The following is a 55,976-nucleotide window of genomic DNA, read 5'->3' as shown; positions in this document are numbered from 1 at the left end:
GGCTGCGGTGCAGGGCAAGAAGGACACGCTCGTCGGCCTCAAGGAGAATGTCATCGTCGGCCGCCTGATCCCGGCGGGCACCGGCGCCGGCATGAACCGCCTGCGCGTCGCCGCGTCGAGCAAGGACGCCGCCCTGCGCGCCCAGCAGCGCGCCTGGCAGGCCAGCCTCATCGCGCCGAAGTCGGCCGCTGAGGAGCATGACGCCGAGCTTCGCCGCCCGGTGCAGGACGACACCGGCGACGATGCGCTCGCCGCCGTGGTTGCCGACACCAATGGCGAGGACGGCGCGGAGATCTGATCTCCGGGGTGTTCAGACTGTGAGGTAGGGAAGGGCCCGCTGGAGTGATCCGGCGGGCCTTTTTCTTTTGTGGGATGAGACGGCGGCGGGCGCTTGCGTCAGCGGCGTTGCAACGTTGGTTCAATTTGATCGAGCGCTTTCGGCCGACCTTTGAGGGGGCGGGCGTTGCATTGGGGTGACGGTTTGCGACCAATTCCAGCCGTTGTTGCCGAATCCTGTGAACGTCCGATTTCGCCGATAGCTGCCAATCGCGCTGATCAACGTCAACGAATGGTGGCACTCCGAGTCGTCCACCGTCTGCGCTGCTCCGGCCAGTATTCCGGCTATGGCTAGATCAAAACTCTGTTCTCGTCGGTCATACTAGCGGCCTAGCCGCCCGCTCCGCATACTTGGATGGCGAGACAGCCTTCAACGACCCCGGCGATCGGGCAGGAGCATAGCTATGTCGGGTTGGCCGACATCCCGATAGGCAGGGACCCTACAATTCTTGAAAGAGTATCAAGGTAGAAGCCCTGCGGTATCGCTCAATTGTTTGCTCGAATGACTCGTTAGGTTCGCCGGGCTCGAAGTAGGGAAGCAATTTGTCGTATCGCGCTCGCGCTGAAACGCGCGAAATTGACCGCCCCATGCCGAGACGAACAGCCAAGCTCTCGGGACTATTGCAACCTTCCCGAACGCAACTTCCAAGCGTCGCGAGTACGATGGGAATCGGCGTGTCTTCTTCATTCTGCGCTGCGAATAGGCGCGCGGGCAACCCCGCAACGAAGGCTAGGTCCGGCACGATTCGCAGCACGAAATGCCTCGAATATTCGCAGCGGCTCTTGTCGCCACCTTTGGGGTAACGTGTTTCCATAACATTGAGCGGCGCTCCGTTCATCCATTGCGCCAGCAGGGCTGCGATCACGGGCAGCGCGTAGTTTCCCCGGTCGCGGTCCGAGGTCAGCTTCTTGTACGGGTCGCCGAAAAGGCCTTCGACATTTTCCGGTCGGACAAGCTCCAAAAGGCAGGCCGGATTGACTTTAAGCCAGTCGATCAGTGCGGCGATGGCCGCTTCGGTTGTTGCGGCATTTTCGGGCTTTGTAAAAAGGTCGTTGAGATCGTTGAGGATCGCGACCGGTACGCCCGTCAACCCGGATACGCGATCAAGCCACTTCGCATCGCCTTCAGGCTCGGCTTTCTTCCGCGCGGCAAAAGCGGCGGCAATGCGGCTCTCAACCCAATCGGCATCGCCTTTTTGCCGAGCACGAAACGCGGCGAAGGAGCGCGACAGAAGCAACCTGATGGGAGCATCGGTCCCGTTTTCATCCGATGTGGGCAGCCGGCTCAGGAAATAGGCGGGCATCCCCTGCTCGAAAGTGCCCGCATGAATCTTATCGAGAAGCGCGGTCGTCGGGTCGTCGATGATGAGGCATTGATCGCTCTGCGCAAAGATCGATTGCAAGGTCAGCCAGTGCGCGTTGATCAGGTTCGATTGATTGTCGAATTCGACGACGCGGCTTGGCACCACAAGCACGAAGCCCTGGGAACTTTCGCCCGCCCGTCCTGCCCGCCCGGCAGCATTGAGCAATTCATGAGCTTCCAGCTGTGCCATCTTATCTGCTTCGGGGTCGAAGCGGCTGTCGCCCGAAATGATGACCACCTCGCTCGGCAGGTTCATGCCTTGTGCGAGGGTCGAGGTCGCAAAAAGAACGTCGATACCGTCTTTGCGCTTGAAGAGGGATTCGTGAAGAAGCCGTTCTTCGCGAAGCAAAAGCGCATGATGACTGGCGGCGCCGCCGCGGTAATTGCCCTTTGCGGTCGGCGTCAGATAGCAATGATCCGCCCCGCCCATCTCTTCGGCGGCTAGGCGATGAAGTTCGAGCTCGTCGTCGGTCAGCTTAACCTTCCGGGCGTCGATCAATTCGGGGAATTCTTTGACCGATGAATCGGCGAGGACGGTCGACTGCACAAAAACAAGCGTCTTCAATCCGCTTGCAGCAGCTGCTGCGGCGATCAACGCGCTCGTGTGATTTCCGTTGGGCGTCAGATACCACGCGCCGCCTTTGGCTCTGCCGGTCGACAGATGGTGAGCATCATCGAGCAACGGTTGCAGAGTGTAGTCGTTGCGGTTCTTGCTGGCCCAAGTCTGCAACAGACTGAAGAACCCGAAAGGTTGGGCCACCAACTCGCGTTTTACCGCGACCGGCGTGTTCTTATGATCCGGATATTCCTGCCTTGCTTGCTGGAGCTTCGCCTTTAGGTCTTTGATGGTGTCGGCTGGATAGACCACGCTCCCGCGGACCTGACGGGTTGGTTTCCACGCCAAGCTCAACGAAAGGCAGGTTCGGCCGGTCAGTTCTTCCACCCATTTTGCGATTTCGCCGGCGTTTTTCATCATCGCCGAAAGCAAGAGCAAGTCGGCTTCGGGCGCGGCAATAGTGAGGTTGAGGATCGCCAACATCGAGTCGATGCTGCGGCGGCTGCGATCACTATCGCGGGGGTGGAGCAGGTGGCATTCGTCGAAGACGATTAGCCCAAGATCCGCGAACGCTTCGGGCTGCGTCGTCAGCAACATCAGACAGCGTTCGGGCGTCGTAACGATGATTTCCGGCAGGACGACGATGTCGGAGAATGTAACGTCGTCCTCGACGTCGCCGACGATCTCGAAGGTGTTGAATGTGCTCTTCAGCGCCCGAGTCGTCTGATCGACGAGCGCGTGGGTGGGGGCCAGGAAAATGACTTTCTCGCCTCTGATAAGAGATGTCGCGATTTTCAGCTCGGCAAGCGTCGACTTGCCGCCGCCGGTGGGAAAGCTGATTGCCGACGACGTTCCTTTTTCGAGGTAATTGCTCGCGATTGCATCGCGGTGATTGCGCCACAGGAACGGCCTCTTGCGGGCCATGCGGCGAATGATCTGCCACCACCCATCGCCGTCAACGCCCTGCGGCGGCGACACGCGGGCCAACGCGGATTCGACTAGATCGCGTTCCACCGCGATCAACAGATTGGCTAAATGCAAGGGGCCAGGGAACAGGTTGAAGATGTGATCGCCTGCCCCGAACACGTCTTCAAGCTGGCCGACACTTAGCGCCTTAACACGCGCGAAGTGGGCAGCTGCGGGTTCAGTGCCGTCGCCGGCGGCAGGTTCGGCATCCACTGGCAATAGGAGCCGAGCGGCCAGCTTTTTGATGCCCTTGAGGAGTTCCAAAAAGAGGGCGTCGATCGCCTGTTCGGGGGTGGCCTGGCCGGTGTCAATGTCAGGCAGTTCCAACTGTACAATGTCGGCGAGCCGTCCGGTTACCAGCAACTTTATCGAGGTAGCGAGCGCCTGTTCCACGGCCGTCGCGTCATCGGGATCGGCTGAGATATGTTTAGAGCATTCGGCGGCGTCAGCATGAGCTTCCGCCACCATGAAGAGTAAAGTCGCGCAAATTTCGGGGGCGATGGTCGCGCCATCCAGATAGGAAAACCCGTTGTCCTCGGAAACCGAGCCCGCGAGACACACCTGATGTGCGGATGCCGCGACAAAAGCGGCCGCTGCGCGATTTTCACGCTCCGGCAGAAGCGCGACAAAGGCCTCGTGCGCAGCCGCCAATCGGCGCACCTCAAGCAACGTGTCTCGAAGCGTCTCGGAGGCTTCTTCAACCTCTTCACCGCGAAGTCTGATCCTTGCGGCCACGATGTCGGCGAACGCCTCGGTAAGGCGTTTGGGCAGGGCTTCAAGGTCGAGCCCGTCGAGCGGTGGCGACGCTGCGATCAGCGCGGATGTGATAGGATCAAACATTCGCAATCGCCCTAATCTTGGCGGCGACCAAATCGGCGAAGTCGGTCATCCACTGCCGTAGATTATCGAAATGCATTGTTTCGGCGCGGCGGCGGGACACTTCTCCGTTTGCCGATATGTCGTAGTGTTTGAAGAGCTTCTGCCGCTTCTCAGCAGGTTTGTGCTTGTCGTCTATACTGATGCTCACGCGATAGCGGCGAGCCTGCTGCCAGAGAATTCGGTCAATAGCGTCATCGACATTCAGCTCAGGATATAGGTGTTGCTGCCGCTCGAGAATTGCAGACGCCTCGTGGGTTAGTTCGGCGATGCGCTCGCCGGCTTCCATCTTTACGATATCGGGCCAGACATGCTGCTTGATCGTCCCGCGCGCGTCTTCAGTCGCCTTGTCCTCAAAAATGACAACGGCAGTGACGGATTTCTCATCACCTGAAAGCTCCAGCTGCATGCCGTCAAACCCCTTGTGAGCGTGGAAAATGTGGGGTGGCGCAAGCGTCGCTCCCTGCTTCTTCTGATTGGCTGCAATCCAGGATATGATCTGAAACAGCCAGCCGTCGCGTTGCCAAGGATCGCCGTTCTTTGCGACCTTTAGCTTTTTGAGCGCATCCGCCGCGTGCTGCGCTGATCCGCCTGGAGTTGTACCAGCCAGACCTTCAAGTATCTGAGCGACATGACGATACTGTCCTAGCGCCACGCGGGCGACCCGTTCGGCGAGCAGGTCGATATCTTCGACCTCCCATTCCCACCCGTGGCAAAGATCATCATGATCGATTTGCTTCAAAACTAACGTCATTGTTCGTCCTGGGCTGAAACTGGCGACGAAAAATGAATAAACTATATAATCACGCGCACCAATCAACTTTGAAGCCTTCCGCGGCATCCGAGCCAGCTGGCCCGGATCCGAACTGCTTCCGCTCTTGAGATACGGACAAGTGCTCACGGCAGAGCGGGTGTATCTGACGGACCGTGTCTATGCGTTCTGGGCTGACACCCTCGATGAATGTGTCCATCTAAGCACCTGCGCACGGTAAATCTACGCCGAGGAGCCGAGATCAGGCAACGAACTGCGGGTGTTTCAGGTGAGTCGAGTAGCTGGGGAAGCGCGCGAGGCTGAGGCTTCGAGGTGTTCTGATCGTGGACAGGCGTCCGCTTTCGGTTCACGGAAAATATCAGTTGAATGTCGGTTAGTGGGTCATCTCGCCGATAGAGGGCGGGCCGATGCTCACCGGAAGCAGATCTCCATTGGTCCAGACCTGAACGTCGGCTCTTATCAGGAACCGCCGTTTAGCGAGCCGGTGCGGAATGACAGCTTGGCTCACTCTTGCGTCTCCCTGATCCCATTTTCCTACACAAACACCCCCGCCTCCAAAACCTCCACCCCCGGCGCCCCAGCCACCGCCGCCTCCACCAACACCTCGGCCACCCGCTCCGAGCGGCTGATCCGCATCCGCCGCGGCAGCACCTGCGCGAGGGCGCCCAGCAGCGCGTCCATTACCCGCTCGCCCGTCCGCACCTCCTCGCGGTGGCCGCCGAGGAAGCCGGGGCGCAGGATCGTCAGCGTGGGGAAGCCGAGGTCGCGGAGGGCCTGTTCCAGTTCGCCCTTGGTGCGCAGGTAGAGGAAGCGCGAGCGTGGGTTGGCGCCCACTGATGACACCAAGGCGAAGCGCGTGGCGCCGTGGCGGCGGACATTGCCGGCGATGGCGCGGGCATAGTCGAGGTCGACCTTGCGGAAGGCGGCGGCGGAGCCGGCGGTGGCGCGGGTGGTGCCCAGCGCGCAGATCGCGCCGTCCACTTCCCACCATGGCGCGTCGGCGGCGAGGTGGGTGAAGTCGACGACGGGGTTGAGCAATTTGGGGTGCGGCTCCAGCGGGCGGCGGGTGGGGGCGACGACTTGCGCCACCCGCGCGTCCGCCAGCGCGAGGGCGAGCGCCTGCCGGCCGATGAGGCCGGTCGCGCCGGCGATGAGGATGCGGGTCATGCGCGCGGGCCTGTCGTCGTCGGCGGGTGGTCAGCGCGCATCGGCGGGCGTTGCGCGCAGGTGGGTGCGGAAGAAGGGCAGCATATCCGTGACGATCCTGCCCGCGGGGCCCCAGGTCCGGTCTCCCCAGCCACCATGATATTCCTCCGCCTCGTGCGGCACGCCATATTCGTCGAGCGTGCGGGCGAAGGCCTGGAGCGAGACGATATGGTCCGTCACCGGATCGTTGCGGCCCCAATCGAACTTCAGCCCGTTCAGCCGCCGGAGATTGTCCGCATAGCGCGCGACCTGTCGATCGAGCGCGAAGCTGGCGGCGAGCCGATCGGTCAGCGCCGCGTCGATCACCAGCCTGTCTCCCTCGCGCCGCGCGGGCGGATCGAAGAACAGGGGCGCGCGCGCCGGATTGGGGAGGTGCGCCTGATAGATGGAGGCGAAGACCGGCGTGAAGCCCTGGTCCTTCAGATCGTCGATCGAGCGCGCGCGCTGGAGCAGCGACCAGTCCGGCCGCGACGCCATCGGCTGCACGCCGAGCCCCGCGCCGATCGGGTGCAGCGCATAGACGGCGCCGAACAGGTCAGGATGGCGCATGCCGAAGCGGATGGCGCCGTGGCCGCCCATCCGGTCTCCGGCGATGCCGCGCGCGTCGCGGTTGGCGAGCGTGCGGTATCTGGCGTCGACGAAGGGCACCAGCTCGCGGACCATGAAGTCTTCCCAATTCCCGGTCGCGGCGGAATTGACGTACCATCCGCCGCCGATCGGCGTGGTGAAATCCGCGGTGACGAGGATGACCGCGCCGATCACGCCATCGGCGATCGCCGCGTCCAGCAACGCCCGGGCGTCGTGCGCGGCGAAGGGGGCGGTCTCATCCTCAAACATGTTGGAGAGGAAGTAGATGACGGGGAAGCGGCGCGTGGCTTCGTCATAGCCCGCGGGCAGATAGATGTTGATGCGGCGGGTGGGGGATATGCCGATCCGGCTGTGCGCGAAGCTGCGCGAGGCGATCTGCGCGGGCTCGACCCGGCTCGGCGTGGCCGCCGCCGCGCTGCCGGCGAGCGACAGCAGGAGCAGGGCGAAGGCGAGGATCGGCGTTCGTCGGCTCATGGCGGGCGCCTTGTGGAAGGTGCGGGCGAGTCGGGGGGAGTATCCGGTAAATTGGGGTGGGGCGCCATGGGGTTTGGCGCTGGCGCTGTGCCGAAAGCCCTCTCCCGCACTTCGCGGGCGTGCGTCGGTCCTGACGGGTGTGGGATGCCCCCGGCATCCCACAGATCATGCCGGGGGCATGATCGGCCCGTCATAACCGCCGCACGCCCGCGAAAGTGCGGGAGAGGGCAATTCGGCGCGGGCGTCGAATTTCTTGGCTCTTCCGGTATTTATGGGTTCCTACCAACGATAGCGCAGCGACCCGATCACCGTGCGGGCGGCGCCGAAATAGCAGCTGTTGTTGAACGGGCAGGCGCTGACATGTGTCTTGTCGAACAGGTTGGCGGCGTTGACCGCGAGGTCGAAGCCGGCGAGCGCGGGGGTGGCGCGGCCGAGGTCGTAGCCGATCAGCGCGTCGACGAGGATGAAGCCGTCGGTGTGGAAGCGGGTGAACTGGGTCACGCCGTTGACCACCGCATAGGTGGTCGTGCCGTCGGACCCGCCGACATAGCGCGCGCCCGCGCCGAGGCGCAGACCGCCCAGCGGCCCCGCGATGCGATCGCCCTTGCCGAGATCCCAGGAGACGAAGCCGGATGCGGCCCATTCGGGGGTGCCGAGCTGGCGGGTGCCGGTGGTGGTGGGGGTGATGCCCGCGGCGGGCGTGCCCTGGGTGATGATCGCATCGGTATAGCTGCCCGCGACGATCACATCGACGCCGGTCACCACCTCGCCGCGTCCCTCGATCTCGACGCCGCGCACGCGCACCTCGCCGATCTGGATCTGCGCCGTCGCGGGAATGCCGCCGGTGCCCGCATTGGGATCGCCCACCGGCACCTTCTGGCGGCGCAGGTCATAGACCGAGGCGGTGAACAGCGCGTTGAGCCCGCGCGGCTGATATTTGATGCCGGCCTCATATTGGCGGCCGGTCACCGGATCGAAGGGCAGGCCATCGAAGGTCGCGCCTGCCTGCGGCTCGAAGGATTCGGCATAGCTGACATAGGGGGCGATGCCGATCGCGGTCTCGTAAAGCCCGCCCAGCCGCATCGTGAAGGCGCTTTGGCTGAGGAAGGCGGCGGTGTCGGTCTTCTTGTTGATCGTGGTCTGATCATACCAGTCGTAACGGCCGCTGGCGATGAGCTGGAGGCGGCCGATCGCGATCTGATCCTGGACATAGACGCCCACCTGATCGCGCTTCTGGTAATTGTTGACATAGCCGGCGCCGAGCACGGTCAGGTCGGTGCTGGGCAAGGTGCCGCCATAGACCGGCGCGAACAGGCTGAGATTGGGGATGCTGGTCAGCGGGTTGCTGGTCTGCCCGGTGTTGAACTGCTGCACATTCTCACCGACGATGTTCTGGTAATCGACGCCGGCGAGCAGGTTGTGCTTGAGCGGACCGGTTTCGAACTTGGCGTTCAGATGATTGTCGAGCGTCAACGTGTCGAAATCCTCGTCCGCGCCGCCGCCGCCGCGGATGATCGTGGAAAAGTCGCTGTTGCGGCTGGCGCCGGTGCCCGTCGTCGCGAAGCCGCCGACATAGAGCTGGCGATAGGACAATGTGTTGTTCTGGAAGCGGAAATTGCTGCGGAAGGTGAGATGCTCGTTGAAATCGTGGCGGAAGAAGGCCGCGATCGACTTCGCCTTGTGGTCGTAGCGCTCATAGCCGGGATCGCCGGTGTTGATGTCGCGCGGCAGTTCGCCGAACGGGTTGGGCAGCACCGATCCGAACGCGGGCACCCCCGAATAGCCGCCGCCGGAGGGCGAGCGCTGGTAGGTCGCGAGCAATGTCAGGCTGGTGTCCGGCCCCGGCGCGAAGGTGAGCGAGGGGCTGATGTGATAGCGTTCGCTGAACGTGCCCTCGGTCAGCCCGTCCGCCTTCTGCCAGCCGCCGACGACGCGGGCGAGCAGGCGGCCATCGGCGGTGAGGGGCTGGTTGACGTCCGCCACCGCGCGCAACGCGTCGAAATTGCCCGCCTGGAATTCGATCCGGCCGAACGCCTCCGCCTCGGGCAGCTTGCTGGAGAGGTTGACGAGGCCGCCGGGCGTGGAGTTGCCGTAGAGCACCGATGCGGGCCCTTTGACGATGTCCAGCCGGTCGACGCGGTTGAAGTCGATCTGCGGGGTGGAATAGGGGCCGGCGATCAGCCGCATGCCATCCAGATAGACGCCGGGCGCGAAGCCGCGGAGGATGAGCTGGTCGTAGCGCGTCACCATACCGCCGCGCTGGTTCGCGGCGACGCCGGCGACATAGCCCACCGCCTGGTTGATCGACTGGACGTTGCGCAGCTCCAGCTCGCGGCTGTCGATCACGGTGATGCTCTGCGGGGTTTCGATCAGCGGCGTATCGGTTTTCGTGCCGGTGCCCGTGCCGCGTTCCTTGACGCCGGTGACGACGATCGTCCCGTCACGCCCCGCCGCCTCCTCGTCCGCCGGCACCTCCTCGGCGAGCGCGGGGGAGGTGAGGGCGGCCAGCGCCGCTGCCAGCGCCCAGAACGAAAGCCGCGCCGGCGGCTGCCGGCGAGCCTGGAACTCGATCATATTTACCCCCTTGGTTATTGATAATGCCTCGCAGTGCTCGTTAATGTGGGTCAGGCTGCGATGCAACGGGAGCGTTGGGATAGGTTGCGCGGAGCCTGGGCGGGCGGACGATCGGGCGAGGCGATCGAATCGCGCCATTCCGGTTGCGCCACCTGCGCGGGGCGGGTAAGCGCGGCGCATGGGCATATTGGCTAACATCTTCACCTGGTGGAACGGCGCCACCTTCGGCACCTGGCTCAACACGCGGATGACCGGCTCGCGCGTCGGCGAGGATGCGCTGGGCAATGTCTATTTCGAATCGAGCAAGCCCGGCCCGATCGGCAATCGCCGCCGTTGGGTGATGTATGCCGGCTCGAACGATGCCAGCCGCGTGCCGCCCGAATGGCATGGCTGGCTGCACAATACCCATGACGATGTGCCGGAAGAGGCGCTGCCGCCACGCCGCAAGTTCGAGAAGCCGGGCTCGGTGAACCTCACCGGCACCACCGCCGCCTACCGCCCCGCCGGCGCGTTCGGCGCGGGGGATCGTCGCGCCGCCGCGACCGGGGACTATGAGGCATGGACGCCCGACGCCTGACCGTGCGCCGCATCGCAATCGCCGCTGCCGCCGCCGGGCTGGGCATCGCCGCTTGGCAAGGCGCGGTTGCCCTTCAGGACGATAATGGCGCCGCCCCGGTCTCGACCGCGGCGAACGACGCAGCAACTGCGGGCAACGCCTCCGTCAGCGCGCCGCCGACGGTGATCGAGGTCAAGGAAACGCCGAAGCCCGGTGATCCCAAAGCACCGCAGGCGACGCCGATGGCGCAGCGCGAGGCGGTGATCGGCTTCCTCAACAAGCGCAACGGCCTGTCGCGCGAGGTGAAGCTGAAGCCTGGCCAGGCGGTGCGCATCGGCGATGCCGTGATTCGCCTGCGCGCCTGCGAGAAGACCGCGCCATGGGAGCCCGAGCAGTTGACCGGCGCCTTCGTCCAACTCGACGTGCATGGCAGCGACGACAAGTGGCGCCGCGTGTTTTCAGGCTGGCTCTACAAGGAGTCGCCGTCGCTCAACATGGTCCAGCACCCGATCTACGATGTCTGGTCCAAGAGCTGCACGATGAGCTTCCCCGACGCCGGCCCGGATACGCTGGTGGTGCGCAAGGGATCGGGCAGCGCCTCGAGAGCGAAGAAGTCCGGCGCTGCCGCGGCGGATGCATCGCCGGCGCCCGCGCCCAGCCCCAGAGCCGAATCGAGCAACGACACGTAGGTCTCTCGCGTCACCTCGATCGCGCCCAGGCTGGCCAGGTGATCGGTGATGAACTGGCAGTCGAGCAGCGCATAGCCGCCCGCCTTCATCCGTGCGACGAGATAGGCGAGCGCAACCTTCGAGGCATCGCGCGCCCGGCTGAACATGCTTTCACCGAAGAAGGCGCCGCCCAGCGCAATGCCATAAAGGCCGCCCACCAGCCGCCCGTCGAGCCAGACCTCCACCGAATGGGCGTGGCCGCGCCGGTGCAATGTCAGGCAGGCATCCTCGATCTGGCGGTTGATCCAGGTCTTGGGACGGTCCGGCCGCGCCTCCGCACAGGCGGCGATGACGGCCGCGAACGCGGCATCCACCGTCACCTCGAACCGCCCGGACCGGATCGTCTTGGCCAGCGAGCGCGAGAGGTGGAATCCGTCGAGCGGCAGGATGCCGCGGCGGTGCGGCTCCACCCAGAATACTTCGCCAGCGTCCCGGCTGTCCGACATCGGGAACACGCCGGCCGCATAGGCACGAAGCAGCAGGTTGACGTCGAGCGAGTGCATCGGTGCGGGGATCATGCGTCGGGGCGGGGCCGGGATCAATCCAGAAAGCCGGCTTGCGCGCGCCGCCTGGCGGGCAGGCAGTATCGCCGCGACCTTCAATCGCCGTGCGGCAGCAATGGCTCCTCGCGCAGCATCGCGCGCAGCTCGGCGAGTGCGGGGCTGTCTGCCGCGCGCATCATGGCGGCTTCCATCGTGCGATAGGCGGCGAGGGCGCGGCGGCCATCGTCGGTCAGTCGCGCGCCGCGTTCGCGGCCGCCGCCCGACAGGGTCTCGACCAGCTTGTCGGTGAAGCAGCGGTTCATTGAATCGACCAGCAGCCAAGTCCGCCGGTAGCTCATCCCCAGCTTGCGGCCGGCGCCCGAGATCGAGCCTTCGCTGTCGATCGCCTCGAGCAGGAGCGCCTTGCCGGGCCCGATCGCGAACTCGTCGCCGCAGACGAGCTGCGCCTTCACCTTGAGGTTGCCGAGGATCATGAAGCGGCTTGCGCGAGCCGCTTCTCGACGCCGCGCCACAAGGTGGAGAAGGCCATCGCCGCGGGGCTCTTGGCGGCGAACGTGGCCACCGGTGCGCGTTCGGTCGCCATCTGCTCGACCGCGCTGGCATAGGGAATGGATGGCCAGCCGGGATTCTCGGCCAGCGCCTCACGGTGCAAGGTGCGGCGCTTGTCGACCATTGCGTAGATCGGCTGGATCGGCGGCACGCGACCGCTCTGCTTGTTGATATAGCTCATGACGTCGTCCAGCGTCCGCCGCGAGAGCGGGGAGGGGATGACGGGGGCAAGGATGATGTCCGCCGCGCGCATCACCTGCTCGCTGGTCTCGGTCAACCCCGGCGGGCAATCGAGGATGATGCGGTCATAATCCTTCTGCAGCGTTTCCAGCAGCTTAGTCAGTCGCTTTTTCTTGCCCATGTCGTGGAACAGCAGGTCGAGCCCGCGCAGCGAGATATCGGCCGCCAGCAGGTCGAGCCGCGGGATCGCGGTCGGCCGGATCAGCTTCTCGGGCTCGACATCCTTGGAGAAGACCGATTGCGCCTGCGCCTTGGGCGCCTTCCCGTCAGCAAGCAGGAAGCTGGCGCCGCCCTGCGGATCGAGATCCCACAGCAAGGTGCGGCGCGCGGACTGGGTTGCCGAGGACCAGGCAAGATTCACCGCGAGCGTCGTTTTACCGACACCGCCCTTGAGACTGTAGACCGCGATGGTTGCCAATGATCCTCTGCCCTTGCTGTTGCGGATGGGCGGAAGCTATCGCGGGAGGGAGGGGGCAGGCAAGGCTATGGTCGGGTTTAATCCTGGTTGCCAGCCGCACCGTGGGTGTCGTCGAAGCCCTCTCCCGCACTTCGCGAGAGAGGGCTTCGACGCGTGTTGCGAACATCGGAACTTATCGTGCACCGATGGCGGGGGGCGTTTGGAACCCGTTACCCTCAGAGGATCTCGTGGATCTTCTCGACCGGGCGGCACAGGCGCGCGCCCTTCTCCGTCTCGACTAGCGGGCGTTCGATCAAAACCGGTTCCGCCACCATCGCGGCGAGCACCGTCGCGTCGTCGGCGCTGGTCAGGCCGCGTTCGGCTGCGTCGGTGTTGCGCGTGCGCAGGCCCTCGCGCGGGGCCAGGCCGGCGTCGCGATAGAGCTGCGCCAGCTTGTCGGCGGTCGGCGGCGTCTTGAGATACTGGATCACCTCAACCTCGACGCCGGCGGCGGCGTTGAGGATGTCGAGCGCCTTGCGCGACGTCGAGCAATTGGGGTTGTGCCAGATGGTGGCCTTCATTCGCCGCCCTCCGCCTGCTGGCGCTGCAGCCATTCCTCCAGCCATTTGATCGTATAGTCGCCCGATTGGAAATCGGGCGCATCGAGCAGGCGCTGGTGCAGCGGGATCGTCGTCTTCACGCCGTCGATCACGAACTCTTCCAGCGCGCGGCGCAGGCGGCGCAGCGCGCCCTGGCGCGTCGTGCCGTAGACGATCAGCTTGGCGATCATCGAGTCATAATAAGGCGGGATGCGGTAGCCCGCGTAGAGCCCGCTATCGACGCGGACGTTCATGCCGCCTGGCGCGTGATAGCTCGTCACCGTGCCCGGCGAAGGCGCGAAGGTCATCGCGTCCTCTGCGTTGATCCGGCATTCGATCGCATGGCCGCGGAAGACGACATCTTCCTGCCGCAGGGTCAGCGGATGACCCTCGGCGATGCGGATCTGCTCGCGGACGAGATCGAGGCCGGTGATCGCCTCGGTCACCGGATGCTCCACCTGCAGGCGGGTGTTCATCTCGATGAAGTAGAATTTGCCGTCCTCATAAAGGAACTCGATCGTGCCGGCGCCGCGATAGCCCATGTTGGCCATCGCCTTCGCGACGAGCCCGCCCATTTCCTCACGCACTTCTGGCGAGATGACGGGGGAAGGGGCTTCTTCCAGCACCTTCTGGTGGCGGCGCTGCAGCGAGCAATCACGCTCGCCGAGATGGATGGCGTTGCCGTTACCATCACCGAAGATCTGGAATTCGATGTGGCGCGGGTTGCCGAGATATTTTTCCATGTAGACGGTGGCGTCGCCGAACGCCGCCTTCGCCTCGCTGCCGGCCTGCACCATCAGCGTTTCGAGTTGGTCCTCGCTCGGCACCACCTTCATGCCGCGGCCGCCGCCGCCCGACGCCGCCTTGATCAGCACGGGATAGCCGATCTCGCGGGCGAGCGCCTTGGCCTCGTCGATGTCGCTGATCGCGCCGTCGGATCCCGGCACCAGCGGCAGGCCTAGCGCGCCGGCCGAACGCTTGGCCTCCACCTTGTCGCCCATCGTGCGGATATGCTCGGGCTTGGGCCCGATCCAGATGATCTGGTGCTGCTCCACGATCTCCGCGAAGCGCGCATTCTCGCTGAGGAAGCCATAGCCGGGGTGGATCGCGTCCGCCTGGCTGATCTCGGCCGCCGAGATGATGTTGGGGATGTTGAGGTAGGATTCACCGGCGGCCGGGGGCCCGATGCAAATTGCCTCGTCCGCCAGCCGCACATGCATCGCGTCCGCATCCGCGGTCGAATGCACCGCGACGGTGCGGATGCCCATTTCATGCGCCGCGCGGTGGATTCGCAACGCGATCTCACCGCGATTGGCGATGAGGATCTTCTGGATCGTCATGGCGCCCGCTTACTCGACGACGACGAGCGGCTGATCGAACTCGACCGGCTGGCCGTTGTCGACGAACACTGCGGTCACGGTGCCGGCGCGCGGGCTCTGGATCGGGTTCATCACCTTCATCGCTTCGACGATCAGCAGCGTCTGCCCGGCGCTGACCTTGGTGCCGACGGCGATGAACGGCGCAGCACCCGGCTCGGCCGCCAGATAGGCGGTGCCGACCATCGGCGACTTCACCGTGCCCGGATGATCGGCGGGCGCGGCAGCAGCAGCGGCGGCCGGGGCGGCTGCCGCAGGCGCGGGCGCTGTCGCCACTGGCGGTGCATAATGCGGAACCGCGGCGGCGGTGACGTTTACGGTACGGGCCACGCGGATCTTGCGCTCACCGTCCTGGACCTCGATCTCGGTCAACTGCGTCTGGTCGAGCAGCTCGGCGAGCTGGCGCACAAGCGCCGCATCAACCTGCATGGCTCCATTGTTTTCCTGGCTCATTCGACCCTCGGTTGTTCGGATAAGCGGCGCGCCATGTCAGAGACTCGCCGCCGCGTCCAGCGCAAGCAGATAGGAAAGCGCGCCGAATCCTGCGATTGTTCCCTTCGCGGCGCGGCCGACGAAGCTGACATGACGGAAGGATTCGCGCGCATGCGGATTGGAAAGATGCACTTCGATCACCGGCACCTGGATGCTCTTGATCGCGTCGTGCAGCGCAATCGACGTGTGCGTGTAACCGCCGGGATTGAGGATGACCGCCTTGGCCCCCCGCGCATTCGCTTCTTGCAACCAGTCGATCAGATGGCCTTCATGGTTGGATTGGCGCATTTCGATCTCGATGCCGATTTCCCGGCCGCGATCTTCCAGCCGGCCGGCGATATCGTCCAGCGTTTCATGGCCATAGACGTCCGGCTCACGCAGCCCGAGCAGGTTGAGGTTGGGGCCATTCAGCACATAGATGGTGGAACTCGGGGTCGCCGACGGTTCAGACAAGGGCATCGAGCCTTTCGGTTGCGGTCGAACGGATGCGGTCCCTATATGCGCGGCGACGCTTTTCCCCAAATGTTTCGCGCACGGAGTTCAGGATCAATGTCCAGCGCCGCCACCATATCGATCACGCTGAACGGCGAAACGCGCCGCGTGGCGGGCGGTCTCACTCTCGCCGGCCTTGCGGCGGATCTCGGTTTCGATCCGGCGAAGATCGCGGTCGAGCGCAACCTGGAGGTCGTGCCGCGTTCCACCTTGGCCGAGGTGCCGGTGAGCGAGGGCGATTCGCTGGAGATCGTCCATTTCGTCGGCGGCGGTGACCATGGCGCGGCTGTGGACAAGGATCGCTGGTCGGTCGCGGGCCACAGCTTCCGCTCGCGGCTGATCGTCGGCACCGGCAAATATAAGGATTTCGCGCAGAACGCCGCCGCGGTCGAGGCGTCGGGTGCCGAGATCGTGACGGTGGCGGTGCGGCGGGTGAATGTCAGCGACCCCAAGGCGCCGATGCTGACCGACTATATCGATCCGAAGAAGATCACCTATCTGCCCAACACTGCGGGCTGCTTCACCGGCGACGACGCGGTGCGCACCTTGCGGCTGGCGCGCGAGGCGGGCGGCTGGGATCTGGTGAAGCTGGAGGTGCTGGGCGAGGCGCGCACGCTCTATCCCGATATGGTCGAAACGCTGCGCGCGACCGAGATCCTGGCCAAGGAAGGCTTCAAGCCGATGGTCTATTGCGTCGACGATCCCATCGCCGCCAAGCGGCTGGAGGATGCCGGCGCTGTCGCGATCATGCCGCTGGGTGCGCCGATCGGCTCGGGCCTGGGCATCCAGAACCGCGTTACGATCCGGCTGATCGTCGAGGGTGCCAAGGTGCCGGTGTTGGTCGATGCCGGCGTCGGCCAGGCATCCGACGCGGCGGTGGCGATGGAACTGGGCTGCGACGGCGTGCTGATGAACACCGCGATCGCCGAGGCGCAGGATCCGATCATGATGGCGGCGGCGATGAAGGCCGCGGTCGAGGCCGGGCGGCTTTCATACCGTGCCGGCCGGATGGGCAAGCGCCGCTATGCCGATCCGTCGAGCCCGCTCGCGGGCCTGATCTGATGCGCGTCCGCCGGCTCGCGCTGGCGCTGCTGCTGCCTTTGCCGCTGCTGGCGACGGCGTGCGACGATCCGCAGCCGCAGGAAACCGCGCGCCGGATCGTGGGCGCGCATTTCGTCGAGCCGGTGCTGATCAAGGCCGACGATGGCGTGATCGTCCATGGCCTCGATTATCGCACGTCGCGGCCGCGCGCGGTGGTGCTGCTGTTCCACCAAGCGGGATCGAGCAAGGCCGAATATAACGAGATTGCGGCGAAGCTGATCGATCGCGGCTTCAACGCGCTGGCGATCGACCAGCGATCGGGCGGCAATCTGTTCGGCATCAACGAGACCGTGCAGGCGCTGGGTCGCAGCGCCGACTATGCCGCCGCGCGGCCCGATCTGGACGCGGCTTTGGCCTGGGCGAAGGGCGAGCGGCTTCCGGTGATCCTGTGGGGCAGCAGCTATACCGCAGGCATGGTGTTCGAGCTTGCCGCCGATCATCCGGGCGAAATCGCCGGTGTGCTGGCCTTTTCGCCGGGCGAGTATCGTGAAGGCAGCACCGCGGTCGCGACCGCCGCCGGGAAGGTCGACGTGCCGATCTATGTCACTGCAGAGAAAACGCCCGAGGAAGCGCGCGGCGCCAAGGCGATCCTCGCGGCCTCCCCCTCGAAGGACAAGATCTATGCGACGCCGCGCAAGACCGGCGTGCACGGATCCTCGACATTGATCGCGGCGCGCAACCCCGAGGGCGCCGACGACAATTGGAAAAGCGTCGACGACTTCCTCGACCGCATCGTGCCGCCGCTGCCCGAGGAGGATGAACAACAGGGTGCCAAGTCGGAACCGGCCCGCCGCTGAGCCGTTCTATCCTCGTGACTTAGCCGCCTCGCCAATCCCGGCCCGGCGGCGCCGTATCGAGGAGATATTCTCATGGGCGAACTGGTCGACAAGATCAAAGGCAATGTCAACGAAGCGGTCGGCAAGGCCAAGCAGGCCGTCGGCAAGCAGCAATATGATCAGCGCCTCGCGGATGAAGGCGCCGCGCAGGAAGTGAAGGGCAAGGCCCAGCAGTTTTCGGGTAAGGTTAAGGGCGCCCTCGGCGACGACATCTGACCGACACGATCGGCTTCGGCCGATTGAAGAGGCCGCCGCGGCACAAGCCCGGCGGCCTTTTTCTTGTGTGGGCGGGTCGGATCGTGGCCCCCTGCATCTCGGCTTCGCTCGATCCCCCAATTCACTCCGCTCTGGGAAAACGGGGTATGCGGCTCATCCTCCGGGAACGAGGTGCTCCATATTGTTCAACATCCGTTCGTGCCGGGCGAAACCGGGAACCGAGCCCTCTGCGAACTCACGCCGCCGCCCCATCCGGCTCCCGATGCGCGACGATCGTTGCCAGCACCAGATCGCCGACCACGTTCAGCGCCGTCCGGGACATGTCGAGGAAGCGGTCGACGCCCAGCACCAGGCCGATGCCCGCGGGCGGCACCTCGACCGTGCCGAGGATCATCGCGACCACCGGCAGCGATCCGGCCGGTACGCCCGCGGTACCGATGCCGCCAAGGATGCACACGCCCATCACCATCAACTGCTGGCTGAGCGTGAGGTCGACGCCGAAGAATTGGGCGAGGAAGATCACCGTCACCCCCTCGAACATCGCGGTGCCGTTCTGGTTGGCGGTCGCGCCGATGGTCAGGACGAAGCGGGCGACGCGTGGCGGCAGGTGCAGGTTCTCGTCGGCAATACGCAGCGCGGTCGGTAACGTGGCGTTGGAGGAGGCGGTCGAAAAGGCCATCAGCCCTGCTTCCTGCACGTCGCCGAAGAAGGTCAGCGGATTTCGCTCGGCGAGGAGCAGAAGCAGGATCGGGAAGACGATGAAGGTCTGGATGCCGAGCGCGCCAATGACGACGCCGACATAGGCGGAAAGCCCTAGCAGCAGATCCCAGCCGAACAGCGCGGTCAGGTTGAACATGAAGCAAAACACCGCGACCGGCGCGAGCTTGATGACGAGGCCGATGAGCTTCATCGAGATGGCGAACAGCCCCTCGATGCCCTGCTTCAGCACATTGGTCTCTTCCTCCCGCACCAGTAGCAGCCCGATGCCGATCGCCAGCGCGAAGAACATCACCGCGAGAATGTCATTCTCCGCCATCGCCGCGACCGGGTTGACCGGCACGATGGCGAGCAGCGCGTCGATCCCTGTCTTGCTCTCAGGGCTGCGCTCCAGCAGCGTTTTGGCAGTGCCCGATGAATTGGCGAGCAATTCCTGCGCGAAGCCCTGATCGAGCACGCGGCCGGGCTGCAGCCCGTTCACCAGCAGGAGGCTGACGACCACCGCGATCGACGAGACGATCACGGTCAGCACCAATGTGTTGAGGCCGATGCGTTTCAGCGAGCGCATCTCGCCCATGCCGGCAACACCCATCACCAGCGCCGAGAACAGCAGCGGGATGACGAGCATGAACAGCAGGCGCAGGAAAAGCTGGCCGATCGGACCAGTCACATAGTCGGTGACGGTCTTCAGCCAGGGCGCGTCTCCACCAAGAAAATGCGCGACGAGCCCGCAGGCAGTGCCGATGGCGAAACCCGCGGCCATCCGCCAGTGGAGGCGGGAGCGGCGGGGCTTGCCGGGTTGTATTTCCGTCTCGGCGATCGCTTCGCTCATGGCATCCTTCCCGCGGTGGACGCCTTGCCCAACGCGGCGCAGGCGGAAATGGGTACGCGCGACGCGGGCAGCTTACTCGAACAGGGCGTTGGCGATGTCGCTGTAGCGGGTGGGATGGACGCGATCGCGCGAGCGGAAGGTTGCGAGGTCGATCACCCGATCTCCATAGCGCGCGGCGATCGAGCGGACCGCATAGGCCTGGGGTCGCGCGTAGGGCAGCAGCCATACCACCTTGCGCGTGGCGAGGCTCTGCCGCAGCCGTGCCAGCCGATCGGAGAGGCGGCGGCTCGCCGCATCGTTCGATCCGACTGCGACGATGATCGTGCCATAATATTTGTCCGGCTTCTGCCAGGTCAGGACGCGTTCGGTGGAGGCCGATTGCTCGGCCTGCACGTCGCACCCCGGATCATAGAGCGCGTTGACCGCCTGGCCGGTGCCGCGCGCGATGCTGTCTCCCAGGATCAGGCATTCGAGCATCGCGCGCGCCCGCCCTCAGCCGTTCTTCGCCTCGGCGGCGGCGCGCAATTTGCCGATCGTCGTCGCGGGCGTGATCCGCTCGACATCGGTCTTGAGGTGCAGCAGCTTGACGCCGGGCTGTGCCATCGCGCGTTCCAGTGCCGGCGCGAACTGTTCGGTGGTCTCCACTGTCTCTGCCCACGCGCCATAGGCGCGGCCGAGCGCGGCGAAATCCGGATTGACGAGGTCGGTGCCGGAAACGCGCGCGGGATATTCGCGCTCCTGATGCATGCGGATCGTGCCGTAGCTGCCATTGTCGATCACGAGCACCAGCAGCGGGCAGCCATAGCGCACCGCCGTGGCCAGTTCCTGCCCGTTCATCAGGAAATCGCCGTCACCGGCGAGCACGATCGCCTGCCGTTCGGGCATGCGCAGCGCCGCGGCGACGGCGGCCGGCGTGCCGAAGCCCATCGCGCCGCAGGTGGGGGCGAGCTGGGAGGGGCGGGGGCCATAATGCCAGAAACGGTGCCACCAGGCGGAAAAATTGCCGGCGCCGTTGCAGATCACGCTGTCCGCCGGCAGGGTCGCGCGCATCGTCGCGACGCACTGGCCCAGGTCGAGTGTGGCGTCGGTCGGCGCGGGTGTCGACCAGGCGAGGAACTCGCGATGCGCTTCGGCGCCATCGGCGAAGGTGAGGATGTCATCCTCCCACAAGGCAGCGAGTTCGGCGAATTCGCGCGGCTCGGCGCACACCGAAAGGTCGGTGCGGTAGACGCGGCCGAGTTCGTTGGGATCGGGGTGGACGTGGATCAGGATCTGGTCCGGATGATCGGGGGTGACCAAGGTGTAGCCGTCGGTCGTCGCCTCGCCAAGCCGCGCGCCCACCACCAGCAGCACATCGGCATCGCGCACGCGCTGAGCCAGCTTCGGGTTGGGGCCATAGCCAAGATTGCCGGCATAGACCGGGCTGGCATTGCTGATCGCATCCTGGCGGCGGAACGCGGCGGCGACGGGGAGGCCGATGCGCTCGGCGAAGGCGGCGAACTGTGCTGCGGCAGCATCATCCCACCCGGCGCCGCCGACGATCGCGACCGGCGCCGCGGCGTCGCGCAATATGTCGAAGACCGTGCCCATCGCGCCCGAACAGGCGGGCTGCACCGCCGGCGCCACGCGCGGCCGGTCGAGCGCGACGACGGCGTCGGTCAGCATGTCCTCCGGCAGCGCGATCACCACCGGGCCGGGGCGGCCGGACGTTGCGACGGCATAGGCGCGCGCGACATATTCGGGGATGCGCGCGGCATCGTCGATCCGCGTCGCCCATTTGGCGAGCGGCGTGAACATCGCTGTGAAATCGACTTCCTGGAAACCCTCGCGGTCGCGATCGCCGCGCGCAACATCGCCGATGAACAGGATCATCGGCACCGAATCCTGCATCGCGACATGCACGCCGATCGACGCGTTGGTGGCGCCCGGCCCGCGGGTGACGAAGGCGATGCCGGGCCGCCCGGTCATCATGCCGTCCGCCGCCGCCATGAAGCCGACGCCGCCTTCCTGCCGGCAGACGATCTGCTGGATTTCGGGGCTGTCGTGCAACGCGTCGAGTACGGCGAGGAAGCTCTCGCCGGGAACGGTGAAGATGCGGTCGCAGCCCTGGATCAGAAGCTGGTCGACGAGGATGCGGCCGCCGGTGCGAGTCTGGGTCATGTGCGAAGGTCTAGCCGCTCCGATGCGCAAGTCGAGCCCATCACGAGTGGGTGAGCGACGCGAGGCCACGGCTCGAAACAAAAAGGGCGGCACCCTGCGGCGCCGCCCCCATTTTACAGATACGCGAAACTTGTGCGTTCAGAAGCGAACGCCGACCCCGGCGAGGCCCTGGTGGCGCTCGATGCCGAGTTCATAGTTGCTGTAGCGATATTCGGCCTTGACGAAGAAGCGGTCAGTGAGCGGCGCTTCAATGCCGGCGCCGACGCGAACGCCGTCGACGTTGAAGTCGTTGTTGCTGCCGGCCACGTTGATGCGGGCATTGGTGTAGCCGGCCTTGGCATAGAGCAGCACGCCGCTGCCGACCCAAGTGCCAATGCGGCCGCCGACATAAAGATCGCGGCCGGCATCGATATCATACTTCTCGGTGGTCGCGAAGGTCACTTCGGCGTCGGCACCGATCAGAAGATTGCTCCCGGTGTTGAAGTCGTAGCCGGCGGCAACGCCGTAAGCGAAGCCGGTATCGCCCTCGCCGTCGAGATCGACATTGTCGATGCCACCAACAGCTTCAAGACGAAAGCCGTTCGCGGCAGTATCGTCCTGAGCGAAAGCCGGAGTTGCGAGGCCGAACACTGCAGCCGACGCGATAAGAAACTTCTTCATGATATACCCTGCGGTAGATTTGCTAATATTTTTATGTGCCTAGGTGGCGGTGGCCAGATAGCGCTGCACCGCAGCATCGCAAGTGACGAATGTCACAAAACGGTCATTTTTCAGGTCTTGTTGCGCATCTGCAACAGTGCTGCGCTGCAGCACGTCGCTGCTGAGAGGGGCGGTGAGGGGCGAGATGCTGCTTGCAGTTCCTGCAACGACGAATGCAGGAGAGCGCGATTGACCCGTGCCGCGACGCGCGCCTATGCGAGCGCTAAAGCCGTGCACTTGGGGAGGACCGAGGATGAACAAGCTTTACCCTGACGCAGCGAGCGCCCTCGACGGCCTGCTGTTCGACGGCATGACGATCTGCGCAGGAGGCTTCGGTCTGTGCGGTATTCCTGAACGGCTGATCGATGCGATTCAGGCCGCCGGCACCAAGGATATCACCGTCGCCTCCAACAATGCCGGCATCGACGGCGAGGGGCTCGGCAAGCTGCTCCGGACGCGTCAGATCAAGAAGATGATCTCCAGCTATGTCGGCGAGAACAAGGAGTTCGAGCGGCAATATCTGGCGGGCGAACTCGAGGTGGAATTCTGCCCGCAGGGCACGCTGGCAGAGCGGATGCGCGCCGGCGGTGCCGGCATCCCCGGATTCTACACCAAGACCGGCGTCGGCACGCTGGTGGCCGAGGGCAAGGAAACCAAGGAGTTCGAGGGCGAACTCTATGTGCTTGAACGCGGCATCCGTGCAGACCTGTCGATAATCAAGGGCTGGAAGGCCGATGAGGCGGGGAACCTCGTGTTCCGCAAGACCGCGCGCAACTTCAACCAGCCGGCGGCGACCGCCGCGAAGATTTGCGTCGCCGAGGTCGAGGAAGTGGTGCCGGTCGGCAGCCTCGATGCCGATGCGATCCACCTGCCGGGCATCTATGTGAAGCGGATGATCGTCGGCAGCCCCTATGACAAGAGGATCGAGTTCCGCACGGTGCGCCAGCGCGAGGCCGCGTGAGCGCAGTCGATCCGATGACGCGCCGCTGCCGTGGCCTGGCGCTTGCCGGCACCGCGCTCATCGTCGCGTCGCTGCTGCAGGGCTGCGTCGCCGTGGCGATCCCGGCGGGCGCTGCGGCGCTGGCGGGCGGCAAGCAGGTGCTCGACGACAACCAGGACGAGCGCGAGATCCGCGGCGGTGCCGACAGGCAGGCGCCGGCGCCCGCGCCGATGGCGCCCCCCGGCGGGCTGCCGCCGGTCGCGGTGAGCCAGCCGGGCCCGCCGCCGCCACCGGCTGCACCGGATGCAGGCATGCAGTTCCTGTTCGGATCGGGCGAGGCTGCGGCGCTGGGCAATCAGGCCTACAATGCGCTAATCGCGCGCATCAAGGCGAGCGCGGACTATCGCCAGCTCAACTTCCCCGTCGCGTCGCTGGTGCTGGCGCCGGGCGCCACGCTCGATGCGCCGCAGTTCGTACCGTGCGAGAACAAGCCGCTGGCGATCGTGCTCGACATCGACGAGACCGCGCTGCTCAATGTCGGCTATGAGGATAATGACGCGCGCCACGGCCTTTCCTACAATGAGGAGCGGTGGAAGCGCTGGGAAGCGACCGGCAGCGGCGCGGTGGCGGCAGTGCCCGGCGCGGTCGCGGCGATCGCGGCGGCACGGCGTGCCAACGTCACGCCCGTGTTCATCTCCAACCGCTCGACGCTGAACGCCGAGGCGACGGCGCGGCTGCTCGACGAGGTGGGCCTCGGTCTGCCGCGCAACGGCGATACGCTGCTGCTGCGCCCCGACGGCGCGAGCAGCGGCAAGGATGATCGGCGGGCGATGATCTCCGCGCGCTATTGCGTTATCGCGATGGTCGGCGACCAGCTGGGCGATTTCAGCGATCTGTTTAACGTAGTGGGGATGACGCCGGCGGCGCGCCGTGCCGCTGCCGACAATGATCAGCTCCGCTCGCTGTGGGGCGCCGGCTGGTACATGCTGCCCAACCCGGTCTACGGCACCGCGCTGAAGGGCGGTTTCGACGATATCTTTCCGAAGGATAAACGGTGGGCCGATCCCGCCGGACAGGGAGCGAAGTGATGGCCTGGGACCGCAACCAGATGGCGGCGCGTGCCGCGAAGGAACTCAAGGACGGCTTCTACGTCAATCTCGGCATCGGCATTCCTACGTTGGTCGCGAACAACATCCCCGAAGGGATGGAAGTGACGCTGCAGTCGGAAAACGGCATGCTCGGCATCGGCCCGTTCCCCTATGAGGATGAGGTGGACGCGGACCTGATCAACGCCGGCAAGCAGACGATCAGCCAGCTTCCCTCGTCCAGCTATTTTTCGTCGTCGGACAGCTTCGCGATGATCCGCGGCGGCCATATCGACCTCACCGTGCTGGGTGCGATGGAGATCTCGGAAGGCGGCGACATCGCCAACTGGATGATCCCCGGCAAGATGGTGAAGGGCATGGGCGGCGCGATGGACCTCGTCGCCGGCGTGAAGAAGATCATCGTCGTGATGGAGCATGTCTCCAAGAATGGCGATCCCAAGTTCATCCCGGCCTGCACCTTGCCGCTGACCGGCAAGAATGTGGTGGACATGATCGTCACTGACCTCGCCGTGTTCCAGCGCGCCGACCATGACACACCGTTCAGCCTGATCGAACTGGCGCCGGGCGTGACGGCGGAGGAAGTCGCGGCGAAGACGACGGCGCACTATCTGAGCTGAGTTTCCTTCACGCCCTCTCCTGCGAAGTGCGGGGGAGGGCTTTTGCGAGGCTTACGACAATGCTGTGGCCCGCTCTTCACGGCATAAGTTAGACTGCACTCCTCGCCAGACAGGAGCCTCGCATGCGCGTGCTGTTGACCGGATCGTCGGGACGGCTGGGGCGCGTGCTGGCGCCACGCCTGATCGCCGCGGGGCATCATGTGATCGGGCTCGACGTCGTGCCGGGTCACCATACCGCGGCGCTCGGCAGCGTTGCCGACCGCGCGTTCGTCGATCGGCTGTTCGGCGATCACGGCATCGAGGCGGTGATCCATGCCGGCGGGCTCCATCAGCCCGATATGGCGCGGCTTCCGCGATCGGCGTTCGTGGAGACCAATATCTCGGGCACGCTCAACCTGATCGAGGCCGCCGCGCTTGCCGGCCACGATCGCTTCCTGTTCACCTCCACCACCTCGCTGATGATTTCGGCAACGATCCACCAAGGCGCCGGCGGGACGGCCGCGTGGATCGACGAGGATCTGGCGCCGCTGGTGCCGCGCAACATCTATGGCGTCACCAAGCTCGCCGCCGAGCATCTGTGCCGCCTCGCGCATCTCGACCATGGCATGGGCGTGGTCGTGCTGCGCACCGGGCGCTTCTTCGCCGAGAGCGCGAAGATCGACGGGATCGGCGCGGAAAACCGCATGGCGAACGAACTGCTCCATCGCCGGCTGACGGTGGAGGATGCCGCTGAGGCGCATCTGGTCGCGCTCGAACGCGCGCCCTCGCTGGGGTTCGAGACGCTGATTCTGTCGGCACCGACGCCGTTCGTGCGGGAGGATTGCGCGGAATTGATGACCGATGCGGCGGCATTGATCGCGCATCGCTTTCCGGACGCGGCGGCGCTCTATGCTGCGCGGGACTGGGTTCTGCCGCGCGCGATCGATCGCGTCTATTCCGCGGCGCGGGCGGAGGCGGTGCTGGGCTTCCGCTGCCGCACCGATTTCCGCGCGCTGCTCGATGCGATGGCCGCCGGTGCGCCGCTGCCGTTCGCTGCGGGGGAAGCCGTGCAGCACCGGCAGCTTGAACCTTGTTGACGCGCATAAGCATGGCTTATGGATCGCGCGCGGCTGCTTGTTGGTCGGACCCTCGCGGATGGACTAGCGCGGGATCGCAACGCGACGGGGAGACGATCCGATGACCTACACGCTGATCACCGCCAACCGGAACTACAGCAGTTGGTCGCTGCGGCCGTGGGTGCTGCTGAAGGCGTTGGGCATCCCGTTCGAGGATCACATCGAGCCTTTCACCAAACCGGTCAATTATGAGGCGTTCCGCGATTTTTCCCCTACCGGCCAGGTACCGGTGCTGATCGACGGCGACCGCACGATCTGGGATTCGCTTGGGATCACGCTCTATCTCGCCGAGCGCCATCCTGCGGTGTGGCCGGTGGACGAGGCCGCGCGCGCGTGGAGCTATTCGGCGGTGACCGAGATGCACGCCGGCTTCCGCGAACTGCGCAACCGCTGCACGATGAATGTCGGCGTGCGCGTGGCGCTGCCCGAAATCGGTGACGCGCTGGCGGCCGAGATCGCCCGGCTGGTCGAACTGTGGGAAGACGGGCTGCTGCGCTTCGGCGGTCCCTGGCTGGCGGGTCCCGACTTCACCGCGGTCGACGCCTTCTACGCTCCGGTCGCGTGGCGCGTGCGCACCTACGGGCTGGACGTGGGCGCGCCGGCTGCGGCATGGGTCGAAAAGATGATCGCGCACCCCGCCATGCAGCTTTGGGAACAGGCCGCGCTGAACGAGGCGTGGCGCGAGGACTCGCATGAGGCGGAGATCGCGGCGGCGGGTACGCTGATCGCCGACCATCGGCGGCAGGTCCCGGCCTGATGGCGCGCGCTCCGAGCCATGTGCCGGAGCGCGGTGCCGCAGCGCTGGGCGCGATCGAGGCCGAAGTCCTCAACGAAAAGGTCGAATCACTCGGACGCGCTGGCCGCAAGGCGCAGGATGCGCTGGCGAAGCTCGCCGCGTTCGACGGGGAGGCGGGCAGTGAGGCGTATCAGACGCTGCTCGCGGCGGCGGTCGACGCGGTCTGGGCTTATTCGGTGCAGAGCGAATTGTGCGGGCTTCCCGGCGCCACGCGGATCATGCGCGATCTGGCGGTGCCGCCCGCCGTGGTCGCGCGGCTGGGAATCGTGCCGCCGCGGTAACGATGTGACCGCGGTCACGTGGGTTCGGGCCGCGAATCGCTAGCAGATCGGCATAGGGCGCGGTGATTCGCGCCGATCCATGATCTGTCGAAAGGGTGTCTGCCGTGGCGAGCCTTGCACCGTCGCGTCCGCGGCTGTCCGCCGAGCGCAAATTCTATCTCGGCATGGGTTTCGCCATGCTGATCCTGATCTTCATCGGCTTCGGGCCGAGCTATTATTTCGTCCCCGTTGCGCCCCGCCCGCCAATGGTGCCGATGAGCCCGCTGGTCCATCTCCATGGTGTGGTGTTCAGCCTGTGGGTGCTGCTCCTGATGGTGCAGATCGGGCTGGTCTCCGCCAACCGGCGCGACATCCACATGAAACTGGGGATGCTCGGCCTGCCGATGGCGCTGGCGATGATGGTGCTTGGCACGATCACCGCGCTCCATGGCGTCCACCGCGCCTCCGGGCCGCCGATGATCGATCCACTCTCCTGGCTTGCAATGCCGCTGTGGAGCGTGCCGGCGTTCGGCGGCTTCCTGATCGCGGGGTTGTGGCAGCGCCGCGATCGGCAGGCGCACAAGCGCTTCATGATGCTGGCGATGTTTTCGATGCTGCAGGCGGCGGCAGGGCGCATGCCGATCTTCGCCGGGCTCAGCGGACTGCTGCTGGTGCCGGGCCTGTTCATCATCGCACAGATGGTGTGGGATCGCGTGAGCCTGGGCCGCATCCATTATGTCACCTGGATCGCGCTGGCGGTGTTCCCGCTTTCCACGCTGATCCCGATCTTCACCTGGCGGACCGAAGCATGGCTAGGGTTCGCCCGCTGGGCGTCAGGCCTGGTCGCCTAGCTTCGACTGGTGGCCGCTCGCTTGTCGGTTCAACATGGCCGCACCCATCGATGCGATGTTGCGTCGCCGGTGGCGGCCATGGCGCTTATCATTCCGGCCAATCGTCGGGGCGCCAGTTGCGCGCCGTGTGAATACGCGGAGGATCGTTAAACCAGTGTCATCGTCGTCCAATGCGTAGGCAGTGACATAAGGAAGCCGATTGACCGATTTTTGTAGGTGCCGCTGACGCGACCGGGGTGACCGGTCCCGAATGCGCTCAGATCATTGCCGGTCTCACGTATCCGTTTGGCGACCTGCTGTGCGGCCATGATGTTGTCGCTGGCGATGCGGATGATCTGCTGCTCGAGATCGTCGAGCGCGTCATCTGACCATCGCACATGCCTCATCAGGCCTTGGCGCTCGCGGCCGCGATCGTCGCGTCAATCCGATCCATCGCCTCATCGTTGGGGGGTCACTCTGCCTGCCTTCATGTTGGCAAGTCCCCGCTCGATACCTTCGATGATCTGCAATTCGCGGTTCACATAGGCTTCGACGGCCTCGGCCGCGAGGAATGTCTTGGTGCGCCGCGTGTTTTGCGCGAGGCGGCCGAGCTTTTCCTTAAGATCGGCGGGCACCCCGATCGTTATCGTCGTGCTCGCAGTCATGCCGCGCTCGTCACTGCCCGCTGTGTGCATTGTAACACAATCGCCCGGGCTTGTCTTCCTTATGGCGTGGCGTAGAGACACCGGTGATGCTCCGGCCGCCGCCTCAGCCCGGGCGCCCCGGCTTGCCGAGATAATAGGAGAGCGGGGCGATCGGCCGGCTTGTGGTGGTCGGCCGCATCTGGTCATAGACCACCGCATTCTCCAGCACGCGCTGCACATAGCCGCGTGTCTCGGTGAGCGGGATCGCCTCGATCCATTCGAGCACGTCGACCGAACCGGTGCGCGGGTCGCCATTGGCGCGCAGCCATTTGTTCACATTGCCGGGGCCGGCGTTGTAGGCCGCCACCGCGAGCACATAGCTGCCGCCATAATAATCGAGCATGCGCTGGATATAGGTCGCTCCCAGGCTGACATTATAATCGGGATCGCTGGTGAGTCCGTCCAACCGATAGCTGACGCCGATCCGCGCGGAGGTTTCGCGGGCGGTGCCGGGCATCAGCTGCATCAGCCCGCGCGCGCCGGCATGGCTCATCGCCTCGCGGTCGAACTGGCTTTCCTGCCGCGTGATCGCGTGGATGATGGTCCAGTTCGACTGGTAGGCGACGGGCACGTTCATCCGCGGGAAGCCGGTCTGCGGCATGTCTAGCCCGTTCATCCGCGCGCTGCGGCCGATCATCACGCCAAGATCCGGGCGGCCCATTCGGATCGCCAGTTCGGCGGCGAAGACATGGTCCGCCTCGCTCCTGGCATCCAGCGCGATCGCGCGGACGAAGCGCGTCTGCTGCTGGCGTGCACCGAGTTCGCCGAGCAGCACCGCGGCGCGCACCGGTTCGCGGTTCATCCAGCTGTCGCGCAAGCTGGGCGCCACGAGCGGGGGCGGCACCTGCGGCACGGTGATCGGCCGGCCCAGCCGCTCGGTCGCCAACTGGCCGTAGAACTGGTCGTAATGCGTCGCGGCGAGCGTGTAATAGCGGGTCGCGTCAGCGCCGCGCCCGGCCGCCTGCGCCGCGCGCCCGGCCCAGTAATAGCCCTTGGACTGGGTCTGCGGCGATCGCGCCGCCGTCGCATAGCGCTCGAACATCGGGATTGCGTCCGCGGGCCGGCCGAGCTTTTCCAGCGCGGTCTGCCCGGCGAGCCAGGCGAGGCTGGTATAATCGTCGCGCTCGCCCAGTGGCCGGTCCCGCACCGCGACGCCCGGCGCATAGGCATCGTCGATCTGGCGGGCGATGTCGTAGGCGGTCGTGCTCTGCCCGTCCTTGGCGGCGGCGCGGGCGTGGAGCAGCAGCGCCTCATACCAGGTTTCCACATTCGCCGGGCGGCTGACCAGCGTGCGCGGTTGCGCCAGCCAGGCGCGGGCTGCGGGGAACTGGTTGGTGTTGAGCAGCCAGCGCGCGCGATCGGCGACGAAGCCGGCATCGCTGCGGCCGGTGCCGAGCAGCGCGCTCGATCGCGCCGCGGCGTCGGGCGCGTTGGTGAGCATCGCTATTCGGGCCTCGAACAGCGGCCGGCGCGCGGGCGAGGTGAGGCCGACGACGCGGGCGGCATCCGCCGGCCGCCGGGCCCACAACAGGGTATCAACGCGCGCATCATAATCGAGCGGGGTGAAGGCGCTGCTGTGCGCCGCGATCAGCCGCGCCTCGTCCACCGTCGGCAGCACGCCCGTCGCCCAGGCGGCGCGGGCGGCCTGGGCGGCGCCGGCGCGGTCGCCGGTGGCGGCGAGGGCATCGGCGAAGCGCGCATTGCCGATCGCGGTCAGCGGCGGGAAGCGGCGGAAGAAGGCGGCGACCTGTGCCGGCGAATAGGAGTCGGGGCGGATCGCGCGCTCGGCCGTGCGGCGCATGTCATCCTGCCCCGGCCAGCCGGGGTGCGCCATCAAGAAGGGCGCGATCTGTTCGAAGCCGGCGCTGTCATTGCCCGACAGCCGGCTCCATTCGACGACCGCCTCGGCGAGCGGATCGGTACGCACGGTGCTGCTGGGCATCAGCGCACCGCCCACCCCCATGCGCGCGCGATACCAGCCGCGTTGTTCGGGGCTAAGCGTCTGCGCCAGCGCCGGTGAGGCGGTGGCGGCGGCAAGCGCGACGCCGATGGCGAGGCGCGCAAGCATGCTGGACAGCCGGGGGGGTGCGTCCCTATCAGGCGCGACGACGAGGAATGGGGCGTTCATGCCCCCGTTATGGCGCGGGCGTGCCGCGCGGTGAAGGAGCAACCTGATGTTTTCCGGCTCGATACCGGCCCTGGTGACGCCGTTCCGCGACGGAGCGTTCGACGAGCCGGCTTTTCGCGCCTTCGTCGACTGGCAGGTCTCCGAGGGATCAAGCGCGCTGGTGCCGTGCGGAACCACCGGTGAATCGGCGACGATGACGATCGCCGAGCATAATCGCGTCGTTGAGGTGTGCGTGGAGCAGGCGGCGGGGCGTGTGCCGGTGATTGCAGGCTGCGGTTCGAACGACACGATGACCGCGCTGGAGCATATGGAGGTCGCCAAGGCGAGTGGTGCGGCCGCCGCGCTGGTAGTCGCGCCCTATTACAACCGGCCTAACCAGGAGGGCGTCTACGCCCATTTCGCCTATCTGGCGGACAAGTGCGACCTGCCGATCATCCTCTACAACGTGCCGGGGCGCACGATTACCGACATATCGGTTGAAACGATGATCCGGCTGTCGCGCATTCCAACGATCGTCGGCGTCAAGGATGCCAGCGGCAATGTTGCGCGCGCCTCCGCGCAGCGCATCGGCTGCGGCACCGATTTCTGCCAGCTGTCGGGCAATGACGACATGACGCTGGGCTTCATGGCAATGGGCGGTGCCGGCTGCATCTCGGTGACGGCCAATGTCGCGCCGCGGCTGTGCGCCGAATTCCAGGCCGCCTGCGCCGCGGGTGACTGGGCACGCGCGCTGGACCTGCAGGACAAGCTCTATCCGCTCCATGCCGCCTTGTTCACCGATGCTTCACCTGGCCCGGTCAAATATGCGCTGGGCCGCGTCCGCCCGGACATGTCGACTGATCTGCGCCTGCCGATGACTCCGCCCTCCTCGGCGAGCCGGGCTGCGGTGGATGCGGCGCTGGCGATTGCCGGGCTGGTCTAAGTTTTCGTTCTGAATCCGTGATGGCGCCGGTGAAATGCCGGCAACAAAATCCTAGATAGTCAAGATGGCCCGTCCCAAACCCGCTACGTTCGAAAAGGTGAAGACCGTTGCCGAGAACCGGCGCGCGCGTCACGACTATTTCCTCGAGGATTTCTTCGAGGCCGGCATTGCCCTGACCGGCACTGAGGTGAAGTCGCTGCGCTTCGGCGAGGGATCGATCGCGGAAAGCTATGCCGAGGTGAAGGATGGGCAGGCGTGGCTGATCAACGCCAACATCCCCGAATTCAGCCATGGCAACCGCTTCAACCATGAGCCCAAGCGCCCGCGCAAGCTGCTGCTGCATGAGCGCGAGATCAACAAGATGACCGTTGCCGTCGGCCGCGAGGGGATGACGCTGATCCCGCTCTCAGTCTATTTCAACCCGCGTGGCCGGGCGAAGGTGGAACTGGCGCTGGCGAAGGGCAAGAAGTTGCACGACAAGCGCGAAACGGCCAAGCAACGGGATTGGAAGCGCGAACAGGCCCGCGTGCTCAGAGACCGCGGCTGATGCGCCAGGAGAGCGGGGGCTTCTTCGGCTGGGTCAACCGCAACGCGCCGACCCGCGAAAGCTTCGAGAAGAACCGCTTCTTCCGGCCGTTCGCTCCTCGTGTACTCGCGCCCGAACTGTGGCGCTTCACCCGACGCTCGGTGCCGCGCGGCGTGGCACTCGGTTTGCTCGTCGGCATCTTTCTGCTGATACCGGGGGTGCAGATCGCCGGCGCGGCGCTGCTCGCGCTGCCGTTTCGCGCCAACATCCCGATCGCCGCGGCGATGACCTTCCTCTCCAACCCGCTGACGACGCCGTTGATCCTCGCCGCGTCGGTCTATCTTGGCAATCTGATCCTCGATGTCGGCGCGGATGTGGGCCGGCTGATGTATCTGATCGAACATGGCGCCTCGATCGGCCAATGGGCGGCCTGGCTGTTTTCGGAAGCGGCGCCGGCGCTGCTGTTCGGCCTCGCGCTGATCTCGCTGATGTCGGCGGCGGTCGGCTATCTGATCGCGGTATTCGCGTGGCGGCTGTGGGTTGGCCGCAAGTGGAATCGGCGCGCGCATTACCGGCTGATCCGCGGCCATTGAGCGCTCGGCCGCCGCTTTTGGGCGGGCTGCATATTGACTGCCCGTCGCGCGCGGCCGAAGGCTGATGACCCGCATGGCCCCGCCCCCGCCCGATCCCGCCCGCACCATGCCGTTCGCTGAGCGGGGGAGCGCCAATGGCCTGACGCTCGCCGCAGTCGCTGGCGGTGCACTCGCCTCCGCCACCCTGATTGGCTGGGCGGTGGGGGACTTGCGCTTCGGCGCGGGCATGCTTGCGCTGGTGATCGCGGCGGCGATGCTGGTCTGGCTCTACGGCCGGCTCTATCCGAACCTTCCCGATGAGGTCGTGGTTGCCGACTGGGCGCTGGTGCGCGCGGCCGCCGACGCGGCGGGTGCGGCTGTGGCCGTTACCGACCGCGCGGGGCGGCTGGTCTGCGCCAGCGAGATGTTCGGCTACTGGTTCCCGGGCTTGGAAACGCCACCGGGATTGCCCGTGGGTGAGGCGGCTATCGAACGGCTGACCGCCGCCGGCCGCTCTGCGTGGCGCGACGGGAGCGGTGCCGCCGCATCCTTCCGCCACGATGGTTCGGACATTGGCGTCGCGGTGCAGCGTGCGGGGCAGGGGGAGGATCATCTCGTCTGGCGCTTCAGCCGCAGCAGTGGCGCGCAGGATCTTGCCGGGCAGGCGCAGGTGCTGATCGGGGGCGATGGCGGGCAGCGGCTGGGTGCCGCGGGGGTGATGGGGGCGATCGTCGACGGCGAGGGGCGCATCCTTGCCGCTAATTCCGCCTTCGCCACCCGCGCCGAGCGGCGTGCGGACGCGTCGCTGATCGGCGCCGAATTCGTCCGGCTGCTCACCGCCGATCGGGGCGGCGTGATCCGCTTCGCGCGGGAGGGCGCGCAGGGCGTGCCGCTGCGGATGATCCAGGTGCCGCTGGACGGGGAGGGGAGCGCCACCTTGCTCCTGATGATAGACGATCCGGTTGGGCCCGGTGCCAGCGCTGGGGCCGCTTCGGGCCATATCCAGACCTTGCTGGCGATGCTGCCGATGGGCCTGGCGCTTGCCGACCGCGACGGGCGATTCCTGTTCTTCAACGATGCTTTCGTGCAGGCGGCGGGGATCGATACCGCCAGCCCGCCGCTCTATCCCGGCGATCTCGTCGTCCGCGAGGACAAGGCGGCGGTCGCCGACGCGGTTCACCGCTTCGCCAGTGGCCGCGCGCTTTCGGGCGACGTCGCCGTGCGCCTTGCGCATCTGCCGGACGAGCCGGTGGCGCTGACCATCGCCGGCGCGCGCGGTCTGGGCGATGCCGCGGTGCTGCTCAGCCTGAAGGACAGCAGCGAGGAATCGCGGCTCAAACGCCAGGTCGCGCAGGCGACGAAGATGCAGGCGGTGGGGCAGCTCGCTGGCGGCGTCGCGCATGATTTCAACAATGTGCTGACTGCGATCATCGGCCATTGCGACCTGATGCTGATGCGCCACACCCCGGGCGACAGCGATTATGACGATATCCAGCAGATCAAGGCCAATTCTAACCGCGCCGCGAGCCTGACCCGCCAGCTGCTCGCCTTTTCACGCCAGCAGACGCTGCGGCCGCAGACGCTGCAGCTGCCCGACACGATCTCGGAAGTCTCCAACCTCCTCAAGCGTCTGCTGGGCGAAACGGTGACACTGGTCGTCAAGCATGGCCGCGATCTGGGGCCGGTGCGCGCCGACCCGGGGCAGCTCGAGCAGGTGATCGTCAACCTCGCCGTGAACGCGCGCGATGCGATGCTGCCGCGCGGCGGCGGCACACTGACCATCCAGACCTTCGCGGTTTCCGCGGCTGAAGTGCGCCGCATGGCGACCGACATGCTGCCGGTGGCCGACTATACGGCGTTCAGCGTGGCGGACACCGGCACCGGCATTCCGCCCGAGATATTGCCCAAGATCTTCGAACCCTTCTTCACCACCAAGGAGGTCGGCAAGGGCACCGGGCTGGGGCTTTCCACCGTCTACGGCATCGTCAAGCAATCGGGCGGGTCGATCTTCGCGGACAGCCGGCCGGGGCGCGGCACCGAATTCGTGATCTACCTGCCGGTCCACCGCGTTGATGCCAAGGTGGAGGCGCGCGCAGCACCGCGGCAGCGGCTGGGCGAGCTGTGGGGCAGCGGCACCGTGCTGCTGGTGGAAGATGAGGGGATGGTGCGCAGCGTCACCGAACGCGCGCTCGCCCGGCATGGCTATACCGTGCTGACGGCGGAGAATGGCGAGGAGGCGCTTGAGATCCTCGACCGCGGTGGCCAGATCGACCTGCTGATCTCGGACGTGGTGATGCCGGCGATGGACGGCCCGACGCTGGTCAACCACGCGCGCCGGCGCATGCCCGATCTGCCGATCCTATTCATGTCCGGCTATGCCGAGGAACAACTGCGCCGATCGATCGACATTGCCAATGTCGGCTTCCTGGCCAAGCCCTTCTCGATGCAGCAGCTCGCCGAGGCGACGCGCGAGCGGTTGAGTGCTTGACGTGCCCCCCGCGACGGGAAAGGGGAGCATAATTCAGATCAAGGAATCCGGATCCGTTCCGATCTATGGTCGAAAGGGCCGGAACGACGGTCGCCAACAAAAAGAGGCAAGATGGCCACCCCCCAGACGTTTCTGATCATTGAGGATGAACCACTCATCGCGATGATGCTCGAAGATTTCCTCGAGGCACTCGGCCATCGGGTCGCCGGTACCGCCGATACGGTGTCGGACGCGATCAGCCAGGTTGACGGCGCGACCTTCGACGCCGCAATCCTCGACGTCCATCTGCGCGGTGAGGCGTGCTGGCCGGTGGCGGACGCGCTGGTCGATGCGGGGCGGCCCTTCCTGCTGGCGACGGGCGGCGTCGTTGGAGAGACGCCGACGGCACATCGCGCCGCGCCGGTGCTGGCGAAGCCGTTCACGATCGATTCGGTCGAACGTGCGTTGAACCAGCTCACGCAGGATCAGCCTGGGCAGGGCTGACACGCGGGCTCGGCCGTATATTTTTCCGTGAAAGTTCCCCTCTTGTTCCGGTAGAACAAATCGGATACTAGGTTGCCACCGCGTTGAACGGTTCGCGCGGAGCGACTACGGGAGGCTTGGCCCATGGCAGCTCAACTTCGGGTCATCGGCGCGGATTCGGCGGGAAATATGGACAGGCAGAAAGCACTCGAAGCAGCATTGGCGCAGATCGATCGCGCCTTCGGCAAGGGCTCGGCGATGAAGCTGGGCAGCCGGGAAAAGATCGAGATCGAAGCGGTTTCCACCGGCTCGCTCGGGCTGGATATCGCGCTCGGCATCGGCGGCCTGCCGCGCGGGCGCATTATCGAGATCTTCGGGCCCGAATCGTCGGGCAAGACCACGCTGGCGCTCCACGCGATCGCCGAGGCGCAGAAGACCGGCGGCACCGCCGCCTTCATCGACGCCGAACATGCGCTCGATCCGGTCTATGCCAAGAAACTCGGCGTCGACATCGACGAACTGATCGTCAGCCAGCCCGACACGGGTGAGCAGGCGCTGGAGATCGCGGACACGCTGGTGCGTTCCAATGCGATCGACGTGCTGGTTATCGATTCGGTTGCGGCCCTGGTGCCGCGCGCTGAAATCGAGGGCGAGATGGGCGACAGCCATGTCGGCCTGCAGGCCCGCCTGATGAGCCAGGCGCTGCGCAAGATCACCGGTTCGATCAGCCGTTCGCGCTGCACCGTGATCTTCATCAACCAGATCCGCATGAAGATCGGCGTGATGTATGGCAGCCCCGAAACCACGACGGGCGGCAACGCGCTGAAATTCTATGCGTCGGTCCGTCTCGACATCCGCCGCACCGGCCAGATCAAGGATCGCGACGAAATCGTCGGCAACACCACCCGCGTGAAGGTGGTTAAGAACAAGGTGGCGCCGCCGTTCAAGCAGGTGGAATTCGACATCATGTATGGCGAGGGCGTCTCCAAGACCGGCGAAGTGCTCGACATCGGCGTGAAGGCCGGCCTCGTCGAGAAATCGGGCTCCTGGTTCTCCTATGATTCGATCCGGATCGGCCAGGGCCGCGAGAACGCGAAATCCTATCTGCGCGACAATCCCGAAGTGATGACGCGTCTAGAAAAGGCGATCCGCAGCCGCACTGAGAAGGTCGCGGAAGAGATGATGGTGGGACCCGAGGCGGACGACGATCTCTGAGCCTGACGAGGCCAGGGACACGAACCCCGTTTCAAGCACTCGAGGCCCGTCGCGTCATCGGACGCGGCGGGCCTTGTTGTATCTATGGTTGAGGGCCGAAGCCGTCGGAACGCTTAGGCGGCGAGCCAGCTTTCGAGGTCGGCGCGGGCACGTGCAGTATATTGCATCTTGCGATCCGCCTTGCGCTTCTTGCCCTCGACCGGCGGGAACAGCCCGAAATTGACGTTCATCGGCTGGAAGGTCTCCGCCTCCGCGCCGCCGGTGATATGCCCCAGCAGCGCGCCCAGCGCGGTCGTGACCGGTGGCGCGTTGAGCGTGGTGCCCGCCAGTTCGGCGGCGAGGAAGCGCCCGGCGAGCATCCCCACGGCGGCGGATTCGACATAGCCCTCGCACCCCGTGATCTGGCCGGCGAAGCGGACGTTGGGGCGCGAGCGCAGCCGCAACTCGCCGTCGAGCAGCTTGGGGCTCTGGATGAAGGTGTTGCGGTGCAGCCCGCCCAGCCGCGCGAACTGCGCGTTCTCAAGGCCTGGGATGGTGCGGAACAGCCGCACCTGCTCGGCATGCTTCAGCTTGGTCTGGAAGCCGACGATGTTCCACAAGGTGCCCAGCGCATTGTCCTGCCGAAGCTGGACCACCGCATGTGGCCAGCGCCCGGTACGCGGATCGTCGAGCCCCACCGGCTTCATCGGGCCGTGGCGCAGCGTATCCACCCCGCGCTCCGCCATCACCTCGATCGGCATGCAGCCGTCGAAATAGGGCGTGTCGCGCTCCCATTCCTTGAATTCGCTCTTCTCACCTTCCAGCAGCCCGGCGATGAACGCCTGGTATTGCTCGCGGTCCATCGGGCAGTTGATGTAATCCTTGCCCTCGCCCTTGTTCCAGCGTGACTGGAACCAGGCGACGTCGAAATCGATGCTGTCGCGATGGACGATCGGCGCGAGCGCGTCGAAGAAGGCCAGCGCATCGGTGCCGGTCTCCCCGGCAATCGCGGCGGCGAGGGGGGCGGCGGTCAGCGGCCCTGTGGCGATGATCGCCGGCCCCTCGGGCAGCACGTCGACACGCTCACGGACGAGTTCGATCAGCGGGTGCATTTCCACCGCCCGCGTCACCGCATCGCAGAAACCCTCGCGATCGACCGCCAGCGCGGAGCCCGCAGGCACGCGGTGCGCATCGGCGCTGCTCAGGATCAGCGATCCCATCGTCCGCATCTCGGCGTGCAGCAGGCCCACCGCGTTGCTGTCGGCATCGTCGGAGCGGAAGCTGTTCGAGCAGACCAGTTCAGCGAGCCGGTCGGTCTGGTGCGCCGGCGTGCCTTCCACGCCGCGCATCTCGGACAGGCGCACGCGGAAACCTGCCTGGGCGAGCTGCCATGCCGCCTCCGACCCCGCCAGACCGCCGCCGATGATATGGACCTGATGCGCCGTCACGCCGTAACCTTACCTGTCTAGACTATCGATTCCACCGGCCGCCCGTCCGGCGACCAAGCGGTGGGCCATAGGCCAATGCGGCGAAGGAGGCGAGGATGATCGATCATGTGGGCTTCGCGGTCAGCGATCTGGGGAAGTCACGCGCCTTCTATGAGGCCGCACTGGCGCCGCTGGGGATCAGCTTGCTCATGGAAGTCGGCCCCCAACTGACCGGCGGCAGCGGCACCGCGCTCGGCTATGGCAGGGATGATCACCCCTTCTTCTGGATCGGCGACAATGAGCGGGTGGGCGAGGGCACCCACATCGCCTTCACCGTCGATGATCGCGCGTTCGTCGATGCCTTCCACGCGGCCGCCCTCGCCGCCGGCGGCACCGACCATGGCGCGCCCGGCATCCGCCCGCATTATCATCCTAACTATTATGCGGCGTTCGTGCTCGATCCGGACGGGATCAATGTCGAGGCGGTGTGCCATCAGCCAGCGGCCGGTTGACAGCGAAGCTGCCGCCAGCCAATGAGGCGGTCGCGCATGCGGGTGTAGCTCAATGGTAGAGCAGAAGCTTCCCAATTATCAGCCACCCGCCGCTTTTCAATGACTTAGGTCTTTTTTTCATTCCGACTTTGCCCCTTTTCCGGCGCATCGTCGGAATGGCGGTCTCGTCGCAACAAAGAGGCAAGGCATGACGGAGGATGAACGGAAAGAGCTCTACTGGTCGTTGCTTAAAGGCTTGGCAAAGGAGGCTCAGGATCGCATGTGCGCCGCCAACCGATCGCACGATTGGTCAAACTGGCACCGTAGCGAGATCCGCCATGATGAACCGCTCGGCTATCCGAAGTTCATTAGCGACCCCGCAGAGCTTGCACGCGAGATGAACCGTCCGATCCGGATCAGGAGTGATCGCTACTGCTATAATTGCGGCAAACGAGAAACTCTTTAGATCGAGCAGCAGCCCGCCGTTGAGCGCTTGCCTCACTCAGCTTCACAAACGCCCGGAAACGCGCTCAGCGCCAGCCGCAGCCCGAATGCGCCCTATTTCGGCTTGCCGGTCTCACCCTCGCTCGCGCGGACCTGTTCCTGCAGCGCGATGAAGTCGTTGCGGATCTGGCCGGCGACGTCATAGAGCCCGGTCGCGCCGACCAGGCACTGGCCGCCGCTGATTTTCGCCTTACCGGTTGCGGGATCCACCGTCCGCGGCATCGCCGGCAGTTCCGCCGGCGTCACCAGCAGCGCGCGGTCGATCGGAATTCGCGGCGTCGGCAGCGCGATCGAGGAGCTGCACGCCGTCAGCGTCGATGCAATCATTGCGATAAACAGGGCGGTCGATGACGGTGGGCACTTCACGATAGATCTCCCTCATTGTCCCTTGCCGCGCTTGCTCCCGCTCGACGGACGCCAGCCGCAGCTTCCCCATTTCGATCTCGGTATCGCGCCGCTTTGCGTCGGCTGCGGCCACCTGTTCGAGCATTTCTGCCCGCACCGCATCGCGACCGACGTCGCGGCCGAAGAAAAATGCCCCGATCGAAAGCGCCAGCGCCCCGATCGTGCCACCCCCGACAAGCCAAAGGCTCACTGCCATCTCATCACTCCTTTCGCGACCTGGTCGAGCAGCAGCACGATTCCGGAAAGCGCCATGGCAGCCGCCATCAGCGCCACCGGCAGGGCGAACGCGATCGCCCAATCGGGTGCTGCCCGCTTACGCATCGGATCGTGCGACCGCGATGCAGGTGAAGGCGGTGCCGGCGGCCGGCGCGCCGAACGGATTATAGCCGCTCAGCGCGGAGACGATCGCGTTGACGCCGGTGATCACCGCCGTGAGGATCCCCGAGACCACCCCGAGGTTTGGCAGCGACTGGCCCCGCCAGGCGCGCACGACGCAGCCGATATAGGCGCCGGCCGGCGTTGGCGTCATCGTCTCGCGCACCCAGCTTTCGACGCGGAAATTGGCGCCCTGCGCCGGCATGCTGCCGGTCGGCGGCGGCACTTCGGTGAAGACCGTGCCCGGCGGCGCCGAGAATGTGCGGGTGAACAGGATCTGCACCGTCCCGCCCGATCCGATGACATGCGACGCAGGGCTGCCCGTCGTGTTGCCCGTCGTCGACGTCAGCCGCGGATGCCGGTGATCGCCGCGGGCATATTCCGTTTCGCCACCAACGGCGCCGGCCACCGCCTCGCCCATCGGCACGAGCGTTGCCGCTTTTGGCACGGCCGAAGCATCGGCCTTGCCCGCCACCGTCCCCGCCAGCGCGTCCACCGCCGACTGACTGGCCTTGCTGTTCAGTGCGGTGGAAAGCCCGCCGACCGTGCTGGCGTTCGCCTTGTTCGCGAGCGCGGTGGCGGTCGCGGCCGCGTCGGCCTTGGTGGCGATCGCCGCCTCGATCGGCGCGAGATCCGCGGCCGGCGGCACGAAGCTCGGCCGCGACAAGGGCGCTGTCCGCGGCCGCGTCGGGGTTGCGGTCGGTCTCATGCCACACCCTTCACCTTTTCATAGGCGCGAACGCCGAACAGGCCGCCGGCGAACAGCAGCACCTGGACGAGATAGCCTTCGTCCAGCGGCCGCCCGATCGCCGGCCCGATCACCAGCGCGTAAAGCACCCCGGCAACCGTCACCCATTCGAGCGACGGCCGCGCGAGCCGCACATAGAGCTGGTACCAGCGCGCCAGGCGCACCGGATGATCGGGCATGCCGATCGCCGGTGCGGTCGATACCGCGACCGTCTCCACATTCTCGATGGCGACGGCCGCGCCGCTCACAGCTCCGTCGCCACGTCGAAGCTCGGGCAGGCCTTCGCCACTCCCGGCCAGTCGCGATGTCCGCGCACGATGATGTTGGGAAACCGCTCCCGGTAGGTCGCCACCAGCGTCCGGATCGCCCGCTTCTGGGCCGGGGTGCGGGTGTCCTTCGCCTTCTGGTTTTTGGCGTCCATACCGCCGACGTAGCAGATGCCGATATTGCCGGTGTTGGCGCCGCCGGTGTGAGCGCCACGCTGATCGTCGCGCAATGTACGGTAGAAGAGGCCGTCGAGCTCGACGACGAAATGATAGCTGACCTGGCCGAACTTCGCGATGTCCCACTGGCTGATTGTCTCGGCCTTTACGTCGCGCCCCTCCGGCGTCGCGGCGCAGTGGATCGTCAGATATTTGATCCCCTTGGGATCCATCTTCGCAGGCGTACCCATCACACGTTCCTTTCGTTGGGAGGCCAGAGCGGCGCGAGGCCGATCAGCATGCGTTCGTCATCCGTCAGCGGATCCTCATCGGCCGGGTCCGCCGGCGGTTCGTCTGCAGGTTCCTCGATCATTGTCGGCGCACCTTCCGCAGCTCGACCGGGCTGGGCGCCAGCCCGCGCGTGGTGACGCCGATCGCCTCGACACTTTCGATGCTCAGCGCCATTTCCGTTCCGCCGGTGATCGATGCGCAGGCGTTGCGCAGCCCATGGGCCGCCAGCCGCACCGCCCGGATCGCATCGATCGCTTCGGCGCTCATTTCCTCATTCCCTGTTCCAGGTGCTGAATGGTGACGGTGAGAGCCGATAGCGCCGCCGCCAGCGCCCGATCGCTTTCGGTGCGCTCGCGGTCGACCATCGCGCGCTTCTCGTCCGCCCGCGTCTCGCGCCACACCAGATAGCCGATGACCAGGCCGAGCGGCCCGAACTGGCCGGCAAGGGACCAGATCTCGGGGCTCACGCCGCCACCGAGAAGGCGCCGGAGTTGTCGTTCGTCGTCGGCCGCGCGACCCCGTCGAGCGTATGGCTCAGCACCGCCGATCGCAGCCGCGATCGCGCCGGGCTGTCATTCTGCAGGCGATAGTCGCCGCCGCCGGTACCGGATGAGAGGACGCCCGAGACCGGATCGATTTGCGTGCCGCGATAGTCGACGAAACGCACATCCAGCCGCACCCGGTCGGAGGTGCCGACCAGCGCGTTGATGCCGGGATGTTCGCGCGCCGCCTGAAAGCCCGTGGTGGATCCGTCGAGGAACTGCGTCACCTCCGCTTCGCAATCGACGCCATTGGCATATTCCCAGTTGCCGGTGCGCGCCGAGGCGTCCGGATATTGCGGTTCGTTGAGGAAGACGAAGCGGTCGGCCTTCGTCGAGATCTCCGAATGGATGTTGCCCTTGAACATCAGCAGCGTGGAGACGCGGTGCGTGGCGCCATCATCATAGACCAGGTTGCCGCGGCCGGCCGCCAGCCCGGCGCCGGTCAGTGTGTTGTGCGCGATCACCATGTGCGTGACGTTGCCGGTGGCATTGTCGCGGGTGATGCTCCACATCGCCGCGGTGTTGGCCGAGTTCTGATGTTCGAACAGGTTTTGCACGATCGCGAAGCCGGTGACATTGCGATCCTGCGCCACCACCAGCGTGAGGTTGGAGGCGTTGAGGAACTTGTTGCAGTAGACGAAGCCACCATCGACCGACGTCGTCGTGATCGCGGATGCCGGATTGGTGCAGCTGGTAAGCTCGCTGCCCAGCAGATAGCACTGCTCGACCGGCACGCCGGACACCACCAGCCCCCGCCAGATATTGTGCAGGCCGGTCTGCGTCGAGGCCAGCACGTTGCCGACCGCGTTGGTGATCACCATCCCATAGACGCTGTCGCGCGCCGAGCTCGACAGCCACGCCGTCGTGATCGAAGCATTGTCCATCTCCACATCGTCCCAGAGGACGCTGAGATTGATGCCGGTTTCGCCGGCGAACTGCGCGGCGCCGGTGCGCACCACCTGGCAATCGTTGAAGCGCACGCAGCCGGAGGTGACGCCCGTCGCCAGCCCCAGCGTGATGCGCGGCCGGAAGGTTGCCCCAGCCATCCGGATCGGCGCCGCCGCGCGGGAAACGGACGGATCCCGCGTGATCGTCACGCAACCGACATTCTGCGTCAGGTTGAAGGTCGCGCCGGTATCGCCCAGCGAGGCGCCGCCCGACATCACCCGCACGATGCCGCCGTCGATCCGGCCGGCGACCGCGTTCAGCCGCTTGAGCGCACCGGCAATGGTCGCGCATGGCGCGGCCGCCGCGGTCGCCGCCGTCGTCGAGACCGCTCCCGTCGTGTCGTTGCCCGACGCCTCGTTGACATAGACATAGTAAGGCGAGCCCGCGAGCGTCACATCCTTCAGGAAATAGCGGCTGTTCCAGATCCGGCCGCTGCCCGCGGTCGCGGTGTTGTAGGTCGCGCTGCCAATGAACGGCCGCGCAACGCAATCCACCTTGATCGAGCCCGTCGCCAGCGAGCTGATGTCGAAGGTGTGGCGATAGACGATTACCGGGCAGCGGTCGGTCGATCGGCCGCTGACCACCGTGCTGTTCACCCACTGTGTCAGCGTCGCGCCCACGCTGTCCGTCACCGTCACCAGCCCGCCGGCGATCATGCGGCCCTGCTGGGCGTTGCGGTGGAAGGCCACGAACTCCACCGTCAGGCTGTTGCCCACCACCTGGCGGCTGGGCATCACCCAGTTGCCGAACGGCGCCGGGCTGGCGCGCGTCGCGCTGTTCGCCAGCGGCACGTTGGCAGAAGGCGGCGCGCCGATGCTGTCCCAGATCCACCAGCCCTGCAGGGCGTTCAGCACTGCCGACGTCGCCGAGCTGTAGACGAAGCTTTCCAGCCAGACGCGCACATATTGCGTCGCCCCGTCGATCGAGACTTCCCAGTTGGTCAGATAGTCAGGAACCGGCAGGCGCGCCCATTTGGTGCAGCCCAGCGTGCGCACCGTCGTCGTCGCCGCACCGGTCGCGAGATTGGTCGCCGGCTCCGTCACCGTGACGCTCAGCTTGGAAGGATCCAGCGAGCCGCCGGCGCGCGCCGTCGAAATCACGATGTCGATATAGCCGTTGCCGATCTCGGCGGACTGGATCCAGCCGATGCCGCCGCTGCCCAGCAGATCGCCGTCGAGGTTCACCGTCGTGGCGCTGTCCACCACCACCCGCGCGACGCCGAACTGCGCCTCGATCCCGTTATAGCCGTTCATGCTGTTCACGATCGCGGTGCTGAACGGGATGATATAAACCTTGCCGATACCGGCCTGCTGCACTTCCGCGTTGAACCCCACCGTCGTCGGCTGGGCCAGATCGTCGGGCACATAGATGTTGGTGTCGATCGCGCTGGTCACGCGGATCCGCTTGCCCAGATCGGCATAGGTCATCGTGTAATCGCCGGCGACGTTCACGATGGGCAGGCGCTGCGCGGCGATCGCCTGCACGTTCTGCGCGAGCTCGCGGATCTCCACCAGCGTCTCGCGCACATAGGTCTCGGCGTTCAGCAGATCCTGATAGGACATGCTGACGAGGATGTTGCCGCTGCCGTCGAAGCCGATGACCTTGCCGGCGCGATCGGCGGCGAAGGGCAGCAGCAGGTTCGGTGCCTCGCCCTGGCGCGCGACGATCGCGCGGGCGAACAGATCCGTCACGCCTTCGCGCAGTTCCTGCGCAAGGAAGGTGAGGATGTCGAGCCCGCGTTCGTGCATCTCGGCGGGGAAGCCGTCGTTCGCGATATAGTCGAGCTTTTGCAGCGCCGTCGTCTCGCGCCAGCGGATGATCGTCTTTCCTTCGGGATAGGCGATCGCCGTCTCGATCGACGCGGTGCCGGCCCGCAGGTCGCCGTTCACCGTGTAATCGACATCCAGCACCAGCAGGGTTTCGACGCCGCTCGCGACATCGAGGACGGAAACCTTCACGTCCGCGGCATCGGCGCACTGGAAAGGCACGTCGTAATTGCGCGTCGCCCCGTTGCCGGTGCTGCGCGCTTCAACCGTTTCTGTGGAGACCGTCATTCACCGCCCCTTGGATCCGGCATCGGCTCATTGTGGAGCCTCCGCCTGTTCCGGGAGCCGGGAGGGGGCGTTCTCCCCCGGTCTCCACCAATACCCTTGACCCTGCTCGGCAGCGACGTCCTCCATCCGCTGCCAACTCTCGTAATAATCGGGATCGATTTCCTGTGCCAGCACGTCCAGCACCATGCGCTCATAGGCGGCGCGCAAATACCAGATCGAGCCCCCGGGCGTGTAATTCTTGAGCAGCTTCACCGTGTCGCGGCCGGCGTTGATTTTCTCCGGCTCGCCGCGAGCCGCCTTCATCGCATTGCCGATCGTCACCTTGGCCGCGTCGCTGGCGGCGCTCACCACCGGCCCGGCCAGCGTCTCCGCCAGCCCGCCGCCGAAGCGATTTTCGGTGGCGGTGAAGAAGTCGCCGAAGATGCCGAAGCCGCCACCCTGCAGCAGCGCGGCGCCCCAGAATTCTTCGCTGCCCATGTCGCGCGGATCGCGGCCCTTGGCCAATTCCTTCATTTGCAGCGCCAGCCCGCCGAGCAGCCCCGTGGTGACGGTGAGGCCGGCGAAATAGGCGAGGCGACCGCTCATGTTCGGCCGCTGCATCATCCGCGCGCCATGCGTCAGCAGCATCGATACGCCGAACGACTTGAACAGCGCCGCATTGCGGATGATTTCGCCGCCCAGCGTGCCCGGCTGCTGGCCGAAGCTCAGCGTGGCGCGCGCCCGCGCTGTCGCGGTCGGCACGGCATAATCGGTTTCGGTCAGCACCATGCGCAGCAGCGTGTCGCCCAGCACTTCGTCGCCGATGTCTTCCGGCCGCAGGAACTGCGCCTTGCCGAGGCTGCCATCCGCTTCATAGAGCGGCGTCGCCCGCATGACGTCCCAATCGTCGGCCTCGATGCCATAGCGCTGCATCATGCCACGCAACGACGGATCTAGATCGTCGAACTGCTTGCCCACCTGGTCGCCGAGATGCCCCAGCACCTCCATGCCGAAAGCCCAGCGGCCGGCCTGCGTCCAGGCGGAAAGGCCGGAGACGCGCAGCACCGCATCGCTCATGCGCTTCGCGATCTCCGGAGAGGCGCTTTCGTCGATGTAGCGATGCAGCGCCGACGCCATCTTGCTCGCTTCCTCCGCGATCAGACCGAGCCGAACCGCGGTGCGCCGATCGGCGCCGGCAGCGGGGTTGAGCAGCTTCAGATAGCCGGTCATCGCGCCCACCACCGGCAGTCCGTTGAACCGCCGCGTCACCGCCTGGAAGCCGACATCCGTCGTCGCGCTGATCGCCGCGCTGCCGAGCTTCGCCGCGGTCAGGAAAGATCGCACCCCGCCGAACGCGCGCGCGACGCGACCGTTCACCGGCGTGCCGAGCTTGCCGGTGACGACATCATAGAGATCGTCGAACTGTTTCGCGACGGCACGCGCGCGATCCAGCCGTTTCTGGCTGGGGTTGGGATCCAGCGCCGCCAGTTTCTGCAGCCGATCCTGCAGCCAGCGCTTCGTCGCCGCCGGGTTTGGCCCGAGCACTTCCAGTAAGGCGATATCGCGCGACATGCCCTGCATATGCCCCAGCATCGCATCCCACGCGGTGCCGGTGCCGAAGCGATCCTGATAGGTCAGCCAGTCGTCGGCATTGCGGAACAGCAGGAAACGACTGTCCGATCGCCGGTTCGCCAGCTTGCCCGCGAAGCCGGCGCCTTCGGTGCGCCGGTTCCAGCCATCGGTGCGGATGCTTTCCCACACCTCGCGCAATGCCAGTTCGAGCCCTTCCGGGGTGAACGGCGCCCCCGTCGCTTCGTCGACCATCCGGCCGGCGTCGAGCAGCGGCGCGGTGAAATCCCGCCACGCCTCATAGCCGGCGGCGCGCACCCGCACATTATCATGCGCCTGCGGCAGCCCCCAATCCGCCCGATGGCCGATCGCGCCGCCGGCGGCGTTGAAGCGCGATCGCAGCATGTCGGCCGTCTTGCCGAAGGCCTCCGCAACCTCGCGCGCGGCCGCGTTGCCGGTATCCTCGCCGAACCGCTCCCGCACCACGTCACGCAGCCCGGTGCGATCGCGCACGCGGCCCAGCAGGTCGCGACTATGCCGAAACAGCGCTTCCGTCATCACCGCGTGCGCGCGGCCGAGGATCGCCCGCCGCTGCGCTTCCACATTGATGAAGGGCGCGCGGCCGTCGCTGTCCAGCACCGCCAGCGCGCCGGTGAAGGGATCCCCGTCGAAGCTGGCGAGATCGCCCGCGATGCGCCCCTGCGCCTGCACCTGCAGCAGTGCCTGCCGCTTTTTCAGCAGCGCTTCGAACTGCAACTGGCGCAGCGTTTCCTCGCTCGCTTTGGCCGCCGCATCCGTGGTGTAGCCGCGCTTCAGATAGTCGGCGTTCAGCGCGTCGAAGCGCGCCTGCATCTTTTCGGCCTGCGCGGCGGTGATCTCGCCGCGATCGACCATCCCAACGATGCAATCAGCCAGCGACATTGCCACCCCCCTTCGGCTTCGGCGGGATCATGCAGGTGCGCGCCTTTTCCACCGCGTCCAGATCGCGATCAGTTTCGTCGAGGATCTCGGCGATCGAACGTTCCTCACCCTCGATATCGACGCGATACTGCTCTGCCTCGCCGCGCTCGATCGCCATCCGGATATCGTGTTCCAGACTGTCGCTCTGCTGCTTTGCCGCGGGGCCGCCGACGGGATCGTCCCAATCCTTCGAAACCGCCTGCGCTTCCAGATCGGCCAACGCCACCACTTGCTCGACCGCATCGGGCGCCACCGGCGCCTGTGCGACGTCGGACACCGGCGCCGCCGCGGCCTCCGGGTTTTCCGCCGCCCAGCGCTGCCGCATCGCCTCGAAGCGCGCGGGCGTGATCACCTGTTCATAGCCACGCGCCCGCAGGGCCTTGCTGATCTGCGGCGCCACGATCCATTTGCCGGTGCCAAGCAGGCTGCTCACCGCATCCGCAAGCGCGGCCGGAACCGAGGCGGCATTTACACCCGCATCATCGTCCGCAATCTGGCGCACACCCTCAGGGTCGAACTCTCGGCCCGGCCCGCGCGGGGTACGTTCCAGCTGCTCGTAGATCCCCCGCTGGATGCGGATATCACCGAACCGGGCATCTTGAGCGCCCTTGCCCTTCTTCCCGCCATAGTCGGAAATCGCGGCGAACAGATCGTCATACTTGCCGGCATCATTTGCCCGGCGCGCCAGTTCCCGCCGCGCCGCCGCGATGTTACCCACGCGCGTGTCAGGTCTACCAGGCGACGAAATCAGATATTCGGTGTCTTTAGAGGTGGCCGGCCGAGTACGATCGAATTCCGCCAGCCGCTCAACGATGACGTCGGCAGGGCTTTTCTGGCCCGCCGCAACATCACCATCGTCGTTCGCGGCAAGGATGTCGGTGCGATCAGCAGGATCCAGCGCCTCCCGATGAGCCGGCGCGATCGGCGCGTCGGGCGTGCCATCATCGATGATCGCCAACGGTTCGGCCTGTGCGGCCTCCCGCTCGATCCGCGCATTTTCCTCTAGGCTCCGCGCATATTGCGCGGCCGCGTGCGCCTCCGCATCGGGGAACAGGTCCGGGCGCAGCTCGGCGCCACGCGGCGCCGGCGTCTGCCCCATCTTGTTATGCGTCCACGCGATGACATCCTCAGCGGACATCCCGCGCAGGAACGGGTTGGCATCGACCACCCCCTTGCCCAGCACGGCTTCGGCGCTGGCACCCGGCGCGGCGCGGAACACCTTGCGCGCGCCCTCCGGCCCAAGGAAGTGCATCAGGTAGAGATTGCCCGCCGTCGCCGGCTGCCCCATCGCGCGCAGGCTGGCGGTATTGTCCGCCAGCAGATCGTCCATCAGCCGTTCCTGCAGGCCGCCGTCGAAGCGTTTCGCCCAGATCGCGTCGTCGCTCAGCCCCCCGGCGCCGAAGCGCCGCTTGTAGTAGGAGAGGAAGGTGCCGCGGACGAACTGATAGCGGCCCGAAGCGCTCGACGGCCGCTTGCCGGTTCGCGGATCGACACGCGGCACCGCCGCATCGTTCCCGCCGCTTTCGGCCTGCCGGATCTTCGCCTTCACCGCCGCCGCCCCGGCGCCGGCGTCGGGTGAGGCGACCGACGTCATCAGCGCCGATCGCGTCGAGGGCGGCGGCCGATCGGCAAGGATCGCATCGAACACGCCGCGCAGCCCGCCGTCGTTCGCCGCCTCGCCGGTCATCGTCGGCCGGAACGGGCTGGCCTCCGCGATATCCGCATCGCGCTCCACCGCCGCCAGCGCCGCCTTTTCGGTCGGCGTGCGGCTGTCATCAGGCACCGCCGCCTTGAACTGTTCCGCGGCCACCCGCGGCTCGATCGTGCCGGCGTCCAGCCACCGGCGCTGCACCGCCTCCGGCAGACTGTCGAACAGCTTTTGCGCGGCCGCATCCTGAAACCGGCCAACCCGCTCGCTCCGCCCGATCGCGCCGCCCAGCTCGCCGGCGCCCTGGACGCCACCGCCGACGACGGCACCGAGCACGCCCGCCATGGCGAGATCCGTCGCGGTGTCGCCGATGCCGCGCTCGATGCCGAACACCTCGCGCGCGTCGCGGCGCACATTGCCCTCCATCACCGCGGCGAAGCCCATGTTGATCGCGGCGCCTTCGGCCGCCCCCTTCAACACGCGCACGCCCAGCGAAGCGCCCTGTTTCGCGGCGCCGCCGATCGGCAGATAGCTGCTGGGATCCATCAGCCCGGCGCCGCCGGCGCCGGCGACCAGGCTGCCCCAATAGGTCAGCCCCGTTGTGCCTTCGAGATCCCGGTTGGCCGCCTCGAAATCCTCCCGCCGCCGCCGTTGGGCATAGGCCTGCAGGGAGGCACGATCATGGATCTCGTCGAACTTGCGATCGAACGGCCGCCCCGCCTGCCGCTCGCGCTGGACGAAGGCAAGCAGCCCCTCGATCCGCGCGGCCTCGATATCGGGCAAGCCCTCCATCGCTGTCTTCGCCGAATAGCTTGTCTGCCCGGGGCGCCCCTGCGGCAGCGTGCGCGCCTCCGATGGCAGGATGTCGCGATAGCCGCGCTTCGTCGCTTCCGCCGTCAGCGGATCGATGATGTCCCGCTCATAGCGGTATTCGTTCCAGCCCCAGTCAGGCCCTGCACGCGCGGATCGAAACTGAGCACCGATCGCGTCGCCCCACGACAACGGCGGCGGGGCGTCGAGCACAGGCACGCCGATCGCCGCGCTCGCGCCGAGCTCCGATTGCCGCTGCAGTCGGCCGCTCATTGTGCCAGCCCGCGCGCGAGGCGCTTGACGTCGAGCACATACAGTCCGCCGGCGCCTGAGAGGAAATTGCCGGAGGCATCGCGGAACGCGTAGAAACCCTCATTGTCCAGCGCCACCGGCACCAGCCGCTTGAGCTCGGCCGCCGTCACCATCCGATCGCGGAACATCGGGCCGCGGCCGTTGCTGCCGTACTGCGCCAGCGCCTTGTCGTCGGCGCGCGCGATCGTCACCTCAAGATTGCCACGCGTCATGCCCGTCGGCAGCAGCACCTTTTCACCCCGCCGCCAGTCGACGATGCCGCCGGTATTGCCTGCGGCGCCGGCGGCATCCCGCACCGCCTGCCGCCACAGGTCGCGATCGAACACCTCAGCGCCGGCAGCGGTGGCGCGGCTCGCATAGATGCCCTTCGCCACGCTCCACAGACTGCCCTGATCGGGGCCGGCGAGGCGAGACAGCGCGGATCCGGTCTCGATCTGGAATTCGCGCCGCGCGGCGCCTTCGTCGATCAGCTTCGGATTGGCTTTCAGCCGCTCATAGCCATCGAGCGCCTGTTGCACATGCGCGCGGCCGACGCTGCGATCGCGCATCGCCGCCAGCGTCGACATCCAGACATAGTCCGCCCGACCAGGCGCAATCTGGCGCAATGCCGCTTCGGCCAGGTCCGGTTCGTCATGACGCCGCGACGCATCGGCGAACACCGAGATCAACGCCGCGCGATCGGCCGGCCTGCCCGCGTCCAGCTGCTGTTTGATCGTCGCCGCCTCATCGGGCGTCAGCAGCTGCAGGCGACCGCCATAGCGCGCCCGCGCATCGCGCGCCGTCGCCAGTCGCGCGCCGACGCTCATCGCGTCGTTCAGATCCAGCGGCACCAGCACCTTGCCACTTGCCCGCGCGGCCCGCGAAAGCGCATCGGTTTTCACCTCCTGCCGCGCTTGGGAAAGCAGCGTGTCGAGCGCCGTCACCCGCGCCACCTGCCGGGGATCCTTCTCCCAGCCCTTGGTGCCGGTGATCGTGTTGCGCTGCTGCGCGATCTCATTCGGCGTGGCGGCGCCGTAAAGCGCGTTCACCTCGCTCTTGTCAGCCGCCCGATCGAGATCATAGGCGAGGCCTTCCTCACCCCGCGCGCGCGCCGCCGCGGCGCGACCGCGCAGCTCACCGACATCAGCCGCCACGCCGTCATTCACCTGCTCGACGACGAGGCGATCCGCTTCGTTCGCCTCACCCGTCGCCTGCGAGACCGCCGCCCGCTGCTGCGCCTCGATCTGGGCAATCTTTGCCTGCGCCTGCGCCGACATTGCCGCGAGCTGCTGGCCATTGAACACGCTGTTGAACGTGCCCTTTTGGATGGCTTCAAGGGCGCCAGTCGGGTTCACCTGCAGCACGCCCTGCCACGCACTCAACGTCAGCTTCTCGCGCGCATCGCGCCGCAGCTCGTTTTTCGCATCGTCGGGCAGCGGCATCGCCGCGATCTGCTTTTCCGTTACGCCCAGCGCCAGCTGCAGCGATGCGTCGCTCGGATCCGTGAACAGGTTAGCGCCGAGCTGGCCGGTCAGCGCTTCGAAGTTGGTCGCCTCCGCCTTCGCCCGCTGGCCGATCGCGAACGCCTGTTCGCCCGATGTCACCCGCGCGCGGAGCTGGGCAACGTCAGGCTGGAATTGCTGGCGGATCTCCGGATCGGTGATGCCGTCGAGAAAGGCCAGCGTCTGTTCGTCGAGCAGCTTGCCAACCGCGGCTTCATGCCCGACAGCGCCGGCCGGCGCCGAGGCACGCATTTCCGCCACCGATCCCTGCAGCGTGCCCTGCATCGTGGCGAAGCGCACCGCGACATCGGAGCGCTCGGCCCGTTGCTGGTTTTCCTTCTCGATCAGCGCCGCCTGGTGATCGAGCTGCGCCACCCGCTCATCCGCCGCCGCGCGGATCTCCGCCGAACGGCTCAGCCCTTCGCCCAGCGCCTGCAGGCCCTCGCCGATGCCGGGCGTCACCGGCTGGCCGGGGATCAGCATCGCGCGGGGACGTTCCGGCGCGCGGAAGAGGGGCGGCACCGCCATTACCAGTTCACCCAATCGTCAGTCTGCGTCGGGAAGTAGCGACTGGGCGCGCGCGTCGCCGGCCGCTGCCCCGTCAGGCTCGCGGTCGACGGCAGCGGCATCGATTGCCCCGGCAGCGCCGGCAGCTGCGCCGCGCGCACATTGCCGGCCGCGGCGCTCACATCGGCCGAGGCGCTGGCGCTCGACATGCCCGTCAGCGCCTGCGCGCCGGCGCTCAGGATGCCCGTAAACAGCGCATCGCCCGCCGCTTTCTTTTTCGCGCGCGCCTGTTCGCGCAGCGCCAGCGCCTGCCGCGCGGCGCCGTAGCGGGCGTTCAGCACCGCGGTTTCCCGCTCGATCGCATTCTGTTCGAGCAGCGCCAGCGCGGATCCGGTGCCGACGCGCAGGCCGTTCGCACCCATCGCCGCGATCGCGTCGCCGCTCACCGCGCGTTCCTCGCGCCGGATGTCGCTTTCCTGCTGCGCGCCTTCCAGCTCGCTCAGCCGGGCATTCTCTCGATCGGTCGCCGCCTGCTGCCGCAGCCCCTGATATTGGCTCACAGCACCATAGAGCGTGCCGATCACCTGCAGCCCCATTCCGATCGGACCCGCCGCAGCGCCCATCAGCCCTTCACCCTGGCATAGACGAGCACATCCTCGCCCCCCGCGCCGTACGCGCGCAGCCGCGCTTCCAGCCCCATCCCCAGCAACTGCGCCCAGCGACACCCGGCGAGGAAATCCGCCATCACCGGCGTGTCGATCCTGCGGTAGCTGGACGCATCGAGCACCCGCCGCGTCGCGCGCGTGAATGCCACGAAGTCATGGCCCTTGTCGGCCGCCAGCCGCGCCCACGCGGTGGCATGCCCCGCATGCACCTCGATCAGCCCCGCGCACGCGATCACCCGCCCGCCGGCGTCGCGCGCCGTGAACGCCGGACCGGCCGCTTCCAGCCGCGGCCCGGCGCCCACCGCCCCCAGCGCCACGATCTCGCGCCGCTGCGCATCCTGCAGCACCAGCGCATCGAGATCGGCCGCGACGAAGGGGGTAATTCCGATCACTTGACGTGCGTGCCCTCAACGCCACGCCGCATGCGCTCTATCGTCCGCTGCTGCAGCCAGTGCATGGCTTCCTCAACGTGCACCAGCGCGTGCTCGTTAGCGCGACACGCGAAAGGACCGGCTTGAAAAGCACGAAGCCGATCCGCCACGATCGCTAGCAGAACTTCCTGCGTCAGGCCGTTAACCCCGACTTCCCCAATCGGGCCATTCTGAAACAAGATCCCGGAAGCGTCCGTTGGGCCGAGGGTGGCTGCGAAAGGATCCGACGGGTTCGTGCTGCTGTTAAAGCCGGTGACGCGGTAATAGTGATTAGCACCGCCGGCACCTGGCTCATCCAACACTTCAACCCGTAGAACATCGTTCGCTGGATTGACCTTGTGATCTTCAATCGTACGCATTGAACTTTCCTCCTTTGCGCGTCATCGCGGCCCCACCACGACATCGGGATAGATCGCCAGCAGGGTCGCCGGCAGCGGCTGGAAGCGCTCGATCAGGATTTCGCCGCCGCGTTCGAAGACGCCGCCGGTTTCCAGCACCTTGTCGCCGGTAAACAGCGGCACCGCCTGGTTCATCGGATCGTCGGGCAGGCGGAAAGTGATCGTCTGCGCTTCCATCGCCTGCACGCCGATCCGCAGCCCCAGCGTTTCCAGCAGCCGCAGCGTCACCCGCGGGATCCGCTTGATTTTCGCCTGCGCGGTGCCGTCGTCGCCGCCGGCCTCGATCGTCAGCGTCCGGATCCGGCTGGGATAGGGGAAGCCGGCAACGATCTTACTGCCCGCATAGAGCAGCGTCCCGTTGCCGTCATTGTCCAGCTGTACGTCGGGATGCGCCTTGCCGTCGATCAGCACGCTCACCTTGGCACCGGGCAGGTGCGGCATGCTGATCGTGCTGATCGGCGCGCCGTCGCGGCTCAACCCGGCATCGACCAGAAACGCGTCTTTCTGATCGTCACCGGTTTCCCACATCTTCTCGGCGCGCAGCACGAAATATTCGCCGCCCTTGCGCACCGAAACCCACAGCTGGTCGCGCTGCCCCGATGGGTCGGTGATCGCGCACACCGATACAGCCTTCATCCCGCCGCCCAGTTCGCGGCGCGCCCAGCCCATCACCTTTTGGCTGGGCGAATAGGTCAGGCTGGCGAGCTCGCCGTTGCGCAGCACCGCCCAGATCAGCTTTTCCGGTTCCTGCTGCCATGCGAGCTCGACGAAGCCCTTGGCGCCAAGATGCTCCGCCAGCCGCGTCAGGTCGGGCGCCTCATAGCGATCGGTCTCGATCGCATAGCCCATTTCCAGCACCTTGCGCCCCGCGCGCTGGACGAACAGCACGCGCCCATCCGCCAGCACCGGCTTCGACGTCGCGCTGCCATAGGTCGATTGGGTGACGGCCGCGATGTTCGTCGGCCCCACAGCACCAGTCGCGCCCGCCGGCCCGATCGCGATCTCGGCGCGCGCGGTGCCCACCAGCAGCTGCCGATCGGCCGCCATCCACCGCACGCTGTTCGGGTTCGGCAGCGTCACGGTGAACGCCATATCGGCGGTCACCTCGCCGAAATCGTTGCGCGCCGAGAAGTCGTTATAGTCGCCGACGACCGAGCCGTAGATCGTCGCGCCCTTGGCGAGGATCAGACGTTCGTTCCAGATCGTTACCGCCTCCGGCCAGCCGCGCGCGTTGCTGAACGCGCCGAACGTCCACCGCCAGGATGGATCGGTGATCAGGCTGTCCGCCAGCCGGCGCTTAACCGTCGCGGTTACCGTCGTGTCGTTGGTGTAGCCGGTGATCTCGACCAGGCCGAACCGGTCATAGAGATATTCCCAAAGGATGCCGTACGGCCCCTTGTCGTTGATGTCGGTGCCGACCGCGCTGCCATCCCATTCGCTGCCGCTGACATGCGTCGGGGGCACGGTGCCGGTGCGATTGTCGGACGAGAGTTGCGCCGCGCGATACACGCGCCCCTCCCATGTCCGCCGTGCGCTCAGCGTGATCCCGTCGACCCCCGGTTCCCATGCCGGCGTGTCGTTGAAATCGGCCGCCTCGATCTGGAAGAGGCCGCCGACATCGCCGGGCTGAAACAGCACGTCGTTCGCCGTGATCGTGATCGTGCCCGTCGTGCCGCTGACGCTCACCATCAGCGTCTCGTCGATATTGGGATCCGCCAGCGGGCCGCCGCGCAGCGCCATTTGCTCAAGCACGAAATTCAGCGCGCCGATCCGGTTCAGCTGCCGCGGCGGCGTCGCGCCATAGACCAGATACAGCACATCGGCCGACTGGTGGAAATCCAGCGCCCGCACCTGGTCCATCCCCCACGGCGTCGCCACTTCGAGGGGCGATCCCGGCACCGTCTCGATCCGCACGTCGTTCGTGTAGAAGCGGAAGATGTTATCGGTCGCTTCGATCACATAGGATTGGGTGACGTTGTATTCGAACGGGATCAGGCGCGCCGGCCCTCGCGCATGCTCCACGTAGCGCAGCCCCGGCGCCGCCACCGCCGGCCCCTGCAGCACCGGCACGAAGCCGAGCATTTCCTTCACGCCGAGGCCATAGATGGCCTGGTCGTTGCGCCCCCACAGCCGCGGCGAAAGCTC

At 66.3% G+C, this 55,976-nt stretch carries 57 protein-coding genes and 1 pseudogene (2 of these 58 cut by a window edge); 22 read left to right on the top strand and 36 right to left on the bottom strand.

What is annotated here, in order from left to right; translation table 11 throughout:
- On the top strand, positions 1-298 hold the 3' portion of the coding sequence (gene rpoC, locus FHS96_RS25050; protein ID WP_429598375.1) for a DNA-directed RNA polymerase subunit beta'. It extends 3,956 nt beyond the left edge of the window; the window shows 298 of its 4,254 coding nt (coding positions 3,957-4,254); its start codon lies beyond the left edge, outside the window; its stop codon occupies positions 296-298.
- A gap of 478 nt (positions 299-776) precedes the next feature.
- Here the strand turns inward: rpoC and FHS96_RS25045 are convergent, their stop codons facing one another.
- From FHS96_RS25045 to FHS96_RS25025, 5 genes are all read right to left on the bottom strand, one after another.
- Positions 777-4,061 carry a DEAD/DEAH box helicase gene (locus FHS96_RS25045; RefSeq protein ID WP_429598373.1) on the bottom strand — a complete coding sequence of 1,095 codons (3,285 nt, stop codon included), beginning with the start codon at positions 4,059-4,061 and terminating at the stop codon, positions 777-779.
- Positions 4,054-4,851 (bottom strand): hypothetical protein, encoded by a 798-nt coding sequence (locus FHS96_RS25040; RefSeq protein ID WP_429598371.1) that lies wholly within the window; start codon positions 4,849-4,851, stop codon positions 4,054-4,056. Before FHS96_RS25040 ends, FHS96_RS25045 begins: the two co-directional genes overlap by 8 nt.
- 552 nt (positions 4,852-5,403) lie before the next feature.
- Complete coding sequence (locus FHS96_RS25035) at positions 5,404-6,036, bottom strand: NAD(P)H-binding protein (protein WP_429598369.1); 633 nt, start codon at positions 6,034-6,036, stop codon at positions 5,404-5,406.
- Positions 6,037-6,066: 30 nt separating this feature from the next.
- The gene (locus FHS96_RS25030; RefSeq protein WP_429598367.1) at positions 6,067-7,137 is read right to left on the bottom strand and encodes an alpha/beta hydrolase; all 1,071 of its coding nucleotides are present in this window, start codon (positions 7,135-7,137) and stop codon (positions 6,067-6,069) included.
- Between the two features lie 279 nt (positions 7,138-7,416).
- Positions 7,417-9,711 carry a TonB-dependent siderophore receptor gene (locus FHS96_RS25025; protein WP_429598365.1) on the bottom strand — a complete coding sequence of 765 codons (2,295 nt, stop codon included), beginning with the start codon at positions 9,709-9,711 and terminating at the stop codon, positions 7,417-7,419.
- A 178-nt stretch (positions 9,712-9,889) separates the two neighbouring features.
- On the opposite strand from FHS96_RS25025, the gene FHS96_RS25020 reads away from it, so the two are divergent.
- Positions 9,890-10,288 carry an NADH:ubiquinone oxidoreductase subunit NDUFA12 gene (locus tag FHS96_RS25020; RefSeq protein WP_429598363.1) on the top strand — a complete coding sequence of 133 codons (399 nt, stop codon included), beginning with the start codon at positions 9,890-9,892 and terminating at the stop codon, positions 10,286-10,288.
- Positions 10,270-10,743: pseudogene (locus FHS96_RS25015) on the top strand (DUF2155 domain-containing protein); the annotation flags it as partial. The gene FHS96_RS25020 and the pseudogene FHS96_RS25015, both read left to right, overlap by 19 nt.
- A gap of 35 nt (positions 10,744-10,778) precedes the next feature.
- Here FHS96_RS25015 and aat read toward each other — a convergent pair.
- The 7 genes from aat to aroQ all read right to left on the bottom strand — a co-directional run bounded on the left by aat (position 10,779) and on the right by aroQ (position 15,604).
- Positions 10,779-11,498 (bottom strand): leucyl/phenylalanyl-tRNA--protein transferase, encoded by a 720-nt coding sequence (gene aat / locus FHS96_RS25010; RefSeq protein ID WP_429598361.1) that lies wholly within the window; start codon positions 11,496-11,498, stop codon positions 10,779-10,781.
- Positions 11,499-11,593: 95 nt separating this feature from the next.
- Positions 11,594-11,971, bottom strand: a complete 378-nt coding sequence (locus tag FHS96_RS25005) for a winged helix-turn-helix domain-containing protein (RefSeq protein WP_429598359.1) — start codon at positions 11,969-11,971, stop codon at positions 11,594-11,596.
- Complete coding sequence (locus FHS96_RS25000) at positions 11,968-12,705, bottom strand: ParA family protein (protein WP_429598357.1); 738 nt, start codon at positions 12,703-12,705, stop codon at positions 11,968-11,970. Before FHS96_RS25000 ends, FHS96_RS25005 begins: the two co-directional genes overlap by 4 nt.
- Positions 12,706-12,920: 215 nt before the next feature.
- Positions 12,921-13,265: an arsenate reductase (glutaredoxin) gene (gene arsC, locus FHS96_RS24995; protein WP_429598355.1), complete on the bottom strand. Its 345-nt coding sequence runs from the start codon at positions 13,263-13,265 to the stop codon at positions 12,921-12,923.
- Positions 13,262-14,623, bottom strand: a complete 1,362-nt coding sequence (gene accC / locus FHS96_RS24990; protein WP_429598353.1) for an acetyl-CoA carboxylase biotin carboxylase subunit — start codon at positions 14,621-14,623, stop codon at positions 13,262-13,264. The genes arsC and accC overlap by 4 nt, the downstream gene beginning before the upstream one ends.
- A 9-nt stretch (positions 14,624-14,632) precedes the next feature.
- On the bottom strand, positions 14,633-15,112 hold the full coding sequence (gene accB / locus FHS96_RS24985) for an acetyl-CoA carboxylase biotin carboxyl carrier protein (protein ID WP_429598351.1): 480 nt from the start codon (positions 15,110-15,112) through the stop codon (positions 14,633-14,635).
- Between the two features lie 36 nt (positions 15,113-15,148).
- The gene (aroQ, locus tag FHS96_RS24980) at positions 15,149-15,604 is read right to left on the bottom strand and encodes a type II 3-dehydroquinate dehydratase (protein WP_429598349.1); all 456 of its coding nucleotides are present in this window, start codon (positions 15,602-15,604) and stop codon (positions 15,149-15,151) included.
- Positions 15,605-15,700: 96 nt separating this feature from the next.
- On the opposite strand from aroQ, the gene thiS reads away from it, so the two are divergent.
- The 3 genes from thiS to FHS96_RS24965 all read left to right on the top strand — a co-directional run bounded on the left by thiS (position 15,701) and on the right by FHS96_RS24965 (position 17,796).
- Positions 15,701-16,705 carry a sulfur carrier protein ThiS gene (thiS, locus tag FHS96_RS24975; protein WP_429598347.1) on the top strand — a complete coding sequence of 335 codons (1,005 nt, stop codon included), beginning with the start codon at positions 15,701-15,703 and terminating at the stop codon, positions 16,703-16,705.
- Entirely contained in the window at positions 16,705-17,541 is an 837-nt protein-coding gene (locus FHS96_RS24970; RefSeq protein ID WP_429598345.1) for an alpha/beta hydrolase, read from the top strand. Before thiS ends, FHS96_RS24970 begins: the two co-directional genes overlap by 1 nt.
- Before the next feature lie 72 nt (positions 17,542-17,613).
- A complete protein-coding gene (locus FHS96_RS24965; protein ID WP_429598343.1) occupies positions 17,614-17,796 on the top strand; it encodes a CsbD family protein in 183 nt (60 codons plus the stop codon).
- A 235-nt stretch (positions 17,797-18,031) separates the two neighbouring features.
- Here the strand turns inward: FHS96_RS24965 and FHS96_RS24960 are convergent, their stop codons facing one another.
- The 5 genes from FHS96_RS24960 to FHS96_RS24940 all read right to left on the bottom strand — a co-directional run bounded on the left by FHS96_RS24960 (position 18,032) and on the right by FHS96_RS24940 (position 22,465).
- Entirely contained in the window at positions 18,032-19,345 is a 1,314-nt protein-coding gene (locus FHS96_RS24960) for a dicarboxylate/amino acid:cation symporter (protein ID WP_429598341.1), read from the bottom strand.
- A gap of 72 nt (positions 19,346-19,417) precedes the next feature.
- Positions 19,418-19,822 carry an SGNH/GDSL hydrolase family protein gene (locus FHS96_RS24955; protein ID WP_429598339.1) on the bottom strand — a complete coding sequence of 135 codons (405 nt, stop codon included), beginning with the start codon at positions 19,820-19,822 and terminating at the stop codon, positions 19,418-19,420.
- A gap of 15 nt (positions 19,823-19,837) precedes the next feature.
- Positions 19,838-21,505 carry a thiamine pyrophosphate-binding protein gene (locus FHS96_RS24950; protein ID WP_429598337.1) on the bottom strand — a complete coding sequence of 556 codons (1,668 nt, stop codon included), beginning with the start codon at positions 21,503-21,505 and terminating at the stop codon, positions 19,838-19,840.
- Between the two features lie 138 nt (positions 21,506-21,643).
- Positions 21,644-22,165, bottom strand: a complete 522-nt coding sequence (locus tag FHS96_RS24945; protein WP_429598335.1) for an outer membrane protein — start codon at positions 22,163-22,165, stop codon at positions 21,644-21,646.
- A 39-nt stretch (positions 22,166-22,204) separates the two neighbouring features.
- Entirely contained in the window at positions 22,205-22,465 is a 261-nt protein-coding gene (locus FHS96_RS24940; RefSeq protein ID WP_429598333.1) for a hypothetical protein, read from the bottom strand.
- On the opposite strand from FHS96_RS24940, the gene FHS96_RS24935 reads away from it, so the two are divergent.
- From FHS96_RS24935 to FHS96_RS24900, 8 genes are all read left to right on the top strand, one after another.
- On the top strand, positions 22,458-23,165 hold the full coding sequence (locus FHS96_RS24935; RefSeq protein WP_429598331.1) for a CoA transferase subunit A: 708 nt from the start codon (positions 22,458-22,460) through the stop codon (positions 23,163-23,165). The two genes, FHS96_RS24940 and FHS96_RS24935, sit on opposite strands and share 8 nt — an antisense overlap.
- Positions 23,162-24,232, top strand: coding sequence for an HAD family acid phosphatase (locus FHS96_RS24930; protein ID WP_429598329.1), 1,071 nt, complete (start codon positions 23,162-23,164; stop codon positions 24,230-24,232). The genes FHS96_RS24935 and FHS96_RS24930 overlap by 4 nt, the downstream gene beginning before the upstream one ends.
- Positions 24,232-24,867, top strand: coding sequence for a 3-oxoacid CoA-transferase subunit B (locus FHS96_RS24925; protein WP_429598327.1), 636 nt, complete (start codon positions 24,232-24,234; stop codon positions 24,865-24,867). The genes FHS96_RS24930 and FHS96_RS24925 overlap by 1 nt, the downstream gene beginning before the upstream one ends.
- Positions 24,868-24,989: 122 nt before the next feature.
- The gene (locus tag FHS96_RS24920; RefSeq protein ID WP_429598325.1) at positions 24,990-25,943 is read left to right on the top strand and encodes an NAD-dependent epimerase/dehydratase family protein; all 954 of its coding nucleotides are present in this window, start codon (positions 24,990-24,992) and stop codon (positions 25,941-25,943) included.
- Positions 25,944-26,043: 100 nt separating this feature from the next.
- Positions 26,044-26,739, top strand: coding sequence for a glutathione S-transferase family protein (locus FHS96_RS24915; RefSeq protein ID WP_429598323.1), 696 nt, complete (start codon positions 26,044-26,046; stop codon positions 26,737-26,739).
- Positions 26,739-27,059, top strand: coding sequence for a DUF6665 family protein (locus FHS96_RS24910; RefSeq protein ID WP_429598322.1), 321 nt, complete (start codon positions 26,739-26,741; stop codon positions 27,057-27,059). The genes FHS96_RS24915 and FHS96_RS24910 overlap by 1 nt, the downstream gene beginning before the upstream one ends.
- 104 nt (positions 27,060-27,163) lie before the next feature.
- The gene (locus FHS96_RS24905) at positions 27,164-27,889 is read left to right on the top strand and encodes a hypothetical protein (protein ID WP_429598320.1); all 726 of its coding nucleotides are present in this window, start codon (positions 27,164-27,166) and stop codon (positions 27,887-27,889) included.
- Between the two features lie 236 nt (positions 27,890-28,125).
- Positions 28,126-28,257 (top strand): hypothetical protein, encoded by a 132-nt coding sequence (locus tag FHS96_RS24900; protein ID WP_429598318.1) that lies wholly within the window; start codon positions 28,126-28,128, stop codon positions 28,255-28,257.
- A 69-nt stretch (positions 28,258-28,326) separates the two neighbouring features.
- Here FHS96_RS24900 and FHS96_RS24895 read toward each other — a convergent pair whose 3' ends face one another.
- Complete coding sequence (locus FHS96_RS24895; RefSeq protein WP_429598316.1) at positions 28,327-28,533, bottom strand: CopG family ribbon-helix-helix protein; 207 nt, start codon at positions 28,531-28,533, stop codon at positions 28,327-28,329.
- A gap of 103 nt (positions 28,534-28,636) precedes the next feature.
- On the bottom strand, positions 28,637-30,640 hold the full coding sequence (locus FHS96_RS24890; RefSeq protein WP_429598314.1) for a lytic transglycosylase domain-containing protein: 2,004 nt from the start codon (positions 30,638-30,640) through the stop codon (positions 28,637-28,639).
- Positions 30,641-30,746: 106 nt separating this feature from the next.
- Here FHS96_RS24890 and dapA point away from each other — a divergent pair, with 106 nt between their 5' ends.
- From dapA to recA, 6 genes are all read left to right on the top strand, one after another.
- Entirely contained in the window at positions 30,747-31,622 is an 876-nt protein-coding gene (gene dapA, locus FHS96_RS24885) for a 4-hydroxy-tetrahydrodipicolinate synthase (RefSeq protein ID WP_429598312.1), read from the top strand.
- 64 nt (positions 31,623-31,686) lie between these two features.
- Positions 31,687-32,169, top strand: coding sequence for an SsrA-binding protein SmpB (gene smpB, locus FHS96_RS24880; RefSeq protein ID WP_429598310.1), 483 nt, complete (start codon positions 31,687-31,689; stop codon positions 32,167-32,169).
- The gene (locus FHS96_RS24875; RefSeq protein ID WP_429598308.1) at positions 32,169-32,741 is read left to right on the top strand and encodes a DUF2062 domain-containing protein; all 573 of its coding nucleotides are present in this window, start codon (positions 32,169-32,171) and stop codon (positions 32,739-32,741) included. The genes smpB and FHS96_RS24875 overlap by 1 nt, the downstream gene beginning before the upstream one ends.
- A 106-nt stretch (positions 32,742-32,847) precedes the next feature.
- Entirely contained in the window at positions 32,848-35,208 is a 2,361-nt protein-coding gene (locus FHS96_RS24870) for a hybrid sensor histidine kinase/response regulator (protein ID WP_429598395.1), read from the top strand.
- A 111-nt stretch (positions 35,209-35,319) separates the two neighbouring features.
- A complete protein-coding gene (locus FHS96_RS24865; protein WP_429598306.1) occupies positions 35,320-35,691 on the top strand; it encodes a response regulator in 372 nt (123 codons plus the stop codon).
- Positions 35,692-35,814: 123 nt separating this feature from the next.
- The gene (recA, locus tag FHS96_RS24860) at positions 35,815-36,885 is read left to right on the top strand and encodes a recombinase RecA (RefSeq protein ID WP_429598304.1); all 1,071 of its coding nucleotides are present in this window, start codon (positions 35,815-35,817) and stop codon (positions 36,883-36,885) included.
- 113 nt (positions 36,886-36,998) lie between these two features.
- Here recA and trmFO read toward each other — a convergent pair whose 3' ends face one another.
- Positions 36,999-38,312, bottom strand: coding sequence for a methylenetetrahydrofolate--tRNA-(uracil(54)-C(5))-methyltransferase (FADH(2)-oxidizing) TrmFO (gene trmFO, locus FHS96_RS24855; RefSeq protein ID WP_429598302.1), 1,314 nt, complete (start codon positions 38,310-38,312; stop codon positions 36,999-37,001).
- A 95-nt stretch (positions 38,313-38,407) separates the two neighbouring features.
- Here trmFO and FHS96_RS24850 point away from each other — a divergent pair, with 95 nt between their 5' ends.
- Positions 38,408-38,803 (top strand): VOC family protein, encoded by a 396-nt coding sequence (locus tag FHS96_RS24850; protein ID WP_429598300.1) that lies wholly within the window; start codon positions 38,408-38,410, stop codon positions 38,801-38,803.
- Positions 38,804-38,990: 187 nt separating this feature from the next.
- Positions 38,991-39,248 carry a hypothetical protein gene (locus FHS96_RS24845; protein WP_429598298.1) on the top strand — a complete coding sequence of 86 codons (258 nt, stop codon included), beginning with the start codon at positions 38,991-38,993 and terminating at the stop codon, positions 39,246-39,248.
- 92 nt (positions 39,249-39,340) lie between these two features.
- Here FHS96_RS24845 and FHS96_RS24840 read toward each other — a convergent pair whose 3' ends face one another.
- From FHS96_RS24840 to FHS96_RS24765, 16 genes are all read right to left on the bottom strand, one after another.
- Positions 39,341-39,652, bottom strand: a complete 312-nt coding sequence (locus FHS96_RS24840) for a hypothetical protein (RefSeq protein WP_429598296.1) — start codon at positions 39,650-39,652, stop codon at positions 39,341-39,343.
- Between the two features lie 225 nt (positions 39,653-39,877).
- Positions 39,878-40,012: a hypothetical protein gene (locus FHS96_RS24835; protein WP_429598294.1), complete on the bottom strand. Its 135-nt coding sequence runs from the start codon at positions 40,010-40,012 to the stop codon at positions 39,878-39,880.
- Positions 40,005-40,775 carry a hypothetical protein gene (locus tag FHS96_RS24830; protein ID WP_429598292.1) on the bottom strand — a complete coding sequence of 257 codons (771 nt, stop codon included), beginning with the start codon at positions 40,773-40,775 and terminating at the stop codon, positions 40,005-40,007. The genes FHS96_RS24835 and FHS96_RS24830 overlap by 8 nt, the downstream gene beginning before the upstream one ends.
- On the bottom strand, positions 40,772-41,062 hold the full coding sequence (locus FHS96_RS24825; protein ID WP_429598290.1) for a hypothetical protein: 291 nt from the start codon (positions 41,060-41,062) through the stop codon (positions 40,772-40,774). Before FHS96_RS24825 ends, FHS96_RS24830 begins: the two co-directional genes overlap by 4 nt.
- Entirely contained in the window at positions 41,059-41,487 is a 429-nt protein-coding gene (locus FHS96_RS24820; RefSeq protein WP_429598288.1) for an N-acetylmuramoyl-L-alanine amidase, read from the bottom strand. The genes FHS96_RS24825 and FHS96_RS24820 overlap by 4 nt, the downstream gene beginning before the upstream one ends.
- Positions 41,487-41,609 carry a hypothetical protein gene (locus tag FHS96_RS24815; protein WP_429598286.1) on the bottom strand — a complete coding sequence of 41 codons (123 nt, stop codon included), beginning with the start codon at positions 41,607-41,609 and terminating at the stop codon, positions 41,487-41,489. Before FHS96_RS24815 ends, FHS96_RS24820 begins: the two co-directional genes overlap by 1 nt.
- The gene (locus tag FHS96_RS24810) at positions 41,606-41,794 is read right to left on the bottom strand and encodes a hypothetical protein (RefSeq protein WP_429598284.1); all 189 of its coding nucleotides are present in this window, start codon (positions 41,792-41,794) and stop codon (positions 41,606-41,608) included. The genes FHS96_RS24815 and FHS96_RS24810 overlap by 4 nt, the downstream gene beginning before the upstream one ends.
- Complete coding sequence (locus FHS96_RS24805) at positions 41,791-41,994, bottom strand: hypothetical protein (RefSeq protein WP_429598282.1); 204 nt, start codon at positions 41,992-41,994, stop codon at positions 41,791-41,793. Before FHS96_RS24805 ends, FHS96_RS24810 begins: the two co-directional genes overlap by 4 nt.
- Positions 41,991-45,071: a hypothetical protein gene (locus tag FHS96_RS24800; RefSeq protein WP_429598280.1), complete on the bottom strand. Its 3,081-nt coding sequence runs from the start codon at positions 45,069-45,071 to the stop codon at positions 41,991-41,993. The genes FHS96_RS24805 and FHS96_RS24800 overlap by 4 nt, the downstream gene beginning before the upstream one ends.
- A gap of 27 nt (positions 45,072-45,098) precedes the next feature.
- The gene (locus tag FHS96_RS24795; RefSeq protein WP_429598278.1) at positions 45,099-47,540 is read right to left on the bottom strand and encodes a hypothetical protein; all 2,442 of its coding nucleotides are present in this window, start codon (positions 47,538-47,540) and stop codon (positions 45,099-45,101) included.
- Complete coding sequence (locus FHS96_RS24790) at positions 47,527-50,310, bottom strand: hypothetical protein (RefSeq protein WP_429598276.1); 2,784 nt, start codon at positions 50,308-50,310, stop codon at positions 47,527-47,529. Before FHS96_RS24790 ends, FHS96_RS24795 begins: the two co-directional genes overlap by 14 nt.
- On the bottom strand, positions 50,307-52,358 hold the full coding sequence (locus tag FHS96_RS24785; protein ID WP_429598274.1) for a hypothetical protein: 2,052 nt from the start codon (positions 52,356-52,358) through the stop codon (positions 50,307-50,309). The genes FHS96_RS24790 and FHS96_RS24785 overlap by 4 nt, the downstream gene beginning before the upstream one ends.
- Entirely contained in the window at positions 52,358-52,960 is a 603-nt protein-coding gene (locus FHS96_RS24780) for a hypothetical protein (RefSeq protein WP_429598272.1), read from the bottom strand. The genes FHS96_RS24785 and FHS96_RS24780 overlap by 1 nt, the downstream gene beginning before the upstream one ends.
- Positions 52,960-53,394, bottom strand: a complete 435-nt coding sequence (locus FHS96_RS24775; protein WP_429598270.1) for a hypothetical protein — start codon at positions 53,392-53,394, stop codon at positions 52,960-52,962. The genes FHS96_RS24780 and FHS96_RS24775 overlap by 1 nt, the downstream gene beginning before the upstream one ends.
- Complete coding sequence (locus FHS96_RS24770; protein ID WP_429598268.1) at positions 53,391-53,792, bottom strand: Acb2/Tad1 domain-containing protein; 402 nt, start codon at positions 53,790-53,792, stop codon at positions 53,391-53,393. The genes FHS96_RS24775 and FHS96_RS24770 overlap by 4 nt, the downstream gene beginning before the upstream one ends.
- Before the next feature lie 21 nt (positions 53,793-53,813).
- Positions 53,814-55,976, bottom strand: partial view of a phage tail protein gene (locus FHS96_RS24765; RefSeq protein WP_429598266.1) — the 3' portion only. It continues 42 nt past the right edge of the window; 2,163 of the gene's 2,205 nt are visible here — the last part of the coding sequence; the start codon falls outside the window, past its right edge; its stop codon occupies positions 53,814-53,816.

Source organism: Sphingomonas zeicaulis (assembly GCF_050433225.1).
Classification (GTDB): Bacteria; Pseudomonadota; Alphaproteobacteria; order Sphingomonadales; family Sphingomonadaceae; genus Sphingomonas_D; species Sphingomonas_D zeicaulis.
The sequence above is the reverse complement of the archived record's forward strand: the minus strand, read 5'-3'. Positions and strand labels throughout refer to the sequence as shown.

Bases quoted from the DNA above. Each gene is read 5' to 3' on its own strand.
- FHS96_RS24845 (WP_429598298.1), top strand. From the start codon at position 38,991: ATGACGGAGGATGAACGGAAAGAGCTCTACTGGTCGTTGCTTAAAGGC.
- FHS96_RS24865 (WP_429598306.1), top strand. From the start codon at position 35,320: ATGGCCACCCCCCAGACGTTTCTGATCATTGAGGATGAACCACTCATC.
- FHS96_RS24915 (WP_429598323.1), top strand. From the start codon at position 26,044: ATGACCTACACGCTGATCACCGCCAACCGGAACTACAGCAGTTGGTCG.
- FHS96_RS24960 (WP_429598341.1), bottom strand. From the start codon at position 19,345: ATGAGCGAAGCGATCGCCGAGACGGAAATACAACCCGGCAAGCCCCGC.
- FHS96_RS24945 (WP_429598335.1), bottom strand. From the start codon at position 22,165: ATGAAGAAGTTTCTTATCGCGTCGGCTGCAGTGTTCGGCCTCGCAACT.
- FHS96_RS24910 (WP_429598322.1), top strand. From the start codon at position 26,739: ATGGCGCGCGCTCCGAGCCATGTGCCGGAGCGCGGTGCCGCAGCGCTG.
- FHS96_RS25025 (WP_429598365.1), bottom strand. From the start codon at position 9,711: ATGATCGAGTTCCAGGCTCGCCGGCAGCCGCCGGCGCGGCTTTCGTTC.
- aat (WP_429598361.1), bottom strand. From the start codon at position 11,498: ATGCACTCGCTCGACGTCAACCTGCTGCTTCGTGCCTATGCGGCCGGC.
- FHS96_RS24920 (WP_429598325.1), top strand. From the start codon at position 24,990: ATGCGCGTGCTGTTGACCGGATCGTCGGGACGGCTGGGGCGCGTGCTG.
- FHS96_RS25020 (WP_429598363.1), top strand. From the start codon at position 9,890: ATGGGCATATTGGCTAACATCTTCACCTGGTGGAACGGCGCCACCTTC.
- FHS96_RS24890 (WP_429598314.1), bottom strand. From the start codon at position 30,640: ATGCTTGCGCGCCTCGCCATCGGCGTCGCGCTTGCCGCCGCCACCGCC.
- FHS96_RS24965 (WP_429598343.1), top strand. From the start codon at position 17,614: ATGGGCGAACTGGTCGACAAGATCAAAGGCAATGTCAACGAAGCGGTC.
- FHS96_RS25005 (WP_429598359.1), bottom strand. From the start codon at position 11,971: ATGATCCTCGGCAACCTCAAGGTGAAGGCGCAGCTCGTCTGCGGCGAC.
- smpB (WP_429598310.1), top strand. From the start codon at position 31,687: ATGGCCCGTCCCAAACCCGCTACGTTCGAAAAGGTGAAGACCGTTGCC.
- accB (WP_429598351.1), bottom strand. From the start codon at position 15,112: ATGAGCCAGGAAAACAATGGAGCCATGCAGGTTGATGCGGCGCTTGTG.
- FHS96_RS24800 (WP_429598280.1), bottom strand. From the start codon at position 45,071: ATGACGGTCTCCACAGAAACGGTTGAAGCGCGCAGCACCGGCAACGGG.
- FHS96_RS24835 (WP_429598294.1), bottom strand. From the start codon at position 40,012: ATGCGTAAGCGGGCAGCACCCGATTGGGCGATCGCGTTCGCCCTGCCG.
- FHS96_RS24970 (WP_429598345.1), top strand. From the start codon at position 16,705: ATGCGCGTCCGCCGGCTCGCGCTGGCGCTGCTGCTGCCTTTGCCGCTG.
- dapA (WP_429598312.1), top strand. From the start codon at position 30,747: ATGTTTTCCGGCTCGATACCGGCCCTGGTGACGCCGTTCCGCGACGGA.
- recA (WP_429598304.1), top strand. From the start codon at position 35,815: ATGGCAGCTCAACTTCGGGTCATCGGCGCGGATTCGGCGGGAAATATG.
- FHS96_RS24875 (WP_429598308.1), top strand. From the start codon at position 32,169: ATGCGCCAGGAGAGCGGGGGCTTCTTCGGCTGGGTCAACCGCAACGCG.
- FHS96_RS24795 (WP_429598278.1), bottom strand. From the start codon at position 47,540: ATGTCGCTGGCTGATTGCATCGTTGGGATGGTCGATCGCGGCGAGATC.
- FHS96_RS24955 (WP_429598339.1), bottom strand. From the start codon at position 19,822: ATGCTCGAATGCCTGATCCTGGGAGACAGCATCGCGCGCGGCACCGGC.
- FHS96_RS24815 (WP_429598286.1), bottom strand. From the start codon at position 41,609: ATGATCGAGGAACCTGCAGACGAACCGCCGGCGGACCCGGCCGATGAG.
- FHS96_RS25035 (WP_429598369.1), bottom strand. From the start codon at position 6,036: ATGACCCGCATCCTCATCGCCGGCGCGACCGGCCTCATCGGCCGGCAG.
- thiS (WP_429598347.1), top strand. From the start codon at position 15,701: ATGTCCAGCGCCGCCACCATATCGATCACGCTGAACGGCGAAACGCGC.
- FHS96_RS25030 (WP_429598367.1), bottom strand. From the start codon at position 7,137: ATGAGCCGACGAACGCCGATCCTCGCCTTCGCCCTGCTCCTGCTGTCG.
- FHS96_RS24925 (WP_429598327.1), top strand. From the start codon at position 24,232: ATGGCCTGGGACCGCAACCAGATGGCGGCGCGTGCCGCGAAGGAACTC.
- FHS96_RS24790 (WP_429598276.1), bottom strand. From the start codon at position 50,310: ATGAGCGGCCGACTGCAGCGGCAATCGGAGCTCGGCGCGAGCGCGGCG.
- arsC (WP_429598355.1), bottom strand. From the start codon at position 13,265: ATGAAGGCCACCATCTGGCACAACCCCAATTGCTCGACGTCGCGCAAG.
- FHS96_RS24950 (WP_429598337.1), bottom strand. From the start codon at position 21,505: ATGACCCAGACTCGCACCGGCGGCCGCATCCTCGTCGACCAGCTTCTG.
- FHS96_RS24785 (WP_429598274.1), bottom strand. From the start codon at position 52,358: ATGGCGGTGCCGCCCCTCTTCCGCGCGCCGGAACGTCCCCGCGCGATG.
- FHS96_RS24810 (WP_429598284.1), bottom strand. From the start codon at position 41,794: ATGAGCGCCGAAGCGATCGATGCGATCCGGGCGGTGCGGCTGGCGGCC.
- FHS96_RS24770 (WP_429598268.1), bottom strand. From the start codon at position 53,792: ATGCGTACGATTGAAGATCACAAGGTCAATCCAGCGAACGATGTTCTA.
- FHS96_RS24850 (WP_429598300.1), top strand. From the start codon at position 38,408: ATGATCGATCATGTGGGCTTCGCGGTCAGCGATCTGGGGAAGTCACGC.
- FHS96_RS25040 (WP_429598371.1), bottom strand. From the start codon at position 4,851: ATGACGTTAGTTTTGAAGCAAATCGATCATGATGATCTTTGCCACGGG.
- FHS96_RS24895 (WP_429598316.1), bottom strand. From the start codon at position 28,533: ATGACTGCGAGCACGACGATAACGATCGGGGTGCCCGCCGATCTTAAG.
- FHS96_RS24820 (WP_429598288.1), bottom strand. From the start codon at position 41,487: ATGGGTACGCCTGCGAAGATGGATCCCAAGGGGATCAAATATCTGACG.
- FHS96_RS24935 (WP_429598331.1), top strand. From the start codon at position 22,458: ATGAACAAGCTTTACCCTGACGCAGCGAGCGCCCTCGACGGCCTGCTG.
- accC (WP_429598353.1), bottom strand. From the start codon at position 14,623: ATGACGATCCAGAAGATCCTCATCGCCAATCGCGGTGAGATCGCGTTG.
- FHS96_RS24780 (WP_429598272.1), bottom strand. From the start codon at position 52,960: ATGGGCGCTGCGGCGGGTCCGATCGGAATGGGGCTGCAGGTGATCGGC.
- FHS96_RS24870 (WP_429598395.1), top strand. From the start codon at position 32,848: ATGCCGTTCGCTGAGCGGGGGAGCGCCAATGGCCTGACGCTCGCCGCA.
- FHS96_RS25045 (WP_429598373.1), bottom strand. From the start codon at position 4,061: ATGTTTGATCCTATCACATCCGCGCTGATCGCAGCGTCGCCACCGCTC.
- FHS96_RS24830 (WP_429598292.1), bottom strand. From the start codon at position 40,775: ATGAGACCGACCGCAACCCCGACGCGGCCGCGGACAGCGCCCTTGTCG.